Origin of the sequence: Phocaeicola coprocola DSM 17136, assembly GCF_000154845.1 — a bacterium.
GTDB lineage: Bacteria > Bacteroidota > Bacteroidia > Bacteroidales > Bacteroidaceae > Phocaeicola > Phocaeicola coprocola.
Genome location: NZ_DS981490.1, coordinates 115,344 through 157,029, shown reverse-complemented (window position 1 = coordinate 157,029; position 41,686 = coordinate 115,344). Strand labels below are relative to the sequence as shown.

36 protein-coding genes, 2 tRNA genes and 5 pseudogenes (1 of these 43 running past the window's edge) are annotated in these 41,686 nt (G+C 38.7%); 7 read left to right on the top strand and 36 right to left on the bottom strand.

What is annotated here, in order from left to right:
• Nucleotides 1-143: 143 nt before the first annotated feature.
• Together rpsA and BACCOP_RS12960 are read right to left on the bottom strand one after the other, a co-directional pair.
• Nucleotides 144-1,928: a 30S ribosomal protein S1 gene (gene rpsA, locus BACCOP_RS12970; protein WP_007569796.1), complete on the bottom strand. Its 1,785-nt coding sequence runs from the start codon at nucleotides 1,926-1,928 to the stop codon at nucleotides 144-146.
• Between the two features lie 353 nt (nucleotides 1,929-2,281).
• Nucleotides 2,282-2,986 carry an SIMPL domain-containing protein gene (locus BACCOP_RS12960; protein ID WP_007569794.1) on the bottom strand — a complete coding sequence of 235 codons (705 nt, stop codon included), beginning with the start codon at nucleotides 2,984-2,986 and terminating at the stop codon, nucleotides 2,282-2,284.
• A 140-nt stretch (nucleotides 2,987-3,126) separates the two neighbouring features.
• On the opposite strand from BACCOP_RS12960, the gene BACCOP_RS12955 reads away from it, so the two are divergent.
• Complete coding sequence (locus BACCOP_RS12955) at nucleotides 3,127-3,513, top strand: ISAon1 family transposase N-terminal region protein (RefSeq protein WP_007565224.1); 387 nt, start codon at nucleotides 3,127-3,129, stop codon at nucleotides 3,511-3,513.
• Nucleotides 3,479-3,769: pseudogene (locus tag BACCOP_RS12950) on the top strand (ISAon1 family transposase); the annotation flags it as partial. The gene BACCOP_RS12955 and the pseudogene BACCOP_RS12950, both read left to right, overlap by 35 nt.
• Before the next feature lie 13 nt (nucleotides 3,770-3,782).
• Here the strand turns inward: BACCOP_RS12950 and BACCOP_RS12945 are convergent.
• Nucleotides 3,783-4,774, bottom strand: a pseudogene (locus BACCOP_RS12945) (ISAon1 family transposase).
• Nucleotides 4,740-5,126: an ISAon1 family transposase N-terminal region protein gene (locus BACCOP_RS12940; protein ID WP_007565224.1), complete on the bottom strand. Its 387-nt coding sequence runs from the start codon at nucleotides 5,124-5,126 to the stop codon at nucleotides 4,740-4,742. Before BACCOP_RS12940 ends, BACCOP_RS12945 begins: the two are co-directional and overlap by 35 nt.
• A gap of 63 nt (nucleotides 5,127-5,189) precedes the next feature.
• Between BACCOP_RS12940 and BACCOP_RS12935 the strand changes: the two are divergent.
• A pseudogene (locus BACCOP_RS12935) lies at nucleotides 5,190-5,900 on the top strand (ISAon1 family transposase); the annotation flags it as partial.
• Nucleotides 5,901-5,992: 92 nt separating this feature from the next.
• On the opposite strand, the gene BACCOP_RS12930 reads toward BACCOP_RS12935, so the two are convergent.
• The 26 genes from BACCOP_RS12930 to BACCOP_RS12805 all read right to left on the bottom strand — a co-directional run bounded on the left by BACCOP_RS12930 (nucleotide 5,993) and on the right by BACCOP_RS12805 (nucleotide 27,653).
• Nucleotides 5,993-6,086: transfer RNA gene (locus BACCOP_RS12930), tRNA-Gly, on the bottom strand.
• A 507-nt stretch (nucleotides 6,087-6,593) separates the two neighbouring features.
• The gene (locus BACCOP_RS12925; protein WP_007569774.1) at nucleotides 6,594-7,061 is read right to left on the bottom strand and encodes a hypothetical protein; all 468 of its coding nucleotides are present in this window, start codon (nucleotides 7,059-7,061) and stop codon (nucleotides 6,594-6,596) included.
• A gap of 21 nt (nucleotides 7,062-7,082) precedes the next feature.
• On the bottom strand, nucleotides 7,083-7,718 hold the full coding sequence (locus tag BACCOP_RS12920; protein WP_007569772.1) for an XAC2610-related protein: 636 nt from the start codon (nucleotides 7,716-7,718) through the stop codon (nucleotides 7,083-7,085).
• A complete protein-coding gene (locus tag BACCOP_RS12915; protein ID WP_007569770.1) occupies nucleotides 7,718-8,578 on the bottom strand; it encodes a penicillin-binding transpeptidase domain-containing protein in 861 nt (286 codons plus the stop codon). The genes BACCOP_RS12920 and BACCOP_RS12915 overlap by 1 nt, the downstream gene beginning before the upstream one ends.
• A gap of 23 nt (nucleotides 8,579-8,601) precedes the next feature.
• Nucleotides 8,602-8,979 (bottom strand): hypothetical protein, encoded by a 378-nt coding sequence (locus tag BACCOP_RS12910; protein ID WP_007569769.1) that lies wholly within the window; start codon nucleotides 8,977-8,979, stop codon nucleotides 8,602-8,604.
• A gap of 13 nt (nucleotides 8,980-8,992) precedes the next feature.
• Nucleotides 8,993-9,337, bottom strand: coding sequence for a hypothetical protein (locus BACCOP_RS12905; RefSeq protein WP_007569768.1), 345 nt, complete (start codon nucleotides 9,335-9,337; stop codon nucleotides 8,993-8,995).
• 12 nt (nucleotides 9,338-9,349) lie between these two features.
• Nucleotides 9,350-9,643 (bottom strand): hypothetical protein, encoded by a 294-nt coding sequence (locus BACCOP_RS12900; RefSeq protein ID WP_007569767.1) that lies wholly within the window; start codon nucleotides 9,641-9,643, stop codon nucleotides 9,350-9,352.
• A 59-nt stretch (nucleotides 9,644-9,702) separates the two neighbouring features.
• Nucleotides 9,703-10,095, bottom strand: a complete 393-nt coding sequence (locus tag BACCOP_RS12895; protein ID WP_007569766.1) for a hypothetical protein — start codon at nucleotides 10,093-10,095, stop codon at nucleotides 9,703-9,705.
• A gap of 18 nt (nucleotides 10,096-10,113) precedes the next feature.
• Nucleotides 10,114-10,620, bottom strand: a complete 507-nt coding sequence (locus tag BACCOP_RS12890) for a hypothetical protein (protein ID WP_007569765.1) — start codon at nucleotides 10,618-10,620, stop codon at nucleotides 10,114-10,116.
• A gap of 11 nt (nucleotides 10,621-10,631) precedes the next feature.
• Nucleotides 10,632-11,102: a hypothetical protein gene (locus BACCOP_RS12885; protein ID WP_007569764.1), complete on the bottom strand. Its 471-nt coding sequence runs from the start codon at nucleotides 11,100-11,102 to the stop codon at nucleotides 10,632-10,634.
• 650 nt (nucleotides 11,103-11,752) lie between these two features.
• Nucleotides 11,753-12,019: a hypothetical protein gene (locus tag BACCOP_RS12880; RefSeq protein ID WP_007569762.1), complete on the bottom strand. Its 267-nt coding sequence runs from the start codon at nucleotides 12,017-12,019 to the stop codon at nucleotides 11,753-11,755.
• Nucleotides 12,020-12,105: 86 nt separating this feature from the next.
• Complete coding sequence (locus tag BACCOP_RS12875) at nucleotides 12,106-12,606, bottom strand: DUF6717 family protein (protein WP_007569760.1); 501 nt, start codon at nucleotides 12,604-12,606, stop codon at nucleotides 12,106-12,108.
• Between the two features lie 661 nt (nucleotides 12,607-13,267).
• Nucleotides 13,268-13,540: a hypothetical protein gene (locus BACCOP_RS12870; protein WP_005942273.1), complete on the bottom strand. Its 273-nt coding sequence runs from the start codon at nucleotides 13,538-13,540 to the stop codon at nucleotides 13,268-13,270.
• A gap of 70 nt (nucleotides 13,541-13,610) precedes the next feature.
• A complete protein-coding gene (locus BACCOP_RS12865; RefSeq protein WP_007569756.1) occupies nucleotides 13,611-14,627 on the bottom strand; it encodes a DUF3871 family protein in 1,017 nt (338 codons plus the stop codon).
• A 485-nt stretch (nucleotides 14,628-15,112) separates the two neighbouring features.
• Nucleotides 15,113-16,843 carry a DEAD/DEAH box helicase family protein gene (locus BACCOP_RS12860; protein ID WP_007569754.1) on the bottom strand — a complete coding sequence of 577 codons (1,731 nt, stop codon included), beginning with the start codon at nucleotides 16,841-16,843 and terminating at the stop codon, nucleotides 15,113-15,115.
• Complete coding sequence (locus tag BACCOP_RS12855; RefSeq protein WP_005942262.1) at nucleotides 16,840-17,271, bottom strand: hypothetical protein; 432 nt, start codon at nucleotides 17,269-17,271, stop codon at nucleotides 16,840-16,842. The genes BACCOP_RS12860 and BACCOP_RS12855 overlap by 4 nt, the downstream gene beginning before the upstream one ends.
• Before the next feature lie 68 nt (nucleotides 17,272-17,339).
• Nucleotides 17,340-17,927: a hypothetical protein gene (locus BACCOP_RS12850; protein ID WP_007569752.1), complete on the bottom strand. Its 588-nt coding sequence runs from the start codon at nucleotides 17,925-17,927 to the stop codon at nucleotides 17,340-17,342.
• Nucleotides 17,928-18,174: 247 nt separating this feature from the next.
• The gene (locus tag BACCOP_RS12845; RefSeq protein ID WP_040312072.1) at nucleotides 18,175-19,176 is read right to left on the bottom strand and encodes a hypothetical protein; all 1,002 of its coding nucleotides are present in this window, start codon (nucleotides 19,174-19,176) and stop codon (nucleotides 18,175-18,177) included.
• Between the two features lie 77 nt (nucleotides 19,177-19,253).
• Nucleotides 19,254-20,468, bottom strand: coding sequence for a site-specific integrase (locus BACCOP_RS12840; protein WP_040312063.1), 1,215 nt, complete (start codon nucleotides 20,466-20,468; stop codon nucleotides 19,254-19,256).
• Between the two features lie 129 nt (nucleotides 20,469-20,597).
• Nucleotides 20,598-20,670, bottom strand: a tRNA-Gly gene (locus tag BACCOP_RS12835).
• A 69-nt stretch (nucleotides 20,671-20,739) separates the two neighbouring features.
• Complete coding sequence (gene hydF, locus BACCOP_RS12830) at nucleotides 20,740-21,924, bottom strand: [FeFe] hydrogenase H-cluster maturation GTPase HydF (RefSeq protein ID WP_007569741.1); 1,185 nt, start codon at nucleotides 21,922-21,924, stop codon at nucleotides 20,740-20,742.
• Nucleotides 21,925-21,943: 19 nt separating this feature from the next.
• On the bottom strand, nucleotides 21,944-23,362 hold the full coding sequence (hydG, locus tag BACCOP_RS12825; protein WP_007569739.1) for a [FeFe] hydrogenase H-cluster radical SAM maturase HydG: 1,419 nt from the start codon (nucleotides 23,360-23,362) through the stop codon (nucleotides 21,944-21,946).
• A 32-nt stretch (nucleotides 23,363-23,394) separates the two neighbouring features.
• On the bottom strand, nucleotides 23,395-24,429 hold the full coding sequence (gene hydE / locus BACCOP_RS12820) for a [FeFe] hydrogenase H-cluster radical SAM maturase HydE (RefSeq protein ID WP_007569732.1): 1,035 nt from the start codon (nucleotides 24,427-24,429) through the stop codon (nucleotides 23,395-23,397).
• A 15-nt stretch (nucleotides 24,430-24,444) separates the two neighbouring features.
• Nucleotides 24,445-25,917, bottom strand: a complete 1,473-nt coding sequence (locus BACCOP_RS12815; protein ID WP_007569731.1) for a 4Fe-4S dicluster domain-containing protein — start codon at nucleotides 25,915-25,917, stop codon at nucleotides 24,445-24,447.
• 59 nt (nucleotides 25,918-25,976) lie between these two features.
• The gene (locus BACCOP_RS12810; RefSeq protein WP_007569730.1) at nucleotides 25,977-26,507 is read right to left on the bottom strand and encodes an FHA domain-containing protein; all 531 of its coding nucleotides are present in this window, start codon (nucleotides 26,505-26,507) and stop codon (nucleotides 25,977-25,979) included.
• A gap of 18 nt (nucleotides 26,508-26,525) precedes the next feature.
• A complete protein-coding gene (locus tag BACCOP_RS12805) occupies nucleotides 26,526-27,653 on the bottom strand; it encodes an HU domain-containing protein (RefSeq protein WP_007569729.1) in 1,128 nt (375 codons plus the stop codon).
• 469 nt (nucleotides 27,654-28,122) lie between these two features.
• On the opposite strand from BACCOP_RS12805, the pseudogene BACCOP_RS12800 reads away from it, so the two are divergent.
• Nucleotides 28,123-29,338, top strand: a pseudogene (locus tag BACCOP_RS12800) (transposase).
• An 81-nt stretch (nucleotides 29,339-29,419) separates the two neighbouring features.
• Nucleotides 29,420-31,269, top strand: a pseudogene (locus BACCOP_RS12795) (TonB-dependent receptor).
• Nucleotides 31,270-31,276: 7 nt separating this feature from the next.
• Here the strand turns inward: BACCOP_RS12795 and BACCOP_RS12790 are convergent.
• Nucleotides 31,277-32,623 carry a cobyrinate a,c-diamide synthase gene (locus BACCOP_RS12790; protein ID WP_007569723.1) on the bottom strand — a complete coding sequence of 449 codons (1,347 nt, stop codon included), beginning with the start codon at nucleotides 32,621-32,623 and terminating at the stop codon, nucleotides 31,277-31,279.
• 85 nt (nucleotides 32,624-32,708) lie between these two features.
• On the opposite strand from BACCOP_RS12790, the gene BACCOP_RS12785 reads away from it, so the two are divergent.
• On the top strand, nucleotides 32,709-33,476 hold the full coding sequence (locus BACCOP_RS12785; protein WP_007569722.1) for an SDR family oxidoreductase: 768 nt from the start codon (nucleotides 32,709-32,711) through the stop codon (nucleotides 33,474-33,476).
• Nucleotides 33,477-33,507: 31 nt separating this feature from the next.
• Entirely contained in the window at nucleotides 33,508-34,818 is a 1,311-nt protein-coding gene (locus BACCOP_RS12780) for an anaerobic C4-dicarboxylate transporter family protein (RefSeq protein ID WP_007569721.1), read from the top strand.
• Between the two features lie 185 nt (nucleotides 34,819-35,003).
• On the opposite strand, the gene BACCOP_RS12775 is transcribed toward BACCOP_RS12780, so the two are convergent.
• From BACCOP_RS12775 to BACCOP_RS12755, 5 genes are all read right to left on the bottom strand, one after another.
• Nucleotides 35,004-35,609, bottom strand: a complete 606-nt coding sequence (locus BACCOP_RS12775) for a DUF4112 domain-containing protein (protein WP_007569720.1) — start codon at nucleotides 35,607-35,609, stop codon at nucleotides 35,004-35,006.
• A complete protein-coding gene (locus BACCOP_RS12770; RefSeq protein WP_007569719.1) occupies nucleotides 35,606-37,738 on the bottom strand; it encodes a hypothetical protein in 2,133 nt (710 codons plus the stop codon). Before BACCOP_RS12770 ends, BACCOP_RS12775 begins: the two co-directional genes overlap by 4 nt.
• Nucleotides 37,739-37,774: 36 nt before the next feature.
• Nucleotides 37,775-38,548, bottom strand: coding sequence for a hypothetical protein (locus BACCOP_RS12765; protein WP_022126448.1), 774 nt, complete (start codon nucleotides 38,546-38,548; stop codon nucleotides 37,775-37,777).
• A gap of 188 nt (nucleotides 38,549-38,736) precedes the next feature.
• On the bottom strand, nucleotides 38,737-39,852 hold the full coding sequence (locus BACCOP_RS12760) for a hypothetical protein (protein WP_007569715.1): 1,116 nt from the start codon (nucleotides 39,850-39,852) through the stop codon (nucleotides 38,737-38,739).
• A gap of 133 nt (nucleotides 39,853-39,985) precedes the next feature.
• Nucleotides 39,986-41,686, bottom strand: the 3' portion of a protein-coding gene (locus tag BACCOP_RS12755) for a TonB-dependent receptor (RefSeq protein ID WP_007569713.1). It continues 420 nt past the right edge of the window; only the last 1,701 of its 2,121 coding nucleotides appear in the window; its start codon lies off the right edge, out of view; it ends in the stop codon at nucleotides 39,986-39,988.

Genomic DNA, 41,686 nt, shown 5'->3' with positions numbered 1-41,686 from the left:
TCGTATCTCGAATGGTACCCAAAATAGGAACCGCCGTATGCCGAACGGCACGTACGGTGGTGTGAGAGGTCGGTGAACATGAAAATAGGAGATAAACACCTATGATTAATGTTTACCTCCTACTCGATTCTAGAATTTAAGAATTATTTCTTACCTTCCAATTGTTCTTTCAAAGCAGCCAATGCATCGATGTCACCCAAAGTTGTAGAAGCAGCCTGGTTCTGAATCATAGGAGCTTCTTCTTTCTTAGATGATTTCTTTGTAGCTTTCTTTTCTGCTTTTTCTTCAGCTTTTGCTGCATCTTCGAAAATACGGCTGTGAGACAAGATGATTCTCTTAGCGTCTTTGTTGAATTCGATTACTTTGAATTCCAACTTTTCGTCCAACTGAGCCTGTGAACCATCTTCCTTAACCAAGTGTTTCGGAGTTGCGAAACCTTCAACACCGTAAGGCAATGCTACTACAGCACCTTTATCCAACATTTCGATGATAGTACCTTCGTGGATAGAACCTACAGTAAATACAGTTTCGAATACATCCCATGGATTTTCTTCCAACTGTTTGTGACCAAGGCTCAAACGACGGTTTTCTTTGTCGATTTCCAATACCTGAACTTCGATATCTGCACCAATCTGAGTAAATTCTGATGGGTGTTTGATTTTCTTAGTCCAAGACAGGTCTGAGATGTGAATCAAACCGTCTACACCTTCTTCGATTTCTACAAATACACCGAAGTTAGTGAAGTTACGTACTTTAGCAGTGTGCTTAGAACCTACAGGATACTTTTCTTCGATAGTTTCCCATGGATCAGCTTTCAGCTGTTTGATACCCAAAGACATCTTACGTTCTTCACGATCCAAAGTCAAGATTACAGCTTCGATTTCATCACCAACTTTCATGAAGTCCTGAGCTGAACGCAAGTGCTGTGACCAAGACATTTCAGAAACGTGGATCAAACCTTCTACGCCCGGAGCGATTTCGATGAATGCTCCGTAATCAGCCATAACGACAACTTTACCTTTAACGTGATCACCAACTTTCAAGTTTGGATCAAGGCTATCCCATGGATGCGGAGTCAATTGCTTCAAACCTAAAGCGATACGTTTCTTTTCATCATCGAAGTCAAGGATAACTACATTCAACTTCTGATCCAAAGAAACAACTTCGCGAGGATCGCTTACACGGCCCCATGACAAGTCTGTGATGTGGATCAAACCGTCTACGCCGCCCAAGTCGATGAATACACCGTAAGATGTGATATTTTTAACAGTACCTTCAAGTACCTGACCTTTTTCAAGTTTACCGATGATTTCTTTCTTCTGCTGTTCCAGTTCAGCTTCGATAAGAGCTTTGTGAGAAACAACAACGTTTTTGAATTCCTGGTTGATTTTAACAACTTTGAATTCCATAGTCTTTCCTACGAATACATCGTAGTCACGGATAGGTTTAACATCAATCTGAGAACCCGGCAAGAATGCCTCGATACCGAATACGTCAACGATCATACCACCCTTAGTGCGGCACTTGATGTAACCCTTAATGATTTCTTCATTTTCAAGAGCTGCGTTAACACGATCCCAAGAACGAGTAGCACGAGCTTTCTTGTGTGACAGAATCAACTGTCCTTTTTTGTCTTCCTGGTTTTCGATGTATACTTCTACAGTATCACCAACTTTCAAATCAGGATTGTAACGGAATTCGCTCAACGGAATGATACCGTCTGATTTGTAGCCAATGTTAACTACAACTTCGCGTTTGTTCATTGCGATTACAGTACCATCTACAACCTCACGGTCGTTAACCTTGTTCAAGGTGCTGTCATAAGCTTTTTCAAGTTCTTCTTTGCTTACGTTGGTTACTGCATCACCGCTTTCATAAGCATCCCAGTTGAAATCTTCAATAGGAGCAATGTTTTTTAAGTTTTCCATTAAATTAATAAATTGTTTGTAAATAACTAATTGTGTTAGACTTTATATTGTTTATATAAATCGGCTGCAAAAGTACAATAAAATCCTGAATGATACAACATTTCATGATTTTTTTGATAGAAACTTTAAGAGATATTGGGAATTTCTGGTTAGGCTGTGTTAGGTTATGCTTCCAGTCTTACTTTATGTTTATAGTTGGATTCTTGTATAAGCAGGTTTGGATGTTTTGCTTCTTCTCGTGGAGGAAGATAGGAGAGAAGTGTTATGGGTTTATAAAAAAACTCGCGTGCAGGTGGATTGTTTTGCACGCGAGCTCTGCTTCTTATATATTCTTTTGATGTCTGATTAATCTGTTAATCTTCTAACGAATAATCAATAGTCGTAACTACACGCACTTTCTTAATATAAGGAGTATTGGCGTCACGATCTGTAATAGTGAACTGTCCTTGATTGGCGTGCCGTATTTTTCCTAGTTCGCTTTCCGAGTCTTTTGCAAATTTTTCCGCAGCCTGACGTGCGTTTTTGGTTGCTTCTTCTATCATTTGAGGTTTGATAGAATTAAGTCCCGTGTATTCATACTGCACATTGTACCGGTAGTCGCCTCCTGTTACTGCAATACCTCTTTTTAGCAATTCACCTTGTTCTGCTATAAGGCTTCTTACTAAATCCACTTTATTTGAAGTTACTGTAATGACAGTTGTAACGTTGTATCGGTAGGGACTATTGTCATTATTGCTGTATCGTTCAGCTTTTAGATCAATGATTTCAGGGGCATTAATGCTGATTTCTTTCTCGTCTATACCTTTTTCTATAAGAAACTGAGTAATGATTTTATTTGAGTTCTTTATATTGTCGTATAGAGCATTCAAGTCGTTGCCTAAGCTTTTGTACATAAGTGGCCATGTGACCTTATCAGCCGGTACTTCCATTTCTGCAAGTCCTTTGACATTTACGCTTCTGTCGCGTTCTGCGAACGATTTAAATCCTTTTTGGATGCAAATTCCCAGCAATAACAATCCGATTGCAAGGATTAATGATTCAATTCTAAAGTTCTTCATAATGGTTTAGTCTTTAATAGTTGGTTAGATAAATTTCTAAACCTAAGATAGTGATTAAAATCGAAAGGTGTGCTTTCGGGTCAGTAGAAATTTAGTGGGGATTATTTTTTATACTCGTAAAGTATTGCTTACTTCGCATTATGAAAAACGATTATTTGAATATGCTAGCCAGCCTCGTGTTGCCGGCTCAGATATTAGATTACTTTCTTATCTCTGGAGTTGAACAAACCTCTCAAGAGATTCATATTAGTCTGGATGAAAAGATGAATTCCAAGTTAAGCAATGACGAACATTTTGAATCCAAAGGTTTTATGGAAGCTGTTAATGTGACAGACTTTCCCATACGGGACCATAAGGTAATCCTCAAGATCAGACGTCGTCGTTGGACGGACTTGCGCACAGGTAAAAGTTTCAGTATTCCCATCGACCTCGATGTTGTAGCCAAGGGAACCAGATACTCCAAAGAATTTGGGGCTTTTTTAAAAGAAACGTATGGAGACATCCCCAGTGACCTGCCGTACGCTTGAGGAATTCTATCATATAGATGGTCATACATTTGAAAAACAGTACAAGGAGGTTCTCAGCGGATATCGTAATTGGGAACAGTTATCCCATGCCGGTGAATGGATGCTGTTTCCGGAAAATATGGGACCGTATCTGGCGATTGACGAGACCTCACTCTCCAACGGTGAACTTTACACCTTTGTAACCAACCGTGATGCCTGTACGAGAGAGTGCTCCCTGGTAGCTGTCGTGGCAGGAACTAAATCAGAGGATGTAATGGGTCAGTAGAAATTTAGTGGGGATACGCATATAGCTTCGCAATGCGGAATAAAAAGAACTTCTTATCAGCTACTCCTCTTAGATTTGCTCTGAACAGTTTAATTTTTGCATTGAACGATTCTGCCATCGCATTTGAAGAACGATGGTTGTAGAAATTCAGTATTTCATCTAGTGCTCATAGAAAGTAGCAGCAATGACATTAAAAGAATGCATCCCTGCTTCTTCTACTTTATTATACCATCGTGCCATAGCCAGACGTGCAGCGTCCTTTATGGTGTTCTTAGAGAAAATCATCCGCAGGGAATGGCACAAACCGTATGCCTTTTTGATGTCAGGGTATTCCTCAAATAGGATTGCTGCCCTTTGCTTCTGTTTTTCTGTCCATTTATCAGCTGACTTGAAAAGCAGATACCGGGAGCGTATAAGTAATTCCCTACGGGTATCGCCATTGGAATATCGGTATGGGACATAATCTTCGTTCTTCCGCTTAGCTTCTTCCATTTCCTCATTGGCCTGCTGTATGGCATCCCAACGGTGTTTGATGCGTAATTCCTGCACAGCATCACAAGCTAATCTCTGAATGTGAAAACGGTCTATCACACGGCTGGCTTCAGGAAATGCAGTCCGTACAATCTTGCGCATGGAGTCTGAAAGGTCAAGTGTCACTTCTTTAACGGCATAACGGCTTTCCTCGTCAATTCGTTGCAGCACAGCTATTACATCCTCTGATTTAGTTCCTGCCACGACAGCTACCAGGGAGCACTCTCTCGTACAGGCATCACGGTTGGTTACAAAGGTGTAAAGTTCACCGTTGGAGAGTGAGGTCTCGTCAATCGCCAGATACGGTCCCATATTTTCCGGAAACAGCATCCATTCACCGGCATGGGATAACTGTTCCCAATTACGATATCCGCTGAGAACCTCCTTGTACTGTTTTTCAAATGTATGACCATCTATATGATAGAATTCCTCAAGCGTACGGCAGGTCACTGGGGATGTCTCCATACGTTTCTTTTAAAAAAGCCCCAAATTCTTTGGAGTATCTGGTTCCCTTGGCTACAACATCGAGGTCGATGGGAATACTGAAACTTTTACCTGTGCGCAAGTCCGTCCAACGACGACGTCTGATCTTGAGGATTACCTTATGGTCCCGTATGGGAAAGTCTGTCACATTAACAGCTTCCATAAAACCTTTGGATTCAAAATGTTCGTCATTGCTTAACTTGGAATTCATCTTTTCATCCAGACTAATATGAATCTCTTGAGAGGTTTGTTCAACTCCAGAGATAAGAAAGTAATCTAATATCTGAGCCGGCAACACGAGGCTGGCTAGCATGTTCAAATAATCGTTTTTCATAATGCGAAGTAAGCAATACTTTACGAGTATAAAAAATAATCCCCACGAAATTTCTACTGACCCGATGTAATAGCTGTGCTGCAACGAATTGACGAGGAAAGCCGTTATGCCGTTAAAGAAGTGACACTTGACCTTTCAGACTCCATGCGCAAGATTGTACGGACTGCATTTCCTGAAGCCAGCCGTGTGATAGACCGTTTTCACATTCAGAGATTAGCTTGTGATGCTGTGCAGGAATTACGCATCAAACACCGTTGGGATGCCATACAGCAGGCCAATGAGGAAATGGAAGAAGCTAAGCGGAAGAACGAAGATTATGTCCCATACCGATATTCCAATGGCGATACCCGTAGGGAATTACTTATACGCTCCCGGTATCTGCTTTTCAAGTCAGCTGATAAATGGACAGAAAAACAGAAGCAAAGGGCAGCAATCCTATTTGAGGAATACCCTGACATCAAAAAGGCATACGGTTTGTGCCATTCCCTGCGGATGATTTTCTCTAAGAACACCATAAAGGACGCTGCACGTCTGGCTATGGCACGATGGTATAATAAAGTAGAAGAAGCAGGGATGCATTCTTTTAATGTCATTGCTGCTACTTTCTATGAGCACTATGATGAAATACTGAATTTCTACAACCATCGTTCTTCAAATGCGATGGCAGAATCGTTCAATGCAAAAATTAAACTGTTCAGAGCAAATCTAAGAGGCGTAGCTGATAAGAAGTTCTTTTTATTCCGCATTGCGAAGCTATATGCGTATCCCCACTAAATTTCTACTGACCCGTGCTTTCCGTTTGGTTTTATTAAATATTGAAGGGTAAAATAAAAAAAAGACCATGAATCTCATGGTCTTTTCAGAAGAGCGGAAGACGGGACTCAAACCCGCGACCCTCAGCTTGGAAGGCTAATGTCCTTTAATCCGTAGGATTAAAGGCAACCAACTGAGCTACTTCCGTTTATATCTTATTAGAAGAAGTCCTTTCAAGTTGCGGTTTACATGTTGGTTTACACGTAAACAAGATAGATTCAACAATAAATTAATAATCTCTTTGCAGCTTCAAACTGCACCACAAAGTTAGTCAATATTACGCTGTTATGCAATGATTCTTTCTTATAGTTTTGCTTTTGACTATCAGTTTTTTATCTATCTAATGATATAGTATATAATAGTATAGAGTAGCTTTTCTGCTAACTCAAAAAACATTCATATACTGTATTCCATTATATAATAGAATAGCGGTAGCTAAATCAGCAACGGGTATGTAAAGCCGTTTTTCTCAAAAATCTGTCTGCTGGAAATACGCTTCAATTACTTGGTATTCTCTGTAACTCTGAATAGAGTTGTATAACACATAGTTTATGGTTAATAGATATTTGTTCAGAACTGAAAAAGCCAACTTATCCGTAATTGGGTAGGTTGGCTTTTTGCGTATAGGTTTACGAAGAATACTATTGCAATCTCTTAATTGTTTTTGTTATAGACAAATACGTTGAGAACTCCATCAGGAGAATCTACTGGATAATATGCAATATATTCATATTCACCTAAGCACTGCCATAAGAAATTAAATTCATGCGGAAGTTCGGGAAACTTTTCAATCAGATTCTCTTTAGTTATCTCTTCATTTACATAAATATCACAGCGGTTTATTATATAGAAATATTGCTCCTCCGTGAATGGATGAAATTCTGTAACATAAGCACCGCCATCCAATCCCGAAGAACTATATGATGGTCTGAACTTTATACTTTGCTCCACTTCATTTATCCTAAGTTCTGTTTCAATATAGTCCGTATTAGTTGATAAATCTCCTAAATAGATGCCATAAGCATAATACACATTGGGGTCTTCTTCATTGTCATCACTGCAAGAAGTGAAATTCACGCACAAGGCTAATAAAACCATTCCAACTAATCTAAATATTTTCATTTCTATTTGATTTTTAAATAATTATTCTGATTGTACTAATTCAACTTTATCTCCTTTTAGTTGATAGGTATTATTGATAGTATTGTTCCATCCATTAGAGCCGTAAACAGTAATGGTCTTGTTCTTTGAATCAAACTCACATTGTCCGTTTTCTAATTCTGTAAATGGTGCTTCTGCTTTCCGTATAAAGTAACCGTATGGGCTAATATCGTACACATCATAGGCATTTGATTCTCTTGAACCACTTTTATAGCGGTTGATAATAAACTCATCTTCTCCATCAAAATCAACATCAGAAAAGAAGAAAGGAGAATCATCCGAAAGGTATTCTTCGCTCTCTAATTTGGCTGTATAGTCCAATTCTATAACAGTGTTGTGCGGATATGTGTTACCCTTATCATACAGAATCTTATCAGTCCATTTCTCCGCAAAGTAGTAGTATTGTACTCCTTGTTTCTCTAAACAGAATAGAGCATTACCTACCTCACCATATTGCAACCACATAACCTTTACTGTATATCCGTTTATAGGCTGTTTGTATTTTATGTATATATGTGGCTGATTAAAGCACTCAAATTCTTGCGGAACAGATGTCTTGTCTGTTTTGCAAGCCGCTAAACTAAGTAGCCCAATAATGATAAATAGCAATCTTCTCATTATCTTTCATTCATAATATCAACAATCTGCCTAAAAACATCACCTGCCATCAGTCCACCGCTTGCAGGTAATTCTGTCTTATTAATGGTAACGATAACACTGTATTTCGGATTATCGGCAGGGAAGTAACCGCAAAATTCTACCGCATATTCACCGTTCGGAAGTTGAATTGTTCCCGTTGCTCCAGCTACTTTAACTTTATCTGATTGGGCAGGTTTAGCTAATCCATTAGAAACAGAGTATTCCAATGCTTCTTTTATGGCAGTCTTACTTTTAGCTATGTAATTAAAGAAAGTCAAGTTCTGTAATGGAGTGGTGAGAATGCCATATCCCAAAGGATTATAAACAAGACTTGTGTCTTTCACTTGATAACCATACTTTGCAAGTGCTTCCGAAAAGGCTTGTTCATTCTCAAATACTTTTTTTACTATTTTGTAATTGGCGATATTGGATGCTACTCCAAAGCCTTGTTCCACTGTGATTTTTCCATATCCACCCCTATGCCAATTATGGTCGCACAATGTATCTTTACCAATAGCTAAGACACCATCTGCAACATCTATCGAATCGGATAGTTTGACTGCCTTTGTTTCCAATACTGCCAAAAGTGAAGCGATACGCACTAATCCCGATTCTTGCAGAATAGAATCAGAACCAACAGAAACTTTAATTTCTCCCGTCCGTACTTCCATTATAATAACTTGCCCTACCGTAGCATTAAGTTCGGATAGCTTGTTTTGCAGGATAGAATCAACACTTACTTGTAAAGTGCTGTCTATGGTAGAAACTTGTTCCGCTTTTTGTTTGGTGCAGGCTATAAATGTAGCTATGCTAATTAAAAGGATAACAGTATTTTTCATGGTAGTTTATGTAAATGGAAATATCATTCATTACTCTTATAAAAGCAATATGCCATTATTACAATATTTATAATATTGTATAAAATAGTTAGGATAACAGCGACACTATCCCACATGCTTTCCCAATGATTAGCCATAAGTGCAAGAAATCCAGTGACAAATAGAATTGTACATGCCCCGTCCATATCACGCCCATTTTTTATTCCTACTCTTATTTCAGCTATAATCGCGGAAATACAAGCTATTCCAGAGTATGTGTATATTCTATAATTACTAATTTCCACTAATGTACAAGATGACATATCAACCCATGAACATACAATATTCCAAGCAATAAGCCCGACTATAAAATAAATGATAGCTGCAATAATCAGACATACAATATATTTGAGAATATCCATAATTATCAAGATGTTATTTGCTATTAATCCGCTTATAAACAAGTATAACGGTTTGTCCTCTAAAAGTTCCTCCTATGGTAATTCTACTTAATACACCATTCACTCTATTAGAAACGATTACCACTCCACTTTCACCAAAGCCTTTGTATTCGTAACCATCTTTAGATATTAGAGTAACGGTCTCATTTTTATAAGTTACAGTAGCTTTAGATTCACTAATAAGATGGGCTGTAATATTTGAAGCACTTACAGTCGTCACTTTCTCATTGTCAATAACTGCATAATCAAACTTGTATTCATCAGCATATAGATTGATACTGAATGCGATTAATATGAATGCTAAGAATTTGAATTTCATACATACTTCTATTTAATGTGAACACATAGATACTAAAACCAATAATCCAACAATAGTAGCAATTATTGACATACATCCAGTTTTATTCAGTTCCTTGTCTTTGAATCCATTCTCCAAGCCGTTTTTAATAAAAATACATGCAAAGAATCCTCCTGCGATAATACCCAAAAGTACCCATAAGGACATTCCAAAATTAGAAGTTCCACCGTTATCCCATCTACCACGATTACCAATGTCTGCAAATAGATAAGTAGTATTGAGGAATAGCACGATAAAAAACAACACGCATTTATTTAACTGCTTCATACTTAGCTACTTTAATTATATATTATTGAGGTTTGAATCATATTGGGCTGTTATCTAAGCTATCTTTTCTCTAACTCCATTGAAGCCATCCTCATGCGTGACAAAGTTTCAGAATCTATTCCTGCTCTAAAATCTGTTTCGCTTATCACATTCCCATCTTTATCATAATAGGTACGTTGTTGTAATGTGCTATATGTAGCCATTTCCCCATTTTCATAATACATCTTTAAGCAAACAAGAATGCCATTGTTTACTTCTATGGATAGAGTTTTTCCATCGCTTGACCATGCTGTTCCATCGAAAGCGTTACCTTTTTTGTCATGTACGAACACATTGAATATATTTCCCGATTTTCTGTCTTTATCTTCCGTAAAGTCTAATTCATATAGATAGGTTTTACCTATTCCACATGAAACGAAAAACAGTAGAAGTCCTAATAAATATTTTTTCATAACCGTATAGTTCGATTGTTAATCTGAATATCTTCTGTTTACTATAGCCTTAGCAATCTCATTGAAATATGTGGCAACTTCTTTATTGGCATAAAAAGCCCGATACTTCTTTTGTTTGCGTACACTTAAAGCTCTGTACTCCGCACCACTTATCCTATTTCCTTTGTTGTCATACCAATAATCATCATTGTCAGCATTTCCTAACTCTCCTTTAGAATCATATATTGTTCCAAAATCATCTGCGGATAGTCTGTCTTTTTTCAGTGCATCCATATATTTCCCATACGCATTTCTAAATTCCTCACATTTATATTCATTCCAATTTTTACTTGCGATATAAGATTGAACATTATTCCCTAAATTATGTATATACAGTTCTTTGTCTATTCTCCGTTCACCATATTTATAGGAAAAACTGCCTTGAAAATTTTGGTTTATGGATAATGCAACATCATTACTTTCTGTATTTGTCCCATATATGGTGACAAAGCATAGAGAAAACAAAATCAGAATAAAAGTTCTCATAATCTCAACAATTAGTAATTAAAGTAAATAGTACCCAAAGCCGTATGCTCTACTTTCCATTCAAAATTATTCACTATAATTTCCTTGTCTAACAAAGCATTGACCCTAACGGCTCTGTTGTTACAGTCTCTCCAACTTTCTCTATATAAAGAACGGTCTAATACTGCCCTAACATAGATTTCAGTTTCTCCCGAATAGGATTCCCCGAAATTGATTTTAATTTTCGTTCTTTTAAAATTCTGTGAACTTGTATCAAAAAAATATGCTCCTATTGTCTGATAGTTTTGTGTGGTGGAACGATTAGGAGTAGAATATGAAGGCACATTCGGGAAATACTCATTACTATTACCTTGGTTATGTTCGTTGCTACTGTTGTTATTACTTTTGCCAACTATTACGGGTTTGTATTCAACTAATGGAAGTTGTGAATAAGCAACTGTTGGCAATACTGTAAAAGCTAAAATTGAAATAATCTTCTTCATTGCTCACTAATATTGTACTTCCCAATTCCCCGAAGAAGCGAATAAAAAAATAAGGTGTGGGAACTTATCATCCTTATCCATTGGTGGGCTTCTCGCATTGCCTCGTAGCGGATAAAGACAATAGCCCACACCAAAGGATATGTAGAAAGCCAATAATGGCTATACATACCAAAGATGTGGTGCTACCGTCCATTATCTTTGCTACAGGAAAATTTTGCGAGAATTTACCAATAAAGATAATTTCAATAACACCTTTTCGTTAAATATGTCCTTTCAGTGTCTTAACGCATTAAGACTACTGGAATTGTTGCAAAGTTAGCGAAAAGTTTTGAATAGCTAAAGATAAAACGCTGATAAATGCAGTTCTAAATGTTCTAAAGCATATCTTTAGTAAGTAATTAGAGAAGTATTCAGCTTCTTTTCTTTGTAATAGCATAAGCAGGTACTTTTTTTGAATGGGGACTATAAGAAGATTTCTTCCCGAAAAAAGTACCCGTAGTTTCTGCGGATTGAAAGATGTAGTTCTATTAGAGATTATAAGGTATATGGGTTTGTTGCCTAACTAAGTAATGAATGAAAGAAGTATCTAATCTTCATAATGGATATAAAAAAAGTCCGCAAATACTGCGAACTATTTAATAATCAGTCTGCTATTTGCCTTTTTCAATAGCCTCTTTTAATTCATTAAAGCTGTCAAAGTAGAAGAAATATCCACCTTCCGAGGTTGGTACTCTAAAATATCTTTCATTTGCGTTTTTTGAAACTGCGTAAACAATATCTTTATATTTCAATTTAAGAATGATAGTTCCTAAAATTTTGGTAATGAATAATTCACCCACTTCTCCAGTTAGAGACATATAGCCATTGCTTGCCATTCTCCATAATCCAACATTGCCTAAAGAGAACATACCTTCCATATCTATTGTGTTTTTAGTTAATTAGACCACAAAATTAGTGATTCATTTGCAATTATAGCGGTATCTGTGAGGATAAATTTGCCCAATCACTCAATACAGATGGGACAATGCAGGTAGTTTTTGTTAATCTTATAGATAAAGATTAGTTTCGGGTATTTGCCCAATAAGAATAGAGTAACGGGACAAAGCCAAAGTTCTTCACCAAAATTTCCGCTTGGGTCTTTATAGAAAGCACCACCCGTTAAAGTGGAACTTACCTTATATAATCTAACTCCGCAATAAAACTTATCTTCCCATTCTTTAGCAATTCTGATAGTAGCCACAATCTCATTTTCTCCACGAGAGTAATATTCAAGATAGTTGGATGCACCACTAACCATGAGCGTATGTTCAAACAGTTCTTTGGGAAAGCCCGGAACATTACAGTACCATTTGCGCCCTATCTTGGTAAATGATACCTCATAATTTCCATTGCCCACCATTGCATGATATAGTGCCTTTGCAAGAACGAGTATAGCTCTTATATAGGCAGAGCTTTTCTTACATACGGACACACTTTTCTTGAAGTAAGTTTTAAGATTACTCATAGCTGATAAATTTTAAATGATTAAATAAATGGGATTTTGTAAACGGACACTGCAAAGCTATGTGTTTAATTTGAATTATCAAAATAAACTGTATTTCAATACTTTGCATATGTTTGCATAATTCAGAAATTATTTTATGGAATAGCTAAATAATCAGTAGATTAGTATGGCATATAAGTAGTTCCCCAAAATTGCACATACCATAAACTACAAGCCATATCATGGCTTTTTAAAAAGATAATTTTCTTACGCTTGCATTAATGTAGGGCTAATTACGTTATCGCAATCTGTTTGGCTTGGAACTATGCCCTATCAGATTTAGATATAACCATTATTTGTAGTTTCTCTTACATTGCAGTTTTTGAAAGTTACTGTATATTAGAGAACGGGACAAAATTCTCTATTTCTGAAAAAGGTATGATAACAACAGAAATTTCAAACTTTGTCCCATTCCAATAAAAAAGTGTAACTAAGATTGCGCATAAATAAAGATGGATAAAATCAGTATCAGCAAAAAAGGATTGATAATACCAATCATTATCAGTAGTAGAACTACCAATGTACCCCATAAAATCAATTTTCCATTATCTTCCATTTTGTAGTATTTTTAAGTGAATAAAAAAGAAAGGACACCTAAATAAATAGATGTCCTCTCATTACATTATATAAAAGGCAAGTAACAATCATCCAATACCCCACTGTCAATAATCTTTCTGCAAAGTTCATGTGAGGCTTGATTTCTAAGGTCTGTTCTGTACCCCTTATCACCAACCATTTTAATGATTGCCACAATGGTTTTCATTAATTCCTGCTGTAATGTACGGTGATAATATCTTGTACTTTCAGCAAATTTTTGAGGATTCCAACTCATATCATTCAAAGCTCTTTCCAATTCTTTTGCAGCCTTATATTCACGGCTTTCTTGTAATTCCATATCTCATTATTTAAAAGGTTTGTAAAATAGATAAGAAAGGACACCTAATAAATAGATGTCCTCTCATTAATTAGTCAATAAACCATTTGTAATGCTCATCCCCATGCAAGGCTGCATTAATTCCAACTGCCATTTCAGTAGCATTTAAAGAGCGGTCTAAGAATGAATCAATATATGAACTTTTATTTGCTCCAGTGAGCAAATTATAAAATTTCCACATATTCAAGTCATTTCCAAAGCTGCCAAAGTTCTCATCATTAATGTAGGCTTTTGCAACACTGTTTATTTGTGTATCAGTAAGCAACATTCTTGGCAGTCTCTTTTGGTAGCCATTGGGCAAACACTGATAAAGTCTCATTTTACCCAATATTTGGCAGAATTGATGCTCACTCATTGAAGTATTGCCCAACTTTTGCATCAAATGCAGATGTTTGGCAGGATTGTAGTTGTTGAACAGTTCCAAGGCAGAACGGTAAAGTTCACTTGTATTGCTCACTCTTAAATCATCCTTGTAACCGTCTGTAAAGATGCACATATTGCAACATACTTGGTTCTTAAAGCCTATTGCCAACCTAAACAACTCTGGAACTTTCTTTGAATACAGATTCATTTGGTTATAGGCTCTAACCCCTACTATTGAAAGGTTCAACTTGTTACCCTCAACCGTTTCATAGATTGTAGGAATGTCAATACTGAAAGCTGCCCTTTCATAATAGATAGTTTTGTCTGATTCTAACAACTGATTAGCAGGTTTGTGGATAGCTTCGGGAATACGACCCTTAATCACATGACTAACACGAATATCGGGCGTTCCAATAGCCTCACCATTGTAGTAGGAGTTTGCAGCTTCCCAAACAGTTTCAATAAATGCAGCATGGTTTACTGTAAGCTCATTGTCTTTGGCAAACACTGGAGTAATGCAGTCATTTTTCAAGTGACTTAAAGAAACTTCTTGTGTGTTTGCCTCTATGAAATGTAAAGACTTGTTAGATATTGCAGTTTCTTCAATAATGGTTGCTTCTTCTGCAAACTCACCTAAATTCATTCTCTCTCTGTTCTCTGTTGGCATGATAGCTAAATTTCTCATATTGATAAAAGTTTAAATGATTAATAATTCTTTTTATATCAATGTACAGAGGGGGGACTAATTGGGTTGTGAACTCGTAAGGCAGACACTCTTATATATTTTAGCTTACTGACTGAATGGGGAGGGGGCTTTCTGTATAAAGTACCTTATAATATTTGCTCTCTTGACTTTCAGCCAAACTGAATATAGGTGATTCTTTAATAAGGTAGTCTTTTTAATGGTATTAGGTATATGTGGCATATTATAAAGTAGGTACTATATAACTCTTCCTAACGTGGAAATATTCGGAAAATCGGAATCGGGGAAAATGTGGGGCTGTGGTTCTGTGCCAAAAATAAAAGCCGCAAGAATTTCCTGCGACTGTATATTATTAGTTAGTACGAAAATTACTCTGTTTCATTAGTTATTAAGGTTGATAGGGACATTTTACTTAATTTCTGTATCGGGTATAGAAAGGCAAGAAAATGAGATTTTGTCCCATTTAGCTAAACTAATTCCGAATTTAATTGATAGCCTCTTATATTACCCGATTTAAATGGATTTGCTTGATAATAGAGACCGATAAGTTTCGGTTCTATATTTTCTTCGGGGTGTATGTTCAATCTCTCATATATTCTCGTTAATTCATTAACTATTTTCTCATTGGAATATCTGTTACCAACCTTGAATATATTCTTAACCAGTCTGATAACTTTATTCCCCTTACGTTGTGTCAGAATCATTTCTTCTTTGATTTTCTTTTTGGAATAGTTAAGTTCTTCTATCCTCTCTTTGCCCAAAGTCTCAAACGCTTCCACAATGAACGGGTCAATCTTCCGTATATCATTGATATAGTCTAAGGCATATTCTGAATAGGGAGTTTCCATTTCACCAAGTTGCTGTACCATTTTTCTGCGCTTGTCCTTTACCGAGCGTGCAGCCTTGATAATCTTTAATTTCTCGTCATTCTCATTATATTCGCAATTCTCAAATGTGGGATTGAAGAAATGACAATCATTGTACCAATTCATTATTTTTTGTCTTGATTGGTATCTGTTGTTCACCAATACGGAATTAATCTCATTGTCTATGGCAAACCAGTTCTTTGTAAAGTCCGAATATAGGAATTTACGGAACGGCATGGTTTCAAGAACTGCACCGAAAGCGAATCTGCTTTCTCTGTTATCCGCACTTTTGTATAAGGTTTGTATCGTGTTATAGGCAAATTCATGTGCCGAAATTTCCCATTCTATCTGTTCCCTGTCTTTGGTTATGATTTCGGGATTCACCCGATAGATATGTGTTGCCGATTTTATACCGTTACGGAATCTTCCGCAAATCTGTATGCAGTCCGTATCTATGTCAAGTATGGTATATTCGGAATTATAAGGGTCTGTAACCATTACCAAATCGGGCTGATAAGGCAAATCCAAGTCGAATGCCGTAAAGAATCTGCCAGTGAAGAAGTTATATTTCTTCATGGTATCTGCGTTCCAATCATTATAAGCATTATCAAAGGAGTATTCATTTTTCAGTTTCAAACGGCTTTTTGGCGCACAGTAAACGGTAGAATCCTCCAATATGCCGAACTGTTTCATTATGGAGTAAATCATTACCACGGAATTGACGAAAAAGCAGACTGTTTCCTCTGTGTGATTGCCTAAATATTCACTTATTGCCTTGTATATATTATAAGTATGTGTAACCGCAATTTCTTGTCTGTAATCATAATCGGCACTTACTTCCACTGTTTCAAACTCTTTAAATCTTGGGTCACTGAATCCGATAGGAGTGGCGGAAACAAGAGCCTTGCTTTTGAAACGAAAAAAGTCATTCATGGGCAGCACTATGTCCGTTCTGTAATCCACATCCTTGATTAATTGGTGGCATTCATCCATCAGCAGGAAGAAATGATTATAAATGTCAATACCACTGCAAGCGTTTTTCACTTTTCCAAAACTTTCGGGAGTAGTCATTATCTTATGTAGTCTGTTATTAGTCAGATAATTGCGAATCTTATCTGTTGTGACATCTTCATAAACGCCTAACAGATTGCTGTATTTTCCGCACTTGCTTTTGATGACGGGTACATTGGGAACTACGATAATGGAATTTCTTTGGGTTTCAAGCTCCAAAGTGGTAGCACCACAGCCGGGTATTCTTTTGGAAAGTATGCAGTTTGACGGAATCTCACTCATTACGTCAGACAGGTATTGACCTTTATGTAGAGTAATCATAATCCTTTGCTGTTTAGATAATCTATAAATTCATCGCTTCTCCTTATGCTGAAAAAGAGTTTTCCGAAACGGAACAGCCCTCTAAGTCTTATATAGGCTTCGGTTTCCCGTAAAAAAGGGATTCTTGCAATATTGTATTTCTGTTCTATTAGTTCTTTTACCACATCCTCTTGGAACTCGCTGCATAGCTTGGATAGTCTGGACGGGAATACTCCAAAATCCTCATAATCTCCCGTTTGCAGATAATTAAGAATCCACTGCCAGCCTTGTGCGTTGAGTTGGTATCTTATACTCGTTACTCCTTGACTGCTAATCCATGCTTCACCGTTCACTTGGATATAAAGCTGCTTGTGTTGTTTCATTAGTAGCTTCACTTGTCTGTGTGCAGCTTCATTATTATATGTTTGGGCAAACTGTATCTGTTTCATTTTCTCTGTTCCGATTAAAAAGAAAGCCGAGAGAGATTGTTCCCTCGACTTCCTTCCAAGCTGATTGTTTAGGCTACTTCATTCTGTTTGGGAACTTGTTGTTTGGCTTCCGCTTCTGATTTCTTCATCCATTCGGGTTTGCAGGCTTCACAGATAAGGCTGTTCACTTCATCCGTTGCTTTCATGCAGAACTTTACATTCCCGTTGAATGTGGAAGAAAATCTCACGCAACGGTAACGCTCGCCGCTGTTGTTGTACCAGTCCGCTTCAATATAGCCCCTCATAGTGGAGTTCATGTACTGCTTGAACAGTTCCATTACCAAGTTTTCACCCTCTTGGGCAATTTCGACCTCATGTTCCTCTGCTTTGTAGTCGTGCAAGCCGTTTATCATTTTAGCCATGCCGAAATGTATTGCCGAAATAAGGTCTGCATCTCCTGCACCCTCAAAATGTTGTGTCATGCCAGTAGCATAAACGACTGTGACCGATATAATCAGTTCTCCTTTTGAGGATTGTTTGAAACGCATATCCGTTCTGACGGGAAACATGAGGAATGCTTCTTTCAGTTCCTGCACGAATGCTGCACTTACTTTAGTGTTTTCTACTATGTTTTCTACTTCACTATTTAATGCTTCTGCAAATTTTAAATTTTTCATAATTCCTAATTTTAGATATTTTACATATTAATTATTAAGTCATTAAAGAACTACTAAAGCTATGCGCACTTACTTATTTGTTCCCTTTTGACATTGCAAAATTAGGGCAGAAATAAGGGGTAACAAAGCATTTTGCCTAATGCCCATGTGTGTAGAAAACGTGCCCATTCCAGTACGCAAAAAAAATGCGTACCGAAAAGAACAACCCTTTCAGTACGCATTTCTGCTATGTTTTTATGTATGTCGTTTATGAAACTACGTTGTAGTTATTAGCTATGACAGACGGAAATTTCTCGTTCTTGTATCTTCTAAGGAGATTGGATAACATTCTGTTCTTGTTACCCTCCGAATCGTATTCTTCATTATATCTTTTGCCATCATAGCCCACTGTATAGATAAGCCTTGAAACAAGCATCATCTTGTCTTTAGATACCTTTACTTTTTTATCGGGTATGGTGGTAGCCTTTCTTCTTTCAATAAAAGACAGAAACATATCCGTAAATTTCCACTTCTTATAAGATATGTCAAGACTGAACTTGTCCGTAAAGCTGATTTTTGACGATAAGTCATTTCTGATAAAGCCCTCCAAACCTATGTCCTTTAATTGTTTAATCATGGTTTCTCTATCTTGCTCACTATGTATAATATCGCTGTATGTATTGACAAAATGCTGCAAGGCTGCTTGAATGATTCTGATTGTGTCCTCCCTTTCAACAACATAGCTTTTCTTGTTGTTCTTCTTTAAGGTGATACTTGTAGCCTCCAACAGATTGGCATGAAAATAACTAAAGTCTTCCAATACGGACTTGTTCAATGCAGGTGCGTTTGTGCCAATATCCTCTATAAAGTCATATACGAACAGAAGTAGATACCAAAATTTGCTAACATCCAACTTATACGCTTCAATGGTATTCTGTAAATCTTCATTAGTTAGAAACTTCTCTTTGAAAGAATCATCCAGCTTTCTGTATTCTCGTTTCTTGTATTCTTCCAAAGTTCCTTTGAAAGTTTTCATTTCTTGTGTTCTCTCGTACCTTTCTTCAACGGACAAGTTTCTTTCCGCATATCTGTTGGCGAATATGGCAGGTGCGGAAGATTCTACGGGTATCATTCCCGTATCTGTTTCCGCATAATCGGGCAGGAAGTGATTGGCTACTTCCCATACATATTCTAATAGCGGTTCATTTAGACATTTGTAGCTTTCATGCCAAGACGCTTTTAAATCGGGCAGTTCTTCTATCTGATACATAAGTACATTCATATTAGTTATACTGCAAAATAAAAGAAAAGTCTGCAATCTTTAGTGGATTACAGACTTCTTTTTCGTTATAGTAGGTTCTTCATTGCTTCATCCACTTGCTCGTTATCGAAACTATCCAAGTATATTTGGGTAGTGGCTAAGTCTGAATGTCCCAGTGCTTCACTTATCAATGCGATGTTTACCCCCGATTTTTTAAGGACACTTGCGAATGAGTGCCTCGCGACATAGGTTGTCATATTGGCTTCAACTCCAAGCTGTGAGGCAAGTAGTTTTAGATTCTTATTGACCTTTCCCAATATCTTATGTATTCTGTTCTGTTTTTGTAGGGCGGTCTTGTGTATCTTGCTATCCAAAATCGGGAACAGATAGCCTTTACTCTCTTTTGAATATTTCTCGATTATCCACATGGCATCCTGCGGTATTCCTATCTTGATTGGCTTTTTTGTCTTTTGACGGATATAGTGCAATCTGCCATTTTGAATATTCTCGTTTGTCAGATTAGCTATGTCCGTGAAATTGATTCCACCGCACAGATAACTGAATACGAATATGTCTTTGCTCAACTCCATGTATGGTTGTTTTCCAGCAGGCTGCACTTCTTCCGTGAATTTCAGTACGTCTGTTTTGGCAATCGCTCTCTTTTGAGTAGTGGTATCGAACTTGTTAATCTTGTATTCATCAAACGGATAATCAGACTTTCGGGCGCACTTGGCTTTAATAGCTTTATTGTATGTACTTCGGAGCGTGCGGAACATGAGGCTTATAGTAGTTTCTTTGTTTCCTTTGGAACGCAGCCATTTCTCATACTTGGTAAGCCAAGAAGTGTCTATATCGCTGAAAGGTATATCCAGCTTGCCTTTAGTGAATACTTTGAGTGAATTGAAAGAACTTTTATAGATAAGGCGGTTGCCGCATTTGTCCTCACGGGTGTATTGCTCTATCAATTCTTGGTAGAACTCACTAACGGTTTTCAGTTCAAACTTCGTATTCTCATTATTGAGTAAGGTGGTGGTAGTATATTCCTTTTGTTCCACATTCAACTCTAACATTCGCTGTTGAAGTTCTCGCTGTTTATCCAAGATAATCTTTTGGATATATTCTTTGTTAGGACAGTTTGGTTTAGGCTTGTTTCGTGTGAAGTCCCAATATTTAGGATTAATGGATATGCCTAAACTTTGATATTTACGCTTTCCACCTTTAGATACTTGGAGCATCAATGGATTTTCACCATTGGATAATGTCTTAGATTTGTAGCAAACTACTGAAACACAGGCATTCATAATGAATTTTCGGTTTACATCTTGGTTTACATGCACCCTCTGAAACCACCCGAAAATAGACTTTTCGTAACCTGCTAAAAACAGAAAACCTCGATAGCTAATTGCTTAACTATCAAGGTCTTCATTAAGAGCGGAAGACGGGGCTCAAACCCGCGACCCTCAGCTTGGAAGGCTAATGCTCTACCAACTGAGCTACTACCGCAGATGAATTGTCGAACAAAAGTAGGTCTTATTATACAAATAAGCAATAATAAAACCTACTTTTTTTTCATCAATAATCTATTTTATCTAAAATTCCTGCCAGATATGCTATAGTTACTCCATAGTTTGTCATCGGGATATTCTGCTTACGTGCTTGTTCTACACGGCTTAGCACATATTTACGATTAAACATGCAAGCTCCACAATGAATGATGAGATCATATTTACTTAAATCCTCAGGAAAATCTGTTCCAGAGACATGTTCAATCAGCAATCCTGATCCAAACTTTTTACGAAGCATATTGGGTATTTTTACCCTTCCGATATCTTCAGTTAGTGGGGCATGAGTACACGCTTCTGCTATCAAGACACGAGAATTTTCTGTCAGTCTTCCAATAGCATTTGCTCCCTCTATGAAATAATCAATGTCACCTTTATATTGGGCAAAGAGGACAGAGAAAGAAGTCAATCTACTTGCAGAAGGCTTCTTTTCATATACAGTCTTGAAAACTTGGGAATCTGTAATGATGAGTTTTGGAGGATGTACTAATGCTTGAAGCATACGATCTATTTGATCTGTCGTACAACTCATTACGAGGCACTTCCTGTCAAGTAATTCACGAATTGTCTGGACTTGAGGAAGGATTAGTCTGCCTTTAGGAGCCTGAATATCTTGTGGCATAACGAGCATTACCGTATCTCCTTCTTCCACCAGTTTGCCAACAATCCCTCGCGACATTGTTTCATCAGGTAATTTAGCAATCAGACTACGACGGATATCTTCCATTCCTTGTTTAGTGCAGGCACTTACCCCAAGGGGAACCTGTCCACATTTTTTTTCTATCGAACGAATTGTAGAAGTAACGTCTGTCAGCAAATCTGCTTTATTCAATATCCATACTACTGGAATATTTTTCTCTTTCAACAAACGACTCCATTCAAGTTCTTTCTCTATATCATCTCCTGTGCACACTAATAATGCAATGTCAGTGCGATCCATAGCACGCATAGTCTGCTGGATACGAAGTGCTCCCAGTTCACCGTCATCATCAAGCCCTGCGGTATCAATGAAAACACACGGACCTATTCCATGTATTTCCATTGCTTTATATACAGGATCAGTGGTTGTTCCTGCTATGTCCGAAACCAGAGCTACTTCCTGATTAGTAAGGGCATTAATCAGCGATGACTTTCCACTATTGCGTTTGCCAAATAGCCCGATATGCAGGCGGTTGGCACGAGGTGTTTCTTGCATAAAATTCAAACTTTATTAATTAGAATCTGAAATCTCGTTGTCCCTCGGAAATACGTTCCAGATTTTCCAAAGCACGACGACGGATAGCAGGATTAGGAATCTGTTCCATCTGTTCACGGATCATTTTCACACCCAATTCACGCGTTTCTGGAGAAGCATAATCTTCCAAATATTCCTGTAGTGTCATCAGCGCATTTGGAGCACAACAATTGGCTATTTGTCCGGTTTTTACCAGCGACATGAAACGGTCTCCCGTACGACCTTCTCGATAACACGCTGTACAGAAGCTGGGGATATACCCTAATCTCAACAGCCAGGATACTATTTCATCAAGAGTACGGCGATCGCTTACATCAAACTGTGCCGAATTTTCTTCGGGAGTTTCTTCGTGTACATATCCACCAACACTTGTACGTGAACCTCCACTAAGTTGAGAAACTCCTAATGCCAATACTTTTTCTCGTGAGCGTTGAGATTCGCGAGTAGAAACAATCATACCAGTATAAGGAACGCTGATACGGATCACAGCCACAATTTTCTGGAAGATCTCATCTGAAATAGCATTTTCAAAATCGGATGCATTGATGTCATCGGCCGAACAGATACGCGGAACACTAATAGTATGAGGTCCTACTCCGTATGTAGCTTCTAAGTGCTCAGCATGCATCAACATACCAACAAAATCGTACCGATATGTATTAAGTCCGAATAGTACTCCTATTCCTACATCATCGATACCTCCCTGCATAGCGCGGTCCATTGCCTCTGTATGATATGCATAATTACTTTTGGGTCCGCGTGGATGAAGTTTTTCGTAGTTCTCTTTATGATAAGTTTCCTGAAACAAAATATAAGTTCCAATTCCTGCATCGTGCAAACGACGGTAATTTTCGACTGTTGTTGCAGCTATATTTACATTCACACGCCGGATAGCTCCATTTTTATGCTGAATGCTGTAAATGGTCTTTATAGATTCCAGGATATATTCTATCGGATTATGCAGCGGATCTTCACCAGCCTCGATAGCAAGACGTTTATGTCCCATATCTTGCAATGCAATGACTTCCTGGCGAATCTCATCCTGAGTAAGCTTCTTGCGGGCAATCGACTTGTTTTTGATGTGGTAAGGACAGTATACGCAACTGTTTACACAGTAGTTTGACAAATAAAGCGGAGCAAACATAACAATACGGTTACCGTAAAAGCGCTGTTTGATCTTGCGTGCCAGTGCATATATTTCTTCCAACAAATCATTGTCGTCACATTCCAACAGAACGGCGGCTTCACGATGAGAAAGTCCTTTACAGTCGCGAGCTTTATCTATGATAGAACGAATCAACTCACGATTGTCTTTGTTGGCTTTTGCATAATCCAGTGTAGCCATGATTTCATCGTGATTGATGAATTCTTCTGCATGAGGTGAATCTATTTTATACATAATTGACTTTATATTTAATAATAAAACGATGTTTAGTATGCGTTGTAATCTCCTCGGCCTTTATCTATGACATATCCTATTACTTTCAGTCGCTGTTCCAACAGAAGAAGCCCTTCGGCTGCTTCAGCACCTAGAGAAGCCTTATTATCATATAAGGAATATTTGCTCCGTTGTATGACGGGAGAGAGGTTAGGCATTACCACATTGGCTCCTGCCAATATGCCTTTTTCTCGTCCTTCTGGAGAAAGGGTAGCAAGTGCTGTTGTAGAAGGAATTAAAGCATGAGGATGCATCAGACGGAAAATGGAGAGTAGGAGCAGTGTCTGGTTCAAACTTCCCGAAGGCATCATTGCAAAAGGAGTATCATGATGTGGAAGAAACGGTCCAATACCGATCATTTCTGGTTGAAAGTTTTCGATATAAAGGATATCTTCTATCAAATTATCAATAGTCTGATATGGGCTTCCTACCATAATCCCTGTTCCAGTCTGGAAACCAATACGCTTCAAGTCTGCCAGACACCTCAGACGGTTGGACAAAGACATAGCTTCAGGGTGAAGCTTGCGATAATGAAGCTCGTTATGCGTTTCGTGACGAAGTAAATATCTGTTAGCTCCAGCCTGGAAAAAACGTTCGTATACAGATGTTTCTTTTTCTCCTAATGAAAGTGTAATTGCTACGTCTGGAAACTCTTTTCGAATAGAGGATACAGTACGTATAATCATTTCATCATCATTCATTTCTCCTCCCTGAAGAACAAACGTCCGGAATCCCAGTTCATAACCATGTCGGCAACACGCCAGAATTGTTTCTTCATCCAAATGATAGCGTTCTATCAGATGATTACTACGCCGGATACCACAATAGTAGCAGTCATTCTTACATCGGTTGCCAACTTCAATAAGTCCCCGGATAAAAATCCGGTTTCCAAAGCTAGCATGTGAAACTTCTCTTGCAAAAGCATTGATATAGGATAAATCCTTATCATTATACTGACTCAATAAGATACGAAATTCATCGGGAGCCAGTGTATGCTCCCGATGAAGACGTTCTATTAAACTTCTCATAAGGTAGAGAAGAGATTATTCTTCTTTATAATTTTCATATTTCAGCGTACGCTTCAGCAAATCTTGATTCAACTGGCGTTTTCCTGAAACAGAATCATTATAAGCACTTGGTCCTGTTACACATCCTCCTTCGCATGCCATCATTTCGATGAATTGGGCATCCACTTTTCCTGTCTTAGCCCATGCACGCATCTGTCCGATACTCTTCTTGTTGAAGTCTGAGAACTGCAGCATCTTTATACCATCTGCCTTAGGACCCAAATATGACTTAACTGCTCCTGCAACACCACCAGCTTGTGCAAAGCCATGGGCTTCACAAACAGATTCATAGGCAACCTTATACGGATTGGCTTGAGCCAGTTCAATACCTAATCCACGGAATACTGAGTGTAATTCTTCGAATGTCATTACGTAGTCTACACACTCATCACGCTGTGCTTCTTTACGCTTTGCAATACACGGACCTATAAAAACAACTTTTGCTTCCGGATATTTCTTTTTGGCAATACGTGAAGCATAATACATAGGAGAGCCTGTACCTGACACATAAGGCTTCATAGCAGGAATATGCTTGTTTACTAGCTCAATATATGAAGGACAGCATGAGGTTGTCATAAACTTTTGTCCTTCCTCCAGCTTTTCAAGTAATTCGTGTGCCTCATTGCTTGTTGTCTGCATAGCTCCTTCGGCAACTTCTATTACATCAGCAAAGCCTACCTCTTTCAAAGCTCCGTAAACCTGGTCGATAGTTGCATCGAACTGTCCCAGTACAGAAGGAGCCGGAATTGCAACAACCTGTTCACCACGGTGTATTGCTTCCAACACATCGAATACCTGAGATATCTCGAAAATTGCGCCAAACGGACATGCATTCAAACACTTTCCGCAATAAATACATTTGCTTTCGTCTATGTGCTCTATATTATTTTCATCTTTGCTGATTGCTTTTACCGGACATGCTTCTTCACAAGGTACCGGAATATATACAATCGCATGATAAGGACAACTTTTATGACAAATACCACAGCTGATACAAGTATCATGATCAATATGTGCCTGTCCTGTTTTCTTGTCGAAATGTACAGCTCCTTTCGGGCAGTTCATATAGCAGCTTCTGGCCACACAACCACGGCACAGATTACTTACTTCGTAATTAACCTGTACACAAGAAGAGCATGCTTCATCTATAACACACAGAATATTTTCTTTAAGTTTGTTTCTACGATCCAATGCCTGACGGGCATATTCCGATAGAGGAGTCAGTTCATCCGTTTCATCAGACATATCCCAGCCCAGCAACGGAAGTGACTTATATTTCGTTACGGCGCGTTCTTTATGAATACAGCAGCGTCCTACAGGTTGAGAACGGCGAGGACTGAATTCCAAAGGAACACGATCTATTTTTTCAACTAGCTGGTTTTCCTTCCACAAAGCGACCAGTTTTTCCAATAGCTTGTGGCGTACAATCATTACGTTGTTTGATGCCATAACAAAGTTAGGTTAAAAAGTTAGGTTATTTAGTTTAGTTATCCTTAATATATAAAAATTTATTTTTCTTCTGCTGCTCGTAAAATGAGCGTAGTTGCTCCAAGAGTAAAAATGGCTCCGTCTTCTATACGTACACGATCTTTGGGACCTAAAAGTTCATTCATCAGGAAAGTTCCCGTTATGCTGTCATTATCCCGTAGGGTATATACGATTTTCCCTTGTTTGTTTTGCTTTACATTCAGCACGCAATGCCGGCGATCCATGCTTGGATCATTTGTTTCTACAGGAATATCAATTTCATTCCCTTTACTACGGCGACCTATTATATTATCACCTTCATGCAAAGGGAGCACTTGTTTATAGCCGAAAACATTTTCTATAGCTATCACGTTGCCAAAATCTTGCGTTCCTTCTCTCTCATCAACGACTTCTTCACGACGGGAACCTGCACTCAGTTTGGATTTTCCAATACGGATACCAAACTGTTTTTTACAATTATCGCATACGAAAACCAATGACTGACCTTCTTCGTATTTTGTTTCATCAAATTGTATGTAGTTGTCACACTTCGGACATCTGACTCTTTTCATAATGTGATTATTCTCGGTTTATTTAGTTGTAAGCACCCATGCTGACGCAAAATCTGCATTTTTCTTCAATTCTTTAATCTGTTTATATGCATCAGTCTGATTAGTATATCGGTTGATTGCAACACGGAAACGTCCGTCCGATTCCAGAATTTGCGCTTCCTTATAACCTTTTTGCTGCATTTGTTTTACGACTTGCATTGCGTCACTATTTGTTGCCAGACTTGCAACTATAATATAACTGTCAGCTTTTGTAGTCGCTTTTTGAGGCACTTTATTAGCTGCAGGAGTCTTTTTTTCTACAGGTTGCTTCACATCCTTTACAACATGTGCTGCCGGCTTTGCCGATGGAGCTGCAACTTTTTCTATTTTCACAGCAACCGGTTTCAGTGTATTGATATTATTCTTTACAGATTGCTTTTTTACTGTTTTTTGTTTCTTTTCCTGTTGCTGAACAGAAGGAGAGACCGTAATAATACTTGATGCCATAGAATGATTTTTAATAGCATCAAATAATCCAGTCGAACCTAAAGAAGCATATTCAGCATCATCCAAGTAGGTGTTTTCCACTGGAATAGAAAACAAGAAAAACAACAATATTGCAGCTGCTATTGCTACTATGTTCTTGCTCCATCTGCGATAATGAAAGGACGAACGGCGTGTACTGGTCTTTACCGTGCGGGGCATAGCATATTCGACCAAAGGTTTCTCCTGAGGTACATTCTCTGGTGACAACTTTGGAAATGTGAATCCTTGAAGTCCATATAATGAAGGAGTAAAGAAACCATTTGCTTCCGGTTCAAATTCATATACTCCGTTCATATTATAATACAGCGTACCTACATTGTTCAAATATATATGTCCGTATCGGTAAATATCTTCTTTCTGTTTCTGTACGAGCTTTTCTATCTTGCGGGTTGCATCAGGAAAATCCGTATTATATGCTTGCATATAAGACTGTACAAGCAAACCGTCATTCATGACAAGTTGAGGATTAAAGCCGATTGTACGTGCCGGCGGACAAAACTCTCCCGTATCTTCGTTGTATACACACGAACGATAGTGAGCTATAAAGCCTCCCAGACCAGGAACAATCACGCAATCGTTCTCCAGGAGTAATACTTCAATATGTTTTGCTAATTCAATCATAATGCAAAGATATGATTTTTTCTCTAATATTTACATTACTTTTCTTGTATTTTGTCTGAAAAGAAATGCGTGTACAATCTATATAAACTAATAAACTGCTTATAAAAACATATCACTTCTTATCTAAGAAACCGTAATAAAGTAAACATAATCAGTAATCGAGGTAAGTATTATATCCTGAAATAGGGTATCTTTGCCATCAAAATCAAAATCAGTAATGGATAGAATAACCAATATTAAGACAATACTTCGGTAAATTTTTACCGAAAGATTAAAAGTTAAACAACAGAACCGGCAAAAGCTGGTTCGGAAACACTAAAGAGGTCATTGAAATGTTGTCAAAAACGAATGGTTAAGCATGAAGAAATGTGCTGAAAAAAAGAGAGCTAACCTGCTGATAATAAAGGAGGAAAGTATTGCATAATTCGTTATTTCTTAGTAAATTAGAAGTCTCTGAACTCTTCTGATTATGACTAAAGAAACACTCCTTATGCAATACCAATCCGAGTGCCTGTCGGCTCTCAAATCAGTAGCGAATATACACAAACCTTTTGAAAAAGCATTCATGGACACCATGAAATTATTCATGGCCATCCCGGATCGTATAAACTTCCTCCAATTGGGCAGATATGGCTGTTTCTCAGAACAGACTTATCGTAACCTTTTTGAGCATGAAACTTTCGACTGGTTTGCGTTCAACGGATCTATCATCAGCAAGCATCTCACAGGCAAAAGAAAAGCCATTGCCATCGACCCTTCCTATATTCCCAAATCAGGCAAGAAGACACCTTGGATAGGTTACTTCTGGTCCGGTTGTGCAGGAGAGTACAAGCGAGGATTGGAAATCATGGGCATCGGTGTCATTGACATCGACAACCATGAATGCATGACTTTAGGTTCCATTCAGACACCGGATTGTAAGACCTTGGATAATATGGACAAGAACCTTGTTGACTGGTACAGCTGCTATCTTATCAGCAGAAAAGACAAGCTACAGAGCCTGTCCAGAACGGTGGTTGCAGACGCATTCTTTTCCAAGGAAACTTTCGTAACGCCTATGTGTGAGAACGGTTTCCATGTCATCAGCCGCTTTAGGAATGATGTTGTCCTGTACTATCCGACATTGGAAAAGAAAACAGGAAAACGTGGTCATCCCAAGTGGTTTGACGGCAGGATTGACTTTGCCAATCTGGATTTGACCCGGTGCAAGGAATACGAGGTGAACAAAGGAAAGCTATACGGATTGAGGGTTTATGCTAAAGCTTTCAAAAGGTATGTTTCCTTAGCCGTCTGGTATCCGATGGACGGAAGAACAGACAAGTGGCAACTTTATTTCTCTACAGACGATTCCATGGATGGACGCGAGGTGCTGGATTATTACAGAACCAGGTTCCAGTTGGAATTTCTTTAGAGATGGCAAGCAGCATGCAGGAATCACCAGCTGCCAGTCTACCGACTTCAGGAAATTGGATTTTCACTTCAATGCATCGCTTGCTGCTGTCAACTTGGCCAAAGCGGCATGTAAGAGGCTCGGAATAGCCTATTCCATATCCTCCTGCAAGTCATTCATACACAATGCTTATATGCTTGAACGATTTATTTGCGTGTTTGGGATTAGCCCAGACCCGCAAGTTATTGACAAACTTTTCAAAGAACTCATTTTATTTACTGCCAGAGCCGCTTAGGCTTGGCGAATTTTTAACGAACTATTGTTAAGAAAAACAATTGTTTTTGCAGGCTTTTTGAACCTGATCTGTACTCCAGGGATATCGCAAGAACAAAAACATGATACAATTCGTGCAAGCAAAGTTTATGAAATAGGAGAGGTAGTGGTTACAGGAAGCCGTAACGAAACAGATGTGCGCCATCTTTCACAAACAGTTTCCGTAATCAACCGCATCGACATAGAACATGCCATGCAACCCTCTTTATTACCTGTGCTTACCGAACAAATTCCGGGACTGTTTGTCACCTCAAGAGGTATCATGGGATATGGGGTTTCAACTGGTGCTGCCGGAGGTATTTCGCTGCGTGGTCTAAGTGGCGGGACAGGCAGATTAATGGTTATGATTGACGGTCATCCACAATATGCCGGTATATTCGGTCACCCTATAGCAGATGCTTACCAATCATTTCTTGCCGATAGGGTAGAAGTTCTAAGAGGTCCGGCATCTGTACTCTATGGCTCCAATGCAATGGGTGGCGTAATAAATATTGTCACCCGCAAAATGCATGACAACGGTGTAAATACTAATATTCACATGGGATATGGTTCTTACAACACATTGGAATCAGAATTCACCAGCCGTATTCGTAAAGGACGTTTTTCCAGTGTAGTGTCAGGGTCGTATAATCGTACAGACGGGCATCGTAATAATATGGAGTTTGAACAATACGGAGGATATGCAAAATTAGGCTATGAAATGACCGGCAACTGGAATTTGCGAGGAGATATAAACATAACCCATTTCAATGCATCATATCCGGGACCGATAACGGCTCCGTTGCTCGACGGTGACCAGCGTATTACGAGAGGGGTAACTTCATTCGCTATTGAAAACAACTATGAACAGACATCCGGAGGTCTGAGTTTTTTTACAATTGGGGAAAACATTGGATTAACGATGGATATACACCTTCGAAAGAAGAGAAACCTCAGGATGGGCGTTTTAACTCACGGGATAATATGATGGGAGTTTCACTCTATCAGAGTATGCAGTTTTTTAAGGGAAACCGAATAACAGCAGGGATTGACTGGTTTCGATACGGAGGTAAGGCTTGGAATGAATATGTAAGTGAAGAGCATATAGGTACAACATCAGATCTGGTCAACAAGCATGAAAACGAATTGGCTGGCTATGTTGATCTGCGCCAAAATATAGGAACATGGCTGACTTTCAATGCCGGACTTCGCGCAGATCATCATTCACGTGTTGGATTGGAATGGGTGCCACAAGCAGGACTGGCTTTTCATTTGCCCCATACGATTGAAATGAAAGCTTCTGCATCGAAGGGCTTCCGTTACCCAATTCTACGGGAGATGTATATGTTTCCGCCACAGAACCCCGATTTACAACCGGAATCCATGTGGAATTATGAATTGGCTTTTTCGCAACAATTGCTGAACGGCAGATTTACTTATGGAGTAAACTTGTTTTACATTGACGGGAAAAATCTTATTGAAACTCTTCCCAATCCCAATGGTAGTGGTATGCTAAATCAGAATTCCGGCGAAATAGAAAATTCCGGAATAGAACTACAAGCAGCCTGGCGTATCAGTCAATATTGGTCTGTCGACGGGAATTATAGTTATCTGCATATGAAGAATCCTGTTTTGGCAGCCCCAAAGCACAAGCTTTATACCGGAGTCAACTTTAACTATAGACATTGGGATATATCTACTGGCATACAATATATTTCCGGACTTTATACACAAACCGATCCAATTAAAACAGAAGAATTTGTTTTATGGAACATACGGGCTTCATATCAAGCTTGCCGTTGGTTGAATGTCTGGGCACGCGGTGAGAACTTGCTGGCGCAAAAATATGAGATTAATGCAGGATATCCGATGCCACGGGCAACAGTTATGGCTGGAATAAATATCAGTTTTTAAAGACCGACTATAAAAGATCTTCATCACTCCATAAATCCAGCATATCATTTACTCCCCAATACCAGCGTACAAGACTGGCATAAGCATTATTATGCCGATAGAACGAAGATGGTACTGTATTACCACGCATTGTATAAACTGATGCTGCCGGAATTAAATTTTCAGACGTTACAAGTTGTTCTGTATAATGAGATTCATAACCACGCAGCATCAGTTTCCGGTAATTCATTTGACGATAGCCAGTACATACTCGCGAATCGGTCACTGTAAAATTAAAAGGAAAGATATCAGCCATTTCATAGGAAGTTCCCCCACGACGTGCGGTTATAGAGTGTGAAAGCAGGAGCATTCCCCCACATTCGGCCAGCAGTTTGCCTCCATTCTCAATATAGTTGCGAAGCTGTCCGAATAATCGTTTCCGGCGATATAGCTGACGTGCAAACAGTTCCGGATATCCTCCTGGAATATAAACCAGATCAGCTTCCGGAAGGTCACTGCCATATATAGGACTAAAATAGGTAATTTGCCCGTTTCGTGACAAGGAATCAATCGTTTCACGCGATAAAAAACAAAAGGCCGGATCGCGTGCGATAGCTATACGTAACTTTTTACTGTTTGTTATTGGTCTGTTTTCTAACTCCGAATCAGATGTGTAAGGAAGAATATGCTGACAGGGGAAAATGCGTTCACATAAACTTAACAACTTATCTACATTCACATATTTGTCCACTAGAGAAGCGATCTGGTCTATTTGTTCGTCTATAGAACGCCTGGCTGTCAGTGTCAAGCCAGAATGGCGGGAAGGCAATTTAAAATCATCTATTATAGGTAAATATCCCAGACATTCTACACCTGCATCGACGCAAGCTTCACGCAACAAATTTAAATGAACGGATGAAGCAACCTGATTAAAAATAACACCTGCTACATGAACCAAATTCTTGAAATGTTTGAATCCATACAATACAGGCGCTACTGAATATGCAGTTGCACGTGCGTTGACCACTAATATTACGGGTATCTTCAATAATCGCGCAATATGAGCATTACTCCCTTGCATACGATTATAGCCATCAAAGAGTCCCATGCTCCCCTCAGTTATACATACATCAGCCTTTTCTGCATATTTATTATAAACAGACTGGATATGACTGTCGGATGCCAGCCAGGCATCCAGATTTACAGAATCGTAACCAGCAGCAATCGAATGATACTGAGTATCTATGCAGTCAGTGCCACATTTAAATGTTTGTGTACGCAATCTCCTTTGCTGCAAAACACGCAACAATCCCAGCGTAAAAGTAGTTTTTCCGCTTCCAGATACAGGAGATGCTATCAATAATTGTGGTTTCATGCTAGTTACGGTTGATAAAATCGGGCACAAAGATAGGGAGAACTCATGAATTTCCGTATTTTTGCAAACAAGAAAATAACAATCAATGAGAACAATAGTTATAACTGGCGGAGCCAAAGGGATAGGGCGCTGCTTGGTAGAGTATTTTGCATCGCAAGGTAATGCAGTCTATTTTATAGATATGGATGCGGATGCCGTTGCGACTGTAACGGAAAAATTATGTGCCAAACAAATGAATGTTTATGGCTTTACAGGAGATATTGCCGACGAACAAGTATTGCAAAAGTTTGCGGCGAGAGTGATAGAAGAAACTCCACAAGGAATACATTGCCTGATAAATAATGCTTGCTTGATGAAAGGAGGAATCCTCAGCGGATGTAGTTACGATGATTTCTTGTATGTACAGCGTGTCGGTGTTGCAGCTCCTTATCTGCTTAGCAAGCTCTTCATGCATCATTTTGCCGGTGTTGGTTCCATCGTAAACCTTTCCTCAACCCGTGCGTTTCAGTCGCAGTCCGATACAGAAGCTTATACGGCAGCCAAAGGAGGCATTACCGCACTGACCCATGCGCTTGCCGTAAGCCTCGCCGATATAGCCCGTGTCAATGCTATAGCACCGGGATGGATTGATACAGGTAAGTTTCACGACGAAAGTTATGTTCCCGACTACACTGAAGGAGATATCATGCAACATCCGTCACAACGGGTAGGAGAGCCTGAAGATATCGCCCGTGCTGTAGAGTTTCTCTGCGACGAACGCAATTCTTTCATCAACGGACAATGCCTGACCATCGACGGCGGAATGAGTAAGCTGATGGTTTATCACAACGACTACGGCTGGAGAAAAGAATAAAACTTGTATTAATTATTTCATAAAGATTCTTATGCTATTACAATTATTATTTGTCCTTGTGGCGATAATTATCGGTGCAAGAGTAGGCGGTATCGGACTGGGAATATTGGGCGGACTTGGTCTTGCTGTGCTGACCTTTGTATTCGGACTTCAACCCACTGCACCTCCGATAGATGTAATGCTTATGATTGTTGCTGTCATTGCGGCAGCAAGTTGTATGCAAGCAGCAGGTGGACTGGACCTGATGGTGAAGTGGGCAGAGAAGATTTTGCGAAAGAACCCGCATCATATTACATTGCTAAGCCCGTTTGTGACTTACTTTTTTACCTTTTTTGCAGGAACAGGACATGTAGCTTATTCTGTTCTTCCCGTTATTGCCGAGGTTGCCAAAGATACAGGTATTCGTCCGGAACGTCCGTTGGGTATCGCAGTTATCGCTTCGCAGCAGGCTATTACTGCCAGCCCGATATCGGCAGCAACGGTTGCTATGCTCAGTATGCTTGCCGGATATAACATTTCGCTGTTCGATATCCTGAAGATTTCCATTCCCTGTACGCTGGCTGGAGTTCTTCTCGGTGCACTGTATTCGATGAAAGTCGGCAAAGAACTGAAAGATGACCCTGAATATCAAAGACGACTGGCAGCTGGTGAAATTTCCGGTGATGGTTATCATACCACAGAAGTGGCAAGTCATGGTAAGGCACTTACTTCTGTCATTCTCTTTTTGGCTGCCACGATAGGAATTGTTTTATTCGGATCTATCGACGGACTCCGCCCGACATTTACAACAGCTCAAGGTGAAGTTCAAATGGAGATGTCACACATTATCGAAGTGTTGATGCTTTCTGCCGCCTCACTCATTTTGCTATTCACAAAAACAGATGGTATAAAGGCAGCAAAAGGTTCTGTTTTCAATGCAGGAATGCAGGCCGTAGTTGCAATTTTTGGTATTGCATGGATGGGAGATACCTTCATCGCAGGAAACATGGAAGTTATGAAAGAGAATATTTTCGGCCTTGTTACCGATATGCCTTGGCTGTTTGGTGTGGCCTTGTTCCTGATGTCCATCTTGTTATTCAGTCAGGCAGCTACCGTTCGTTCTCTGTTACCGCTCGGCATAGCACTAGGCATTTCTCCTTATATGCTTATCGCGCTTTTCCCAGCTGTGAACGGTTATTTTTTCCTGCCCAACTATCCGACAGTGATAGCCGCCATAAACTTTGATACTACCGGAACAACACGAATAGGCAAATATCTGCTGAACCATTCGTTTATGATGCCCGGACTGATAGCCACCATTGTATCGGTTGTACTGGGTATTGTGTGGGTTTCGATGATGTAATTATAATGAAGTTTAAATCCCATATAGATAGATTAATTTATTACTCTTCTGCTAATAGCCCTATCATTACCAAAAAAGTTTGATAGGGCTATTATTACTTATGATATTTCAAATGGCTGATTGAAATTCAATGAATAACATACAAGATTCTTTTGGAGATAAAAAATCAATGATTTCCTATTATTTCAAAAAGCAGCAAACAAGCCATTAAAAAAATCTGATATCACAGAGCCAACATAAACAACCAATTTAACCAAGTAATAAATAGTAACACAAAAAAGAATAATCATTATACCTGTCCAGACAGCTTTCCGATTGACTTCATTGATCACCTCCTGATCATCTTCTACAAAACCGACTATAAGTTTGCAGTTCTGTAAATAAGCACGATTGCAAAAATCAATAATATCGCCGATATAGAATGGAATTAAACCAAGTGCCACATCGCGAAGTATATTGAAAATAACCGCTAATGTCAATGGTAATGAACGAACTTTACATGCGGCAACATAGATAAATGGTACGGCAAAAACTGAAGTTAGAGCGTCACCAAATCCTGGCATGAAAAAACCAATTATAGGGTCAAGACAGAATTTATCCATCCATTTGGCTATGCTTAGAACTGTTCTATAAGATGAAGACTGTTCGATTTCCATGCGCCGCAACTGCTTTTCCATTTGACGTAGTTCTTCTTTCTGTATGGATTGTTCGATCTGCAATTCTTCTTCCGTATTGTCTAGCCCCAACTCTTTTTGTGCCTGATGTCTTCTGTTATTTTGCATTTCACTCATAATTCTATTGTTTTAGTTCCATTAATAAAGTCCTCCCAATCTCCGTCTTCAAATAAATTACGACTTTTGTCAGCCAATGCCAAGAATCCGCTTTTTAGTTGTTCATGGTTTTGAGCTGTATTCATGCGTTGCAGACTTTTCATTAAAATATCGCTCCTGCCATTTAAACTTTCCAGATACTGGTAAAATTGGCTTTGTAGTTTTGTTAGCTCCTGATTATAATTATTTTCTGCAATTGCACATTGGGCTTTCATGGCTTCCAGTTTTATCGCACTCTCAAGAAAAGTGATTGTCTGCTGAATAGCTACGCCTTCTGCCGCTCTTATTTCTGCTAATTCGTGCTCACTCTGTTTTATCTCTGGGATAGATTCAATAACAGGAATATTGTCTACATTACTTTCAATAGATTTTCTTCTATGTGCAGAAACTGTAGAACCTTCCAAATGTTCTCTTACAGACTGACAAAATACGTCTATTTTGTTACTTAAATCTTCAGGGATCCGAATGTCTTGCTGTGTGATAGAAACCGTTTGGGTCAATGAATTATCTAATCGGTTTTCTGCTATTTTTCTGCCTAATCGCAATAAGTTGATAACAGCTTCCAAATGAGGAATCATCCTTAAACGGATATTTCTATCGGCGCTGATATTCTCTATAATTAAGCTGTTCTGTTGTTGTAGCATATTTTTAAAATGATTATGCTCCATTTGATGCTCCTTAAATCTTGTTTGTTGCAACTTTAATTCATCACTATCCAGCTTTATATCTACCTGCAAATTCTCGTATTGCATGACAAGTGGTTTACAAATTTGGCTCCACTCATAAATACGTCTGTTGTAAGATTTGTTTAACGTTCCCAATGTACATATGTTCTTCAAAAAAGAAGGTTTAGAGGGCTTAGTTTGTTTGGCATCCTTATATTGTGTCTGTAAGCTGTCCAGTAGCTGTTTACATTCCGTAATATGCATAGAGTAATAACCGATATTAAGCTCCTCATCATTCATCTCTTGTTCTATTTTGTTTAGTTCTGCCAAGATATCGTCACGTTTCTGTTTCAGACTTCTTGTTTTATCATCGTTATAGAGCAAATCTGTTAGCTGACGCCATTCTTCCGAAAGAACCTGCTCTGCAAATTTACAGAAAGCTTCTGCTTCAGGAATGAAAACATCATTAAGTGACTTGTAGACAACAAAGAGTCTTCCCATATCCCCCTTAATCAAGGCAACGTCATGATTTACGCTATTCTTCAGGCAAAGTAATTCTTGTTTGAGATTTGCAACTTTCTCTCCCGTTTCCATATAATGTGAAAGCATATTTAAACCTGCTAATATCAAACCAATTTGTTTATTACTTGTCCCTCTATAAGCAATACTTGCTGTTTTCAATGACTGCGCAAAACTGTCTGATATATCAGACATCAGTGTTGAGCATTTTTCATTTATTGTATTGTAGTCTAGCTGTACATTCTGTAACATCTTATGTACATCCAGGTATTCTATCTTTTCAAAATCGAACAGCTCGGGAGAAACTACTTTGATAGATTCACCAAACGCATCAACAAGTGTCAGAGCAAACCTGTGATAGATATCACAAATGTAAGCACGTAATTTTATAAAATCTCCTATCAAAAGATGTATCTGTTGTTTGGCTTCATCGTAATTTCCAACCAATGCCGAGTACTTACCGAAAACTTTTGTTGCTTCTTGTTTTACAGATTCTACTCCTTTTGTTCCGATAATGGCACCGGTTATATTACTGCCTTGGCGGACTGCTTCTTCTCGTATAACCTCTGCCACTGATTTATTTACACTATTTAGTGATTTATTCCAGTTCTGCAAACGCTGTTGTTCTAATTTAAACAAACAGTCTGTTTCATTTTTCGCAATCAATCCATCTGCCTGATACTCATCTACTAATAAACCTTTTTTTTCGTTATCGTAAAAACAAGTCCTGATAGAATTGTCCTGATTGAAATATTGGTAAGCTTCCCATACCAATATTCCGACCTCAAAGCAGTCATTTGATATACCCAACTGCTGCAAGTCGTAAGCTAAATCAGCCCTCGTATAAACAGTTCCTTTCTGATGAGACAACTCCTTGATTTTCTGATAAATCTTTATTTTGTCCATAAGATATTGATTTATATAGTCACAACATTTCTTAAATTACAATGTTTTTCTGCTTAATGCCAGGTGAAAAGCATTCATCATGCCAACGTAGCATTCTTCGTATCCAATTCGGGCACTAGGATGATAACTGTTAATCACCCATTTTTCCGTAGCAGGCGAATAATAAATCCAATCCCCCGTATCGGGTACAACTTGTAAATCTGTCAGATATTGTGAGCGAACAAAATCTAAAATAAGATTTTTTCCGTTGACACAACCACAACACAGAATGATGTTTGCATCATATAGCGCAATCTGTTTTTTCAGAAAGTCTGCATAATCATTCAGATACAATGAAAGAAGTCTATTGGTGATACTAGAACCTCCACACTGCTTTTTACAATTAACGTGTGCAATGGGAGCCGTTTCAAAAAAAGGACCAGATAATTCCATATTACGGACTGTCTTAAAATCGGGTACTTCTTCTGAAGTTGTATGTAATAGTCCGTAGGTCCACATACGCAGGTTTTTGATAAATGGTGCTCCATACTGATAAGAGAATACAGCTGTATTCTGACGTCCGGTTTCCTGCCGAATATTCCATGCTTCTGTATCATTCAAGTCTTTTGTCAGAATAAGCAGACGACGTTTTGCGTTTAACCATAACTCTTCTTCATTACCTTCTCTTCTGTGCCACGATCCGTCTGCATAATAGATCAGTCCCCTCCAAAGCAATCCGTCTTCAGAGAACTCTTCTGCATCGTGTTTACTTTCTGCAAATCGGCGCCATTCATCGAGAATCTGTTGCTCCAATTGTTTTAACTGTCCCATGTTCATTGATGTTAAATCAGAGGAAACAGCCTCTAGCTGGCAAACTCTTTTCTTGAGTTTGCATGGCAAAGTTAACCTATCTAAAGCACATATAAAGGCATAATGATTATTTCATTTTTACTTTTGAAATATCGCGTGTATCTATTTTATAATGAGTTATTTATGATTTTGAATTTACTAAAATCTTACTAATTATGCGAAACCAGTCTCTCTTCATCTTTTTCTCTTCTTTTTTCTATCTTTTTCTTTTTTACCATACTAAATATAGATTTCATCAATTTTATTTTATTATCGTTTGCATTGTCTGGAATTTTGCAGTGGCCAAATTTGTAATCAAACATTTTAGAAAAAGCCTCATTAGTTCCTTTTAAGGGAGCATCAAAAGATTCTTTGATCAATTTTAGAAAGATTTCTTTATGTACACGGGAAAGGCCAGGGCCAAAATTAAGTTTATTTCCCATTCTGATTATTAGCTTTTGGGTAGCACACCGTTTTAGTAACGTTACGATATTTTCAATATTTGAATCACTCCGTCCACCTTGAATACACTTAACATATTCTATTTTCTGTCTGAATGCCTCTACTGCATGCGGGTCATTGAAACTCTCAATCAATAGTTCCCTCAGCCATTTCGTTTCTATTTTTTCGGATATGATGTTATACTCCTTCTTTAATTTCTCCAATTGTTTTGGGGAAAGTTCTGGTTCTGCCCCCTCATATATAAACATATAAGTTGAAATAATAGGAATATTTATCATACCTACAAATTGAAGGTCGCCATTAGACAACAGACAATCTTTGATTGCTTTGTTCCACACAATGACAATTTGTGGTCTTAGTTCCGTCAGCACTTCCTTGAAAGCTTCATAATCAGCATCGAACAGACTTTCGTTGTCTTCATAGGGTGGTGTATAGCCATTGGGCCAATAATGCTGGATATAATTGGTAAAGGCTACTTGATCCCAAAAGAGAAGTTTTTCATCTTCCGAAAGATAATCACGTTTGTTTAACATGAGATAGGTAAAGGCATCGAACGACGGGTAGGGGAATCCCTCCAGGTAAGAATCCACCTCGATAGTATCGCTGTTTGACAATTTATAGTAATTCTGATCTTCTTTACCGACATAACATGGACAGGCAGCATCCATACTCCATATTGTATTACTGGAAGCACATTCCTCTTTCAGATGGCTACAATCCGTATATGGACAATAAAAATGCGATCCAAGAATTAATGTTTTTATTCCATGAAAACCTTTTTCATAATCTTTTCCTACTCTCGGTGTGAAAAAATATTTCTTCATATAAACCGTTTATCAAACTAGAAATTATCAATACTTAAAGGTAATAGATATTTTTCTATTTATTCAAACGAAAACAAAGGCATTTATCAAAAATCATTTTGTTTCCAACTTATCAGCTCATTTTTTTTATATCTTATCGGATAATTCCCGTATCACTGTCCTTCAACTGAATAGTTTTATTGACCGTCCGGTATTTATGTCCTTTGTGTAACCTCCATGTAACTGTCAGACTGACGAGATTACAGATGTCCGTGCTGTAAAGAGCTGTCGATTTCTGAAGATTACAGTTCAAGATATCTGTTTCGAACATCTTATACCGCTGCATCAATGGCAGTTGCCAGGCAAGGGAAAACTGGTAGGATTTATACTGATAGGAGCCCTTCAGCAGGATGCTGTTTCCGTTATATCCCTTAGATTCTCCTTCCAGGAAACGCCATCCGTTGTCGGCATATGCCTGAAGCGAAAAGTTTCCCAAATAAGCGTGAACATTTCCCGTCAGGAAATAAGAAGTATAACAGTGAGTGTAGTCATATCCGAAGTTGAAACAACGGAACAATCCGCCGTATAAGGCTACGGAAAGTTTATCGGGCAGCAACCAATAATTGACATATCCTGCTGTCTGCAAGGCATCTATTTCTTTCTGGTTGCGCTGGGTATAGATAAACTGATCGTCTGCCGTCCGTTCGTACACCGCCATGTTCGGGCGATGACATATCTTATAAAAGCCTTCGATGTATGCTTGCAGGCGGGCCTCGGAATAAGATAGTCTGAGAGTGTGATATGTTTCTCTGTTGGGCTTGAGGTCAGGACTTCCGGCAGTCCATTCCATGCTGTTGGTACGGATCATGGCATCGCTGATCATGGCTATGCGGGAAGTACGCTCGTTCGACTGGAAATTATAGCTTACATGCAGTGCATTGGTGAAATCATAGCTCAGTGCAGCTTTAGGACAAAACGTCCAGTAGTCGTACGTATGCTCCTGTTGGCGGTAGTGCAGGTAGCTTGCACCTATGCCTACCGAATAACGTAGTTTACCCCAATAGCCTTTTATCTCGGAAAACAGATAGAAGCGGTTGTTGTGCATCAGGGTAAGCGAAGAAACATCGCCCGTATACGTATTGTTCGTGTATTTCTGACTGTAATTGATACCAGTAGAAAGGGTAAAAGGTTTCAACTTATTCTCGTAGATAGCTTCACTCATCAGCGAATAAGTCTTTCCGTCCACATTGTATCGGTAGGGAGAGCCTTCATCGTAACTGGTAGAGGAATTTGTATCGATATAGGTACCTACAGCATTCAGCGTGACCGACTGTCTGGGGGTAAGCTGCTGGAAATAATATAAGTCGAGAACCGGACTTCCCGTCCGACTGTTGTCTTGCTGGATTGCAATATATTCTTCCGTTCCATCTATCACACTCTTCCGGTTGAAATCGCCTGGTACGTGACTGAAATCACCACTGAGCGATGCTTGAAATACATAACGGGTAGAATCAGCTAAATTGTAGGTCAGCTTCACACGATTATTGAATCTCCGGCTGCGTGACGCAATATCGTTACGTTGAATGGTATAGACTGATCCATCATTCAAGTGATAATAGGCTGTTTCCTCCATCCGATTACCGTCAAAATCCTTATATCCGAAATCATAGTTCAACGAAAGTTCGCTTTTTCCCGTATTCCACTTACCATAGACTGTATAGTTCCCGTTTTCGGCATTCAGTGACTGACTCAGGAATGTGCCGACTGTGTATCCACTGGTTGCGCGCCGTGTCGTAATATCGATAACATAAGCGACACCATCACCATAACGGACACCGGGATTGTCAATGAAATC

Bases quoted from the DNA above. Each gene is read 5' to 3' on its own strand.
- rpsA (WP_007569796.1), bottom strand. From the start codon at position 1,928: ATGGAAAACTTAAAAAACATTGCTCCTATTGAAGATTTCAACTGGGAT.
- BACCOP_RS12960 (WP_007569794.1), bottom strand. From the start codon at position 2,986: ATGAAGAACTTTAGAATTGAATCATTAATCCTTGCAATCGGATTGTTA.
- BACCOP_RS12955 (WP_007565224.1), top strand. From the start codon at position 3,127: ATGAAAAACGATTATTTGAATATGCTAGCCAGCCTCGTGTTGCCGGCT.
- BACCOP_RS12940 (WP_007565224.1), bottom strand. From the start codon at position 5,126: ATGAAAAACGATTATTTGAACATGCTAGCCAGCCTCGTGTTGCCGGCT.
- BACCOP_RS12925 (WP_007569774.1), bottom strand. From the start codon at position 7,061: ATGAAAATATTTAGATTAGTTGGAATGGTTTTATTAGCCTTGTGCGTG.
- BACCOP_RS12920 (WP_007569772.1), bottom strand. From the start codon at position 7,718: ATGAGAAGATTGCTATTTATCATTATTGGGCTACTTAGTTTAGCGGCT.
- BACCOP_RS12915 (WP_007569770.1), bottom strand. From the start codon at position 8,578: ATGAAAAATACTGTTATCCTTTTAATTAGCATAGCTACATTTATAGCC.
- BACCOP_RS12910 (WP_007569769.1), bottom strand. From the start codon at position 8,979: ATGGATATTCTCAAATATATTGTATGTCTGATTATTGCAGCTATCATT.
- BACCOP_RS12905 (WP_007569768.1), bottom strand. From the start codon at position 9,337: ATGAAATTCAAATTCTTAGCATTCATATTAATCGCATTCAGTATCAAT.
- BACCOP_RS12900 (WP_007569767.1), bottom strand. From the start codon at position 9,643: ATGAAGCAGTTAAATAAATGCGTGTTGTTTTTTATCGTGCTATTCCTC.
- BACCOP_RS12895 (WP_007569766.1), bottom strand. From the start codon at position 10,095: ATGAAAAAATATTTATTAGGACTTCTACTGTTTTTCGTTTCATGTGGA.
- BACCOP_RS12890 (WP_007569765.1), bottom strand. From the start codon at position 10,620: ATGAGAACTTTTATTCTGATTTTGTTTTCTCTATGCTTTGTCACCATA.
- BACCOP_RS12885 (WP_007569764.1), bottom strand. From the start codon at position 11,102: ATGAAGAAGATTATTTCAATTTTAGCTTTTACAGTATTGCCAACAGTT.
- BACCOP_RS12880 (WP_007569762.1), bottom strand. From the start codon at position 12,019: ATGGAAGGTATGTTCTCTTTAGGCAATGTTGGATTATGGAGAATGGCA.
- BACCOP_RS12875 (WP_007569760.1), bottom strand. From the start codon at position 12,606: ATGAGTAATCTTAAAACTTACTTCAAGAAAAGTGTGTCCGTATGTAAG.
- BACCOP_RS12870 (WP_005942273.1), bottom strand. From the start codon at position 13,540: ATGGAATTACAAGAAAGCCGTGAATATAAGGCTGCAAAAGAATTGGAA.
- BACCOP_RS12865 (WP_007569756.1), bottom strand. From the start codon at position 14,627: ATGAGAAATTTAGCTATCATGCCAACAGAGAACAGAGAGAGAATGAAT.
- BACCOP_RS12860 (WP_007569754.1), bottom strand. From the start codon at position 16,843: ATGATTACTCTACATAAAGGTCAATACCTGTCTGACGTAATGAGTGAG.
- BACCOP_RS12855 (WP_005942262.1), bottom strand. From the start codon at position 17,271: ATGAAACAGATACAGTTTGCCCAAACATATAATAATGAAGCTGCACAC.
- BACCOP_RS12850 (WP_007569752.1), bottom strand. From the start codon at position 17,927: ATGAAAAATTTAAAATTTGCAGAAGCATTAAATAGTGAAGTAGAAAAC.
- BACCOP_RS12845 (WP_040312072.1), bottom strand. From the start codon at position 19,176: ATGTATCAGATAGAAGAACTGCCCGATTTAAAAGCGTCTTGGCATGAA.
- BACCOP_RS12840 (WP_040312063.1), bottom strand. From the start codon at position 20,468: ATGAATGCCTGTGTTTCAGTAGTTTGCTACAAATCTAAGACATTATCC.
- hydF (WP_007569741.1), bottom strand. From the start codon at position 21,924: ATGCAAGAAACACCTCGTGCCAACCGCCTGCATATCGGGCTATTTGGC.
- hydG (WP_007569739.1), bottom strand. From the start codon at position 23,362: ATGTATAAAATAGATTCACCTCATGCAGAAGAATTCATCAATCACGAT.
- hydE (WP_007569732.1), bottom strand. From the start codon at position 24,429: ATGAGAAGTTTAATAGAACGTCTTCATCGGGAGCATACACTGGCTCCC.
- BACCOP_RS12815 (WP_007569731.1), bottom strand. From the start codon at position 25,917: ATGGCATCAAACAACGTAATGATTGTACGCCACAAGCTATTGGAAAAA.
- BACCOP_RS12810 (WP_007569730.1), bottom strand. From the start codon at position 26,507: ATGAAAAGAGTCAGATGTCCGAAGTGTGACAACTACATACAATTTGAT.
- BACCOP_RS12805 (WP_007569729.1), bottom strand. From the start codon at position 27,653: ATGATTGAATTAGCAAAACATATTGAAGTATTACTCCTGGAGAACGAT.
- BACCOP_RS12790 (WP_007569723.1), bottom strand. From the start codon at position 32,623: ATGAAACCACAATTATTGATAGCATCTCCTGTATCTGGAAGCGGAAAA.
- BACCOP_RS12785 (WP_007569722.1), top strand. From the start codon at position 32,709: ATGAGAACAATAGTTATAACTGGCGGAGCCAAAGGGATAGGGCGCTGC.
- BACCOP_RS12780 (WP_007569721.1), top strand. From the start codon at position 33,508: ATGCTATTACAATTATTATTTGTCCTTGTGGCGATAATTATCGGTGCA.
- BACCOP_RS12775 (WP_007569720.1), bottom strand. From the start codon at position 35,609: ATGAGTGAAATGCAAAATAACAGAAGACATCAGGCACAAAAAGAGTTG.
- BACCOP_RS12770 (WP_007569719.1), bottom strand. From the start codon at position 37,738: ATGGACAAAATAAAGATTTATCAGAAAATCAAGGAGTTGTCTCATCAG.
- BACCOP_RS12765 (WP_022126448.1), bottom strand. From the start codon at position 38,548: ATGGGACAGTTAAAACAATTGGAGCAACAGATTCTCGATGAATGGCGC.
- BACCOP_RS12760 (WP_007569715.1), bottom strand. From the start codon at position 39,852: ATGAAGAAATATTTTTTCACACCGAGAGTAGGAAAAGATTATGAAAAA.